Source organism: Allobosea sp. Tri-44 (genome assembly GCF_004123845.1).
Classification (GTDB): Bacteria; Pseudomonadota; Alphaproteobacteria; order Rhizobiales; family Beijerinckiaceae; genus Allobosea.
Genome location: NZ_NBDP01000040.1, coordinates 1 through 51927, shown reverse-complemented (window position 1 = coordinate 51927; position 51927 = coordinate 1). Strand labels below are relative to the sequence as shown.

Annotated in this window: 52 protein-coding genes and 3 pseudogenes; 27 read left to right on the top strand and 28 right to left on the bottom strand. The window is 65.7% G+C overall.

Features of this window, described 5'->3' with window-relative positions:
• Positions 1 to 103: pseudogene (locus tag B6S44_RS23210) on the top strand (IS110 family transposase); the annotation flags it as partial.
• Between the two features lie 212 nt (positions 104 to 315).
• Here the strand turns inward: B6S44_RS23210 and B6S44_RS23205 are convergent.
• Both B6S44_RS23205 and uvrB read right to left on the bottom strand, forming a co-directional pair.
• Positions 316 to 1626, bottom strand: coding sequence for an ATP-binding protein (locus B6S44_RS23205; RefSeq protein WP_465246138.1), 1311 nt, complete (start codon positions 1624 to 1626; stop codon positions 316 to 318).
• A gap of 136 nt (positions 1627 to 1762) precedes the next feature.
• The gene (gene uvrB / locus B6S44_RS23200; protein WP_129159256.1) at positions 1763 to 4435 is read right to left on the bottom strand and encodes an excinuclease ABC subunit UvrB; all 2673 of its coding nucleotides are present in this window, start codon (positions 4433 to 4435) and stop codon (positions 1763 to 1765) included.
• A gap of 141 nt (positions 4436 to 4576) precedes the next feature.
• Here uvrB and B6S44_RS23195 point away from each other — a divergent pair, with 141 nt between their 5' ends.
• Positions 4577 to 7393: a class I SAM-dependent DNA methyltransferase gene (locus tag B6S44_RS23195; protein ID WP_349236385.1), complete on the top strand. Its 2817-nt coding sequence runs from the start codon at positions 4577 to 4579 to the stop codon at positions 7391 to 7393.
• Entirely contained in the window at positions 7353 to 7994 is a 642-nt protein-coding gene (locus B6S44_RS30140) for a hypothetical protein (protein ID WP_349236384.1), read from the top strand. Before B6S44_RS23195 ends, B6S44_RS30140 begins: the two co-directional genes overlap by 41 nt.
• Before the next feature lie 3 nt (positions 7995 to 7997).
• Here the strand turns inward: B6S44_RS30140 and B6S44_RS23190 are convergent, their stop codons facing one another.
• Both B6S44_RS23190 and B6S44_RS23185 read right to left on the bottom strand, forming a co-directional pair.
• A complete protein-coding gene (locus B6S44_RS23190) occupies positions 7998 to 8279 on the bottom strand; it encodes a hypothetical protein (protein ID WP_349236383.1) in 282 nt (93 codons plus the stop codon).
• Positions 8280 to 8334: 55 nt separating this feature from the next.
• Positions 8335 to 8553: a hypervirulence associated TUDOR domain-containing protein gene (locus B6S44_RS23185; RefSeq protein ID WP_129159254.1), complete on the bottom strand. Its 219-nt coding sequence runs from the start codon at positions 8551 to 8553 to the stop codon at positions 8335 to 8337.
• 80 nt (positions 8554 to 8633) lie between these two features.
• Here B6S44_RS23185 and B6S44_RS23180 point away from each other — a divergent pair, with 80 nt between their 5' ends.
• The 3 genes and pseudogenes from B6S44_RS23180 to B6S44_RS23170 all read left to right on the top strand — a co-directional run bounded on the left by B6S44_RS23180 (position 8634) and on the right by B6S44_RS23170 (position 10843).
• On the top strand, positions 8634 to 9080 hold the full coding sequence (locus B6S44_RS23180) for a tetratricopeptide repeat protein (protein WP_129159253.1): 447 nt from the start codon (positions 8634 to 8636) through the stop codon (positions 9078 to 9080).
• Between the two features lie 95 nt (positions 9081 to 9175).
• Positions 9176 to 10276: an esterase-like activity of phytase family protein gene (locus B6S44_RS23175; RefSeq protein WP_129159252.1), complete on the top strand. Its 1101-nt coding sequence runs from the start codon at positions 9176 to 9178 to the stop codon at positions 10274 to 10276.
• 203 nt (positions 10277 to 10479) lie between these two features.
• Positions 10480 to 10843, top strand: a pseudogene (locus B6S44_RS23170) (SPW repeat protein).
• Between the two features lie 45 nt (positions 10844 to 10888).
• Here B6S44_RS23170 and B6S44_RS23165 read toward each other — a convergent pair.
• From B6S44_RS23165 to typA, 7 genes are all read right to left on the bottom strand, one after another.
• A complete protein-coding gene (locus B6S44_RS23165; protein WP_129159251.1) occupies positions 10889 to 11668 on the bottom strand; it encodes an ATP-binding cassette domain-containing protein in 780 nt (259 codons plus the stop codon).
• Positions 11669 to 11678: 10 nt separating this feature from the next.
• Positions 11679 to 12983: a sugar ABC transporter permease gene (locus B6S44_RS23160; RefSeq protein ID WP_248309729.1), complete on the bottom strand. Its 1305-nt coding sequence runs from the start codon at positions 12981 to 12983 to the stop codon at positions 11679 to 11681.
• Entirely contained in the window at positions 12976 to 14001 is a 1026-nt protein-coding gene (gene xylF, locus B6S44_RS23155) for a D-xylose ABC transporter substrate-binding protein (protein ID WP_129159260.1), read from the bottom strand. The genes B6S44_RS23160 and xylF overlap by 8 nt, the downstream gene beginning before the upstream one ends.
• Before the next feature lie 218 nt (positions 14002 to 14219).
• Positions 14220 to 15452, bottom strand: a complete 1233-nt coding sequence (locus tag B6S44_RS23150; protein WP_129159250.1) for a COG3904 family protein — start codon at positions 15450 to 15452, stop codon at positions 14220 to 14222.
• A 154-nt stretch (positions 15453 to 15606) separates the two neighbouring features.
• Positions 15607 to 16545, bottom strand: coding sequence for an aldo/keto reductase (locus B6S44_RS23145; RefSeq protein WP_129159249.1), 939 nt, complete (start codon positions 16543 to 16545; stop codon positions 15607 to 15609).
• 109 nt (positions 16546 to 16654) lie between these two features.
• Entirely contained in the window at positions 16655 to 17224 is a 570-nt protein-coding gene (locus B6S44_RS23140) for a DEAD/DEAH box helicase family protein (RefSeq protein WP_129159248.1), read from the bottom strand.
• A 2-nt stretch (positions 17225 to 17226) separates the two neighbouring features.
• The gene (gene typA / locus B6S44_RS23135; protein WP_129159247.1) at positions 17227 to 19050 is read right to left on the bottom strand and encodes a translational GTPase TypA; all 1824 of its coding nucleotides are present in this window, start codon (positions 19048 to 19050) and stop codon (positions 17227 to 17229) included.
• A 395-nt stretch (positions 19051 to 19445) separates the two neighbouring features.
• Between typA and B6S44_RS23130 the strand changes: the two genes are divergently transcribed.
• Entirely contained in the window at positions 19446 to 20336 is an 891-nt protein-coding gene (locus B6S44_RS23130) for an NAD(P)/FAD-dependent oxidoreductase (protein WP_129159259.1), read from the top strand.
• Between the two features lie 7 nt (positions 20337 to 20343).
• On the opposite strand, the gene B6S44_RS23125 is transcribed toward B6S44_RS23130, so the two are convergent.
• Positions 20344 to 20679: a hypothetical protein gene (locus B6S44_RS23125; RefSeq protein ID WP_129159246.1), complete on the bottom strand. Its 336-nt coding sequence runs from the start codon at positions 20677 to 20679 to the stop codon at positions 20344 to 20346.
• Between the two features lie 72 nt (positions 20680 to 20751).
• Positions 20752 to 22047 carry a TAXI family TRAP transporter solute-binding subunit gene (locus B6S44_RS23120; protein ID WP_164985932.1) on the bottom strand — a complete coding sequence of 432 codons (1296 nt, stop codon included), beginning with the start codon at positions 22045 to 22047 and terminating at the stop codon, positions 20752 to 20754.
• Positions 22048 to 22135: 88 nt separating this feature from the next.
• On the opposite strand from B6S44_RS23120, the gene B6S44_RS23115 reads away from it, so the two are divergent.
• From B6S44_RS23115 to B6S44_RS23105, 3 genes are all read left to right on the top strand, one after another.
• On the top strand, positions 22136 to 22819 hold the full coding sequence (locus tag B6S44_RS23115) for a phosphoribosylanthranilate isomerase (RefSeq protein ID WP_129159244.1): 684 nt from the start codon (positions 22136 to 22138) through the stop codon (positions 22817 to 22819).
• Complete coding sequence (gene trpB / locus B6S44_RS23110; protein ID WP_129159243.1) at positions 22816 to 24063, top strand: tryptophan synthase subunit beta; 1248 nt, start codon at positions 22816 to 22818, stop codon at positions 24061 to 24063. The genes B6S44_RS23115 and trpB overlap by 4 nt, the downstream gene beginning before the upstream one ends.
• A gap of 95 nt (positions 24064 to 24158) precedes the next feature.
• A complete protein-coding gene (locus tag B6S44_RS23105; RefSeq protein WP_164985931.1) occupies positions 24159 to 24896 on the top strand; it encodes an SIMPL domain-containing protein in 738 nt (245 codons plus the stop codon).
• A gap of 7 nt (positions 24897 to 24903) precedes the next feature.
• Here B6S44_RS23105 and B6S44_RS23100 read toward each other — a convergent pair whose 3' ends face one another.
• Positions 24904 to 25356: a PIN domain-containing protein gene (locus B6S44_RS23100; RefSeq protein ID WP_129159241.1), complete on the bottom strand. Its 453-nt coding sequence runs from the start codon at positions 25354 to 25356 to the stop codon at positions 24904 to 24906.
• 4 nt (positions 25357 to 25360) lie between these two features.
• Positions 25361 to 25606 carry a type II toxin-antitoxin system Phd/YefM family antitoxin gene (locus B6S44_RS23095; RefSeq protein ID WP_164985930.1) on the bottom strand — a complete coding sequence of 82 codons (246 nt, stop codon included), beginning with the start codon at positions 25604 to 25606 and terminating at the stop codon, positions 25361 to 25363.
• A 113-nt stretch (positions 25607 to 25719) separates the two neighbouring features.
• Here B6S44_RS23095 and B6S44_RS23090 point away from each other — a divergent pair, with 113 nt between their 5' ends.
• The 6 genes from B6S44_RS23090 (at position 25720) to B6S44_RS23065 (ending at position 31099) form a co-directional block, all read left to right on the top strand.
• Complete coding sequence (locus B6S44_RS23090; protein ID WP_206735229.1) at positions 25720 to 26403, top strand: winged helix-turn-helix transcriptional regulator; 684 nt, start codon at positions 25720 to 25722, stop codon at positions 26401 to 26403.
• Positions 26400 to 26786, top strand: coding sequence for a DUF488 domain-containing protein (locus tag B6S44_RS23085; RefSeq protein WP_129159239.1), 387 nt, complete (start codon positions 26400 to 26402; stop codon positions 26784 to 26786). The genes B6S44_RS23090 and B6S44_RS23085 overlap by 4 nt, the downstream gene beginning before the upstream one ends.
• 79 nt (positions 26787 to 26865) lie before the next feature.
• Entirely contained in the window at positions 26866 to 27807 is a 942-nt protein-coding gene (locus tag B6S44_RS23080) for a PLP-dependent cysteine synthase family protein (protein WP_129159238.1), read from the top strand.
• 48 nt (positions 27808 to 27855) lie between these two features.
• The gene (gene trpA, locus B6S44_RS23075) at positions 27856 to 28722 is read left to right on the top strand and encodes a tryptophan synthase subunit alpha (protein WP_129159237.1); all 867 of its coding nucleotides are present in this window, start codon (positions 27856 to 27858) and stop codon (positions 28720 to 28722) included.
• 126 nt (positions 28723 to 28848) lie between these two features.
• Positions 28849 to 29748, top strand: a complete 900-nt coding sequence (accD, locus tag B6S44_RS23070; protein WP_129159236.1) for an acetyl-CoA carboxylase, carboxyltransferase subunit beta — start codon at positions 28849 to 28851, stop codon at positions 29746 to 29748.
• 28 nt (positions 29749 to 29776) lie between these two features.
• Positions 29777 to 31099: a bifunctional folylpolyglutamate synthase/dihydrofolate synthase gene (locus B6S44_RS23065; protein WP_129159235.1), complete on the top strand. Its 1323-nt coding sequence runs from the start codon at positions 29777 to 29779 to the stop codon at positions 31097 to 31099.
• Here B6S44_RS23065 and B6S44_RS23060 read toward each other — a convergent pair whose 3' ends face one another.
• Together B6S44_RS23060 and B6S44_RS23055 are read right to left on the bottom strand one after the other, a co-directional pair.
• Positions 31100 to 31519 (bottom strand): type II toxin-antitoxin system VapC family toxin, encoded by a 420-nt coding sequence (locus tag B6S44_RS23060; protein ID WP_129159234.1) that lies wholly within the window; start codon positions 31517 to 31519, stop codon positions 31100 to 31102.
• Positions 31519 to 31776 carry a type II toxin-antitoxin system Phd/YefM family antitoxin gene (locus B6S44_RS23055; protein ID WP_129159233.1) on the bottom strand — a complete coding sequence of 86 codons (258 nt, stop codon included), beginning with the start codon at positions 31774 to 31776 and terminating at the stop codon, positions 31519 to 31521. Before B6S44_RS23055 ends, B6S44_RS23060 begins: the two co-directional genes overlap by 1 nt.
• A 79-nt stretch (positions 31777 to 31855) precedes the next feature.
• Between B6S44_RS23055 and B6S44_RS23050 the strand changes: the two genes are divergently transcribed.
• Positions 31856 to 32269: a hypothetical protein gene (locus B6S44_RS23050; RefSeq protein WP_129159232.1), complete on the top strand. Its 414-nt coding sequence runs from the start codon at positions 31856 to 31858 to the stop codon at positions 32267 to 32269.
• 8 nt (positions 32270 to 32277) lie between these two features.
• On the top strand, positions 32278 to 33129 hold the full coding sequence (locus tag B6S44_RS23045) for an aldo/keto reductase (RefSeq protein ID WP_129159231.1): 852 nt from the start codon (positions 32278 to 32280) through the stop codon (positions 33127 to 33129).
• 120 nt (positions 33130 to 33249) lie between these two features.
• On the opposite strand, the gene B6S44_RS23040 is transcribed toward B6S44_RS23045, so the two are convergent.
• Both B6S44_RS23040 and B6S44_RS23035 read right to left on the bottom strand, forming a co-directional pair.
• A complete protein-coding gene (locus B6S44_RS23040) occupies positions 33250 to 34185 on the bottom strand; it encodes an acetamidase/formamidase family protein (RefSeq protein ID WP_129159230.1) in 936 nt (311 codons plus the stop codon).
• 22 nt (positions 34186 to 34207) lie between these two features.
• Entirely contained in the window at positions 34208 to 35302 is a 1095-nt protein-coding gene (locus B6S44_RS23035) for a DMT family transporter (RefSeq protein WP_164985929.1), read from the bottom strand.
• Positions 35303 to 35513: 211 nt separating this feature from the next.
• Here B6S44_RS23035 and B6S44_RS23030 point away from each other — a divergent pair, with 211 nt between their 5' ends.
• Complete coding sequence (locus B6S44_RS23030) at positions 35514 to 36641, top strand: AbrB family transcriptional regulator (RefSeq protein ID WP_248309728.1); 1128 nt, start codon at positions 35514 to 35516, stop codon at positions 36639 to 36641.
• 6 nt (positions 36642 to 36647) lie between these two features.
• Here B6S44_RS23030 and B6S44_RS23025 read toward each other — a convergent pair whose 3' ends face one another.
• Positions 36648 to 37448, bottom strand: a complete 801-nt coding sequence (locus B6S44_RS23025; RefSeq protein WP_129159228.1) for a WecB/TagA/CpsF family glycosyltransferase — start codon at positions 37446 to 37448, stop codon at positions 36648 to 36650.
• Positions 37449 to 37801: 353 nt separating this feature from the next.
• Here B6S44_RS23025 and B6S44_RS23020 point away from each other — a divergent pair, with 353 nt between their 5' ends.
• The 3 genes from B6S44_RS23020 to B6S44_RS23010 all read left to right on the top strand — a co-directional run bounded on the left by B6S44_RS23020 (position 37802) and on the right by B6S44_RS23010 (position 41436).
• On the top strand, positions 37802 to 39259 hold the full coding sequence (locus tag B6S44_RS23020; RefSeq protein ID WP_129159227.1) for an undecaprenyl-phosphate glucose phosphotransferase: 1458 nt from the start codon (positions 37802 to 37804) through the stop codon (positions 39257 to 39259).
• A gap of 101 nt (positions 39260 to 39360) precedes the next feature.
• Positions 39361 to 40107, top strand: a complete 747-nt coding sequence (locus B6S44_RS23015) for an SDR family NAD(P)-dependent oxidoreductase (protein WP_129159226.1) — start codon at positions 39361 to 39363, stop codon at positions 40105 to 40107.
• A gap of 69 nt (positions 40108 to 40176) precedes the next feature.
• Positions 40177 to 41436: an allantoate amidohydrolase gene (locus tag B6S44_RS23010; RefSeq protein ID WP_129159225.1), complete on the top strand. Its 1260-nt coding sequence runs from the start codon at positions 40177 to 40179 to the stop codon at positions 41434 to 41436.
• 3 nt (positions 41437 to 41439) lie between these two features.
• Here the strand turns inward: B6S44_RS23010 and B6S44_RS23005 are convergent, their stop codons facing one another.
• Entirely contained in the window at positions 41440 to 42348 is a 909-nt protein-coding gene (locus tag B6S44_RS23005) for a protein-methionine-sulfoxide reductase heme-binding subunit MsrQ (RefSeq protein ID WP_129159224.1), read from the bottom strand.
• A gap of 128 nt (positions 42349 to 42476) precedes the next feature.
• On the opposite strand from B6S44_RS23005, the gene B6S44_RS23000 reads away from it, so the two are divergent.
• Positions 42477 to 43088: an HAD family hydrolase gene (locus tag B6S44_RS23000; RefSeq protein WP_129159223.1), complete on the top strand. Its 612-nt coding sequence runs from the start codon at positions 42477 to 42479 to the stop codon at positions 43086 to 43088.
• Positions 43089 to 43195: 107 nt separating this feature from the next.
• Here B6S44_RS23000 and lepA read toward each other — a convergent pair whose 3' ends face one another.
• Both lepA and B6S44_RS22990 read right to left on the bottom strand, forming a co-directional pair.
• Positions 43196 to 45001: a translation elongation factor 4 gene (lepA, locus tag B6S44_RS22995; RefSeq protein WP_129159222.1), complete on the bottom strand. Its 1806-nt coding sequence runs from the start codon at positions 44999 to 45001 to the stop codon at positions 43196 to 43198.
• A 61-nt stretch (positions 45002 to 45062) separates the two neighbouring features.
• Complete coding sequence (locus B6S44_RS22990; protein ID WP_129159221.1) at positions 45063 to 45830, bottom strand: YiiX/YebB-like N1pC/P60 family cysteine hydrolase; 768 nt, start codon at positions 45828 to 45830, stop codon at positions 45063 to 45065.
• 241 nt (positions 45831 to 46071) lie between these two features.
• On the opposite strand from B6S44_RS22990, the gene B6S44_RS22985 reads away from it, so the two are divergent.
• Positions 46072 to 46617, top strand: a complete 546-nt coding sequence (locus B6S44_RS22985; RefSeq protein WP_129159220.1) for a GNAT family N-acetyltransferase — start codon at positions 46072 to 46074, stop codon at positions 46615 to 46617.
• A gap of 34 nt (positions 46618 to 46651) precedes the next feature.
• On the top strand, positions 46652 to 47749 hold the full coding sequence (locus B6S44_RS22980) for a helix-turn-helix transcriptional regulator (RefSeq protein WP_129159219.1): 1098 nt from the start codon (positions 46652 to 46654) through the stop codon (positions 47747 to 47749).
• A 35-nt stretch (positions 47750 to 47784) separates the two neighbouring features.
• Here the strand turns inward: B6S44_RS22980 and B6S44_RS22975 are convergent, their stop codons facing one another.
• The gene (locus B6S44_RS22975; protein WP_129159218.1) at positions 47785 to 48228 is read right to left on the bottom strand and encodes a MarR family winged helix-turn-helix transcriptional regulator; all 444 of its coding nucleotides are present in this window, start codon (positions 48226 to 48228) and stop codon (positions 47785 to 47787) included.
• A 163-nt stretch (positions 48229 to 48391) separates the two neighbouring features.
• Here B6S44_RS22975 and B6S44_RS22970 point away from each other — a divergent pair, with 163 nt between their 5' ends.
• Positions 48392 to 48817, top strand: a complete 426-nt coding sequence (locus B6S44_RS22970; protein WP_248309727.1) for an anthrone oxygenase family protein — start codon at positions 48392 to 48394, stop codon at positions 48815 to 48817.
• Here the strand turns inward: B6S44_RS22970 and B6S44_RS22965 are convergent.
• The 3 genes from B6S44_RS22965 to fdxA all read right to left on the bottom strand — a co-directional run bounded on the left by B6S44_RS22965 (position 48796) and on the right by fdxA (position 50399).
• The gene (locus B6S44_RS22965; protein WP_129159216.1) at positions 48796 to 49038 is read right to left on the bottom strand and encodes a DUF3297 family protein; all 243 of its coding nucleotides are present in this window, start codon (positions 49036 to 49038) and stop codon (positions 48796 to 48798) included. The two genes, B6S44_RS22970 and B6S44_RS22965, sit on opposite strands and share 22 nt — an antisense overlap.
• 197 nt (positions 49039 to 49235) lie before the next feature.
• Positions 49236 to 50009 (bottom strand): ferredoxin--NADP reductase, encoded by a 774-nt coding sequence (locus B6S44_RS22960; RefSeq protein WP_129159215.1) that lies wholly within the window; start codon positions 50007 to 50009, stop codon positions 49236 to 49238.
• A gap of 60 nt (positions 50010 to 50069) precedes the next feature.
• Complete coding sequence (fdxA, locus tag B6S44_RS22955; protein WP_057189024.1) at positions 50070 to 50399, bottom strand: ferredoxin FdxA; 330 nt, start codon at positions 50397 to 50399, stop codon at positions 50070 to 50072.
• 151 nt (positions 50400 to 50550) lie between these two features.
• On the opposite strand from fdxA, the gene B6S44_RS22950 reads away from it, so the two are divergent.
• Positions 50551 to 51747, top strand: a complete 1197-nt coding sequence (locus B6S44_RS22950; protein ID WP_129159214.1) for an amidohydrolase family protein — start codon at positions 50551 to 50553, stop codon at positions 51745 to 51747.
• Positions 51748 to 51824: 77 nt separating this feature from the next.
• Here B6S44_RS22950 and B6S44_RS22945 read toward each other — a convergent pair.
• Positions 51825 to 51927, bottom strand: a pseudogene (locus B6S44_RS22945) (IS110 family transposase); the annotation flags it as partial.

Sequence of the window (51927 nt, the reverse complement as noted above, 5' to 3'; positions counted from 1 at the left end):
AAAGCCAAAGCTCGTCGCCATCATCGCGACGGCCCGAAAACTCGTCACGATCCTCAATGCCGTCATCCGGGACCAACAACCATGGCGCGAACAAGACGCTTGACCACCAAGACAGTCGCTCACCCCTGCCCCTCTCCCATCCGGGAGAGGGGTTCCTCGCGCTCTTCGCCGCGGCGGTTCGTCTGGTACGAAGGGGGTGACGAGATGAAGGCGGCGATCCAGCATAAGACCTCAATGCGCGCTGGAGTCGCTAGACGCGGATGCTCAGCACAAGACCAACCACGACGCGTGTCATCTCGGGAGCATTATAACTGGCTAGGTTGGAAAACTAGCGCCTTTTCGATAGGCGGCTTTGCTTTGTGATCTATTTGGTATTCTTTCGATTACGTCGGACTTGATCATGTCCTTAAAAATAAGCTTAACTTTATTCTCGGACCCGATAAAACAAATTTCTCTAGCTATTCTGTTATTAATTTCTTCGTTACTCCTAAGAAAATCAATAATCAATTGCTGCGGCGCTGCAAGTTTCTCGTGTCGAAGAAGAACAAGGAGTCCGTTATCCTTTTGTTCAACAATAGGATCCTTAAGTTTTAGCTTTCGCATCGCTTCGAATGCCGTATTTAATCCTTCTCCAACATCTTTATTTGGAGGATTTTTGAATTTATTTAACAACCTTACTATTTTAGGGTTTCTAGCAAAGCGTTCATCAAGAATGTTTTTTGTTGTTACGTGACCAGCAAGCGTTCCTGGGCTTTGCACTTCAATCCTATTATCAAATATTCTAACATGAATATCATCATTAATGATATAATCGCGATGTATAACAGCATTTGTTATAATTTCATGGATCGCTTCTGTGGGGTACTCAAGCTTTGAAAGAACACCCGCTTCAGCAATCGGGATGCTCTCAATTATGCTACGAATCGTGTCGACAGATTTGTATATCATGCTGTAAGCATTGCCTTCTATCGAAAGCGGATCGAAGGCCAACGTGTCTCGCGTTCCAGAAGCGTCATTCGTCTTATACCGATATACCTTGATAGCACCTTTTGGTAACTCTATTTGAGGTTCATCGCTGAATAACATAACACCAGCGACAGTTGGCTTGCCATCTACTGCAAGCTTTTGCTTTCTAAGCCAATCTTCAGCTGTAGAAAATGGCACCACATCAGACATAAAGGCACGAGTTGCTTCAAAGTTTGATATAAATTCTATATTATTATTTACTGAATGATCCTCGTATGAATGAATTCCCTTATTAAGGCTGAGTCTCAATATTTGTTCATTTGTTGTTTGTGGTAAGGATTGAGCCCCTCGACGCAGATAGGCGATTCCGTCAGATGCTTTCCTGATGTCCGGTGTTTTTTCAATTTCAATGAATAACACCAGACCGCTCAGTTTCTGGTGATGTAAGAAGCTAACGCGAGAATTGGCGCCAAGCGGAAAGGTTTGCTCTATAACCTGACTATGTGCGTTAGCCGCCTCTTCGTTGTCGAAACCATCCCAAGTCAGACGGTTTTTAGATTCAGATATACCAACAAATATATCGCCACCATCCGCATTGGCGAGCGCGGATATAGTCTTTGTCAATTTGGATGGCTGGATGTCTTTCGATTTAAATCGCAAAAATGTCCCTCGGTTCTTATCATAATCTTCTGAGCGCTCTCGGAAGAAATATCAAATTTCTCAATAGCCATCTGTCCTCTGGCGCCCCTAGCGTTACGTCTTTCAATTGGGAATGTTTCACAAAAGCGGCTCGGAATCACCTCCGCCTTCCCGGTCTCTCACCCGCCCCCTTCGGCCGCGCTTCCGGCACCGGGCCCATCTCGTCCAGCGTCGGCTTGCGCGGCCGCGCCACGCTCGCCTTCGGGCGGCCCTCGCCGCCACCCCAGTTGTGCGGGCCCATGTCGGCGTCGGTCGGCTTGCGGGCGCGGGTCGGCAGGTTCGCCGAGGCGCCGTAGCTGCGCTCGCCCCGGTACTTGCCCGCCGAGGACTCGACATCGCTCTGGCGAGCGAGCGGGTCGTCGGCGATGGCGAGCTCGGTCGCCTGCAGGCGCTTGATCTCGTCGCGCATCCGGGCGGCGGTCTCGAATTCGAGGTCGGCGGCGGCCTCGCGCATGCGCTTCTCGAGATCGGCGATCGCGGCCTTGAGGTTGTGGCCGCTGGTCGGGCCTTCGATCAGGCCCTTGTCGACAGTGACATGGTCGCGCTCATAGACCGAGCCGAGGATGTCGCCGATGGCGCGCTTGATCGTCTGCGGCGTGATGCCGTGCTGCGCGTTATAGGCCTCCTGCTTCTCGCGGCGGCGATTGGTCTCGGCCATCGCCCGCTCCATCGAGCCGGTGATGTGGTCGGCATAGAGCACGACCTTGCCGTCGACATTGCGGGCGGCGCGGCCGATGGTCTGGATCAATGAGGTCTCGGAGCGCAGAAAACCCTCCTTGTCGGCGTCGAGAATGGCGACGAAGCCGCATTCGGGAATGTCGAGGCCCTCGCGCAGCAGGTTGATGCCGACCAGCACGTCGAAGGCGCCGAGGCGCAGGTCGCGCAGAATCTCGATGCGCTCGATCGTGTCGATGTCGGAGTGCATGTAGCGCACGCGCACGCCGTTCTCGTGCAGGTACTCGGTCAGATCCTCGGCCATGCGCTTGGTCAGCACGGTGACGAGGGTGCGATAGCCCTTGGCCGCGACCTCCTTGACCTCGTCGAGCAGGTCGGCGACCTGGTGCTTGGCCGGGCGGATCTCGACCGGCGGGTCGATCAGCCCGGTCGGGCGGATGACCTGCTCGGTGAAGACGCCGCCGGTCTGGTCCATCTCCCAGCCGCCGGGCGTGGCCGAGACATGGACCGAGGACGGGCGCATCGCGTCCCATTCCTCGAAACGCAGCGGCCGGTTGTCCATGCAGGAGGGCAGGCGGAAGCCGTATTCGGCCAAAGTCGCCTTGCGGCGGAAGTCGCCTTTGTACATCGCGCCGATCTGCGGCACCGTGACATGGCTCTCATCGGTGAAGACGAGGGCGTTGTCGGGCAGGTACTCGAACAAAGTCGGCGGCGGCTCGCCCGGCTTGCGGCCGGTGAGATAGCGCGAATAGTTCTCGATGCCGTTGCAGGAGCCGGTCGCCTCGATCATCTCGATGTCGAAGGTGCAGCGCTGGTCGAGCCGCTGCGCCTCGAGATAGCGGCCCATGCGGTTGAGCTCGTCGAGGCGGCCCTTCAGCTCCTGCTTGATCGACTTGACTGCCTGGTTCAGCGTCGGGCGCGGCGTGGTGTAGTGCGAATTGCCGTAGACCTTGATGAATTCGAGCTCGCCGGTCTTCTGGCCGGTCAGTGGGTCGAACTCGGAGATCGACTCGACCTCGTCGCCGAACAGGCCGATGCGCCAGGCGCGGTCCTCGTAGTGGGCCGGGAAGAGCTCGACCGTGTCGCCGCGGACCCGGAAGGAGCCGCGGGCGAAATCATGCTGGGTGCGCTTGTACTGAAGCGCCACGAGGTCAGCGATCAGCTGGCGCTGCTCGATGCGCTCGCCGAGCTTCAGCGAGAAGGTCATCGCCGTATAGGTCTCGACCGAGCCGATACCGTAGATGCAGGAGACCGAGGCGACGATGATGACGTCGTCGCGCTCCAGCAGCGAGCGCGTCGCCGAATGGCGCATGCGGTCGATCTGCTCGTTGATCGAGGATTCCTTCTCGATATAGGTGTCCGAGCGCGGGACGTAGGCCTCCGGCTGGTAATAGTCGTAATACGAGACGAAGTACTCGACCGCGTTGTCGGGGAAGAAGCTCTTGAACTCGCCGTAGAGCTGGGCCGCCAAGGTCTTGTTCGGCGCCAGGATCAGCGCCGGGCGCTGCGTCTTCTCGATCACCTGCGCCATGGTGAAGGTCTTGCCCGAGCCGGTGACGCCGAGCAGGACCTGGTCGCGCTCCTGCCGCCTGACGCCGTCGACGAGGTCGGCGATCGCGGTCGGCTGGTCGCCGGCCGGCTCGAAATCGGACTGCATGCGGAAACGCACGCCGCCTTCCGACTTCTCGGGACGCTCAGGCCGATGCGGCGTCCAGGGCTTGCCAGGCTCGATGAACGGGCTGCCGGTCTCGAGCAGCGCCTGCAGCGACTTCGCCGTCAGCGACGCCGCGCTGTCGCTATCGGGATCGAAGGCGGCATCGGCCTTCTTCGAGAGCTTGCGCGGCTTTGTCTCGCCGGCATCGCCCGGCCGCGCCTCGTAACCGACCTGCGGCGTATCGCTGAAGCCGGAGGCGCCGCCCGGAACCGCCTTGCCGCGGTTGATCGCCGGGTTGAGCAGGTCGGCGAGATAGCCTTCCAGCGGCTTGAGATCCGGCTTGGTCGCCTTGGAGTTCGGCGTGCGGGTCGCGGCGGACTTCTTCGCGGCCTTGGACTTGGCGGAGGTCGCGTCGGGCGTGGTGTCTGAGCTCTTGGGCATGGCCGGAATATGGGCGCGATTTGCCGTCGATGCGAGGGGGCGGGGCGCCGAAAGCGCGCTGCTGATGACAGGAGTTGACAGCAACGGCACTGCCCGCATTAATTGTACTATTAACTAATAATCTACCATAAGGTGCAGACCATGCTGGGGGGCGGGGTCGAAGCAGGCGACGACGCTGTCGAAGCCTTCATTGCGCGCTGGCGCGCCTCGGAAGGAGCCGAGCGCGCGGCCTATGCCCAGTTCCTCACCGAGCTGTGCCGGCTGATCGGCGTCGAGACGCCACTGCCGCCGACCAGCGACGCCGAAGCGGTGACCTATCGCTTCGAGTATCAGGTGAAGTTCCGCGATCCGTCAGGGGCGAGCACCACCGGCCGGATCGACCTCTACAAGAAGTCCTGCTTCGTGCTCGAGGCCAAGCAGAGCCGGCTGAAGGGCCAGACCAAGGAAATCCTGCCGGCGCAGGGCAGCCTTGCCCTAGCCGAGCCCACCGGTCCGCGCGGGCGGCGCGGCGCCGATCGCGGCTGGGACGTGCTGATGCTCAACGCCCGCCGCCAGGCCGAAGACTACGCCAAGGCGCTGCCGGCGACACATGGCTGGCCGCCCTTCCTGATCATCTGCGATGTCGGGCACTGTTTCGAGCTCTATGCCGACTTCACCGGCCAGGGAAAGAATTACGTCCAGTTCCCGGACCGGCAACGCTACCGGGTCTATCTCGACGATCTGCGCGAGCCGGAGGTGCGCGCACGCATGGCCGCGATCTGGCGGGAGCCGCTCACGCTCGACCCGACCCGCCATGCGGTCCGAGTGACGCGCAAGATCGCCGAGCGGCTCGCAGCGGTCTCCAAGGCCTTGGAGCGCGAACACGATCCGGAAGAGGTCGCGCTGTTCCTGATGCGCTGCGTCTTCACGATGTTCGCCGAGGACGCCGAACTGATTCCGAAGGATTCGTTCAAGGCGCTGCTGCGCGATTGCCGCGACAACCCGACAGCCTTCCGGCCACTGGTCGAGGAGCTCTGGCGGGTCATGGACAAGGGCGGCTACTCGATCACGCTGCGCACGACGATGCGGCGCTTCAACGGCAAGCTGTTCGAGGACGCCCGCGTCTTCGCGCTTGAGAGGGCCGAGATAGGCGAATTGCTCGCCGCCGCCGAGCACGACTGGAAAGGGGTCGAGCCGTCCATCTTCGGCACTATGCTCGAACAGGCGCTCGACCCCGCCGAGCGTGCCCGGCTCGGCGCCCATTACACACCGCGCGCCTATGTCGAGCGGCTCGTGGTCGAGACGGTGATCGCGCCGCTGCGCGAGGACTGGCGCCATGTGCTCGCCGCCGTCCAGCAGGCACGCGACGCCGCCGACCACCGCAAGGCGCTGACGCTGATCGAGGACTTCCATCGCACGCTGTGCGAGACGCGCGTGCTCGACCCCGGCTGCGGCACCGGCAACTTCCTGCACGTAGCGCAGGAATTGATGAAGAAGCTTGAAGGCGAGGTGCTCGACGCCGCCGGCGAGCTCGGCAGCCGCGAGCGGCTCGGCGGCATCGCCGATCGCCATGTCGGCCCGCACCAGTTCCTCGGCATGGACACCAACCGCCGCGCCGTCGCGATCGCCGATCTCGTACTCTGGATCGGCCATCTGCAATGGCATTTCCGGACGCGCGGCTACGCACCGCGCGAGCCAATCCTGGAGCGGCTCGACCATATCTACCGGCGCGACGCCGTGCTCGAATGGGATGGCTGGCCGGTACCGCAATGGCGCGACGGCAAGGAAGTGCTGCCCAATCCGCGCCGGCCTGCCTGGCCGGAGGCCGAGTTCATCGTCGGCAACCCGCCCTTCATCGGCGGCAAGGACATCCGCGCGCGGCTCGGCGGCCTCTATGCCGAGGCGCTATGGGTGGCGCATCCGCAGATGAACGAGAGCGCCGACTATGTGATGTATTGGTGGGACCGGGCTGCGGAACTGCTGACGCGGCCGGGAACGAAGCTGCGGCGCTTTGGCCTGGTGACGACGAACTCGATCACCCAGGTGTTCCAGCGCCGCGTGGTTCAACGCCATCTCGACGGCAAGAAGCCGATCTCGCTGCTGCTGGCGATTCCCGATCATCCCTGGACGAAAGCCGGCAAGGACGCGGCTGCGGTGCGCATCGCCATGACCGTCGCCGAAGCAGGCCGGCATGAGGGGCGGCTGCGCGAGGTGATCTCCAAGGCCTTGCTCGACAGCGACCAGCCGGAGATCGCATTGAGCGAGCAAAAGGGACGCATTGGCGCGGACTTGGCAATCGGCCCGGACATTGCCGGCACGCGCGAGCTGCTGGCGAACAAGGGCTTGAGCTCTCGCGGTGTTCCGCTCCACGGCGCCGGCTTCATCGTCTCCTCCCAGGAGGCCGGCCATCTCGGGCTCGGCCGTCGGCCGGGGTTGGAAGCCGTCATTCGTCACTACCGGAACGGCCGCGATCTGACGGGGCGATCACGCGGCGCAATGGTGATCGACCTCGACGGCCAACCGGCGGAGCAAGTCCGGAACCGCTTCCCCGAGGTCTACCAGCATCTCTTGCTGAGGGTGAAACCAGAACGCGACTTGAACAACGAGTCATATCGCCGGGAGAACTGGTGGTTGTTCGGCCGACGCAACACTGACATGAGGAGCTTTACCGCCAATCTGCAGCGCTACATCGCCACGGTCGAAACCGCGAAGCACCGCGTTTTCCAGTTTCTCGACCGCAGCATCCTCCCTGACAACATGCTCGTCGCGATCGGCCTGTCAGATGCTTTTCATCTCGGCGTATTGTCTTCAAAGCTCCATATGACCTGGGCGCTTCGTACGGGCGGATGGCTCGGCGTCGGCAACGACCCTCGCTATTCCAAATCACGCTGCTTCGATCCCTTCCCCTTTCCCGAAATCACCCGAAGCGCAGAAGCAGGTGATCCGCGAGCCGGCCGAGGCACTCGATTCCCTACGTAAGCAGGTGTTGGCCGAGCATTCCGGCCTGACGCTGACCAAGCTCTACAATGTCCGTGAGACGATCCTGTCCGGCGCACCGCTCTCGCCTGCTGAAACCGACATCCGCGATCGCGGCCTGGTGTTGATCCTGAACGAGCATCACGAAGCGATCGATACCGCGGTCGCGGCGGCATACGGGCTGCCGGCTGATGCCAGCGAGGAGGCTATCCTGGAGAGTCTGGTGACACTGAATCGCGAAAGGACCCGTGAGGAGAAGCGTGGCGAGGTGCGCTGGCTCAGGCCCGACTATCAACGGCCGCGCTTCGGCCGGGACGCAGCGACGGGCGAACAGATCGCCGCAGCGGAATTGCTCGCCATGCCGGCGCCGATCGTCAAGCCGAGCTTTCCAACCCAACCGGTCGAGCGCGTTGCAACCGTCCTCGCGATTCTGGCCGCTTCGGATGTGCCGCTCGACGCTGAGGCGATCGCCCTGCGTTTTCAACAGGGGCTCCGGATCAAGCCGGCCGTACATGGAATTCTGGTCTCGCTCACCCGTGTCGGCGAGGTCTCGACGGGGGACGGCGGTGGGAGCTTCGCGCGCCGATTGCGGGCGACCGGCTGAGGATCACGCCCTTTTTCGCTCGTCCTGCCCGGCGATCGCCGCCATTTTCCGCCTGGCCCAGTCGCGGCCCTCGTCGCCGCCCCAGAGCAGCCAGGCGATGTAGCCGGCCGAAGGTTCCTTGCCGTCGCCGAAGCCCTTGGCCTGCTTGTCGATGGCGTGGCGGGCGAAATAGCTGACCATGCGCTCGACCGTCTCGGTGCTGAGCTTGCGGCGGTTGCTGAGGTCGCGGGCACGGGCGACGCCGATGACGGTGCCGCCGCGGTTGAACTCGCGGCGCAGGCGCAAGCCCTTGCCGGCATTCTCGGCGACACGAAGCGGCGGCGCCAGGCATGGGCGATGCTCATCGCCTTTCCTCGAGTTCGCTATGCGATTTCAGCGCGTAGCCGCCGCGCGGTTGCGTCACCAGATAGGCCGGGTTTTCCGGCGAGGCGTTGCGTCGGACCTCCGTGCCCTTGATCGTGCGGGTCACCGGTTCGGTGAAGACCTGCTCGACGCGGCCCTTGGCAATATGGGCGCCCCAGCGCCAGGTGACCTCGGCGCCCGTCTTGAATGTCGTCATGACGTCGCGGCTCCGTGTTCCCCTGCTGGTGGAAACGCCGCGGCCATGATTTGGTTTCGGCTGGAAGCAGGGAGCATGGGATGCGGAGCGGCTTTTTCGGCAGTGCGCTGGCGCTGTTTCTCTCGCTCGGGACCGCACAAGCGGTCGGGCCCGACTGGACCTATCTGGACGAGGATCCCGATTATCGCCAGGCGCGGCGCTGGATCGAGGAGAAGAACTATGCGCCGGCAATCGAGAAGCTGATGACTCTGCTGAAACATCAGCCGGACTCGCCGGTGCTGCTCAACTGGATCGCCTTCTCACAGCGCAAATTGAAGAACTACCCGGTCTCGAAGCAGTTCTATGACGCCGCGCTGCTGCGCGATCCGACCTATCTGCCGGCGCTGGAATATCAGGGCGAATGGTTTATCGAGACCGGCGACATGGTCTCGGCCAAGGCCAATCTCGACAAGCTCGCCAAGCTCTGCGGCCGCTGCCACGAATGGCAGGATCTCGACGAGGCGATCCGCAAGGCGGGCGGCAAGTAGCGCCGTCACGCAAGCGTCACGGCGCTGTCGCGCGATTGCAAGATGCGGACGCGAAGCGGGGTCGTCCCGCTTTTCCGCAACCGGAGCTCCACGCCATGCGTCTGCGCCTCGCCGCCGCCCTCCTGCTTTCATCGACCATGCTCGCTGGCGCACAGGATGCGCCGAAGGAATTCCCGGCCAAGCTGGTCGGCCATGCCCTGCTGCCGGCCAACACCATCATCCCGGCGCCCGCCGATGCGCCGGCCGACCTCAAGGTCTCCGGCAAGTTCACGACGCCGGGCAAGCGCATCGAGCAGGTCGGCACGGTGATGGGCACATCGGGCGGGCGCCCGACCGGCCTTTCCACTCCCTTCGCCGGCCAGCCGGTGCAGGGCTTCTCCGGCATCCGCTCGCTGGGGAATGGCGAGTTCCTGGTGCTGACCGACGTCGACGCCACCGGCAAGGTCGAGGCCGTGTTCGAGACCACGGTCGACGGCAAGCCGGCCCGCTCGCCTGACCATTACGCCGTGACCACGCCGGGCGCGCCGAATCTGCCGGTCGAGTTCAATGTCCGCCGCTCCAAGGGCTATGAGGGCATGGCGCAGTCGCCGGACGGCCGCTTCCTCTACCCGTTGCTCGAAGGCCCGCTCTGGAACGCCGAGACCAAGGGCAATGAAGAGGTCGACGGCAAGGAAGTGCTGCGCATCCTCGAATTCGATGTGCAGGCCGAGAAGTGGACCGGCCGCTCCTGGTTCTTCCCGCTCGAGCAGAAGGGCCTCGCCATCGGCGACTTCAACATGATCGACGCGACGACTGCGCTGATCATCGAGCGCGACAACGGCGAAGGCACTGCCGACAAGGCCTGCGCCGCCGGCCAGAAGGGCCCGGACTGCTTCCACGACCTCGCCAAGTTCAAGCGTATCGTCAAGATCGAGATGGCCGACGCCAATGTCGGCAAGAGCGTGCGCAAGGTCGGCTATATCGACCTGATGAAGATCGCCGATCCCGACAAGAAGGCCAAGCAGGGGGCGATCGACGGCGTGCTGCCCTTCCCGTTCTTCACCATCGAGAATGTCGACGTGGTCGATCTCGCGGGCGGCATCATCGTCGTCGGTAACGACAACAACCTGCCGTTCTCGTCGTCGCGCGACCCGAAGAAGGCGGATGACAACGAGCTGGTACTGCTGCAGGTCAAGGAACTGCTCACGGCCAAGTGAGCGGTTCGGCTCGCTGAAGTTACAGCGAAGTCGAATCTCGGCTGCGCCAAGTCGTCAGGTGTCGTCATGGCCGGCTTACGCCGGCCATGACTGTTTATATGCTAGTCCTTGAGCTGTTTCGGCGGCAGGCGTATAATGTGCTGGACCAAGCGCCTCGTGCGTGAGGCGCCGTGGTTGGATGATCTTCACCAATGGAGGTGATCATGTTGACCGCGAATATGAGTGGAAAACGGCCGCAGGACTGGCTCAACCTGATCCTCGGCGCGCTCCTGTTCATCTCGCCCTGGATGATGGGCTTTTCTGGCCGACACCACGCCGACCCGCAATGCCTGGCTTGTCGGTGCCGTTCTCGCCGTGATCGCGATCGCGGCGCTCGCCGCCTTCGCCGAATGGGAGGAATGGGTGAACCTGGCGCTCGGCCTCTGGCTGATCGCCGCGCCCTGGATGCTCGGCTTCACCGGCAACTTCGCCGCGTTCTGGACGCATCTGACGCTCGGCCTGCTGACGGCAGCCGTCTCGGCCTGGGCGGTCTGGGACTACCGGCACGAGCCGCATGCCACGGCCTGAACGATCGGCCGGGTCCGCGCAGTCCGCGGACCCGGCCACACGATCCTAGCTCCGCAGCGCCCCCGGCCCGGCAACGGCGCCGGGCGGGCATTTGCCCGAGATGATCATGCCGAGCACCTCGTCCTGCGTGACGTCGCGGACATGGGCGGTGCCGACCACCTTGCCGTTCTTCATCACGCTGAGGCGGTCGGCGAGATCGAAGACATCGTGCAGGTCGTGGCTGATCAGGAAGATGCCGATGCCCTGCTTCTTCAATTCGAGGATGAGGTCAGCGACCTGCCTGGTCTCGGCCGGGCCGAGTGCTGCTGTCGGCTCGTCCATGATCAGCACGCGCGCATTGAAGTAGATCGCGCGGGCGATCGCGACCGACTGGCGCTGGCCGCCGGAGAGCGCCTTCACCGGCTCCTTGAAGCGGCGGAAATGCGGGTTGAGCCGGCCCATCACCTTGCGGGTCTCGGATTCCATCGCACTGTCGTCGAGCGTGCCCCACGACGTCAAAAGCTCGCGGCCGAGGAAGATGTTGGCGGCGGCGTCGACATTGTCGGCGAGCGCGAGCGTCTGGTAGATCGTCTCGATGCCGTGGCGCTTGGCATCGCGTGGCGATGAGATTGCGACCGACTCGCCGGCGATCCTGATCTCGCCGGCATCGGCGCGATAAGCCCCCGAGAGGATCTTGATCAGCGTCGACTTGCCGGCACCGTTATGGCCGAGCAAGCCGACGACCTCGCCGGCATGGAGATCGACGCTGGCATGGTCGACCGCCTTGATGCCACCGAAGGCGATCGAGATCTCGCGCATCTCGACGAGGGGGGTGGTCATGTCCATGGCGCCCTCCTCAGCCGAGCCGCTTGCGGTAGAGCCCGTCGAGCCAGACGGCGAGGACGAGCACGAGGCCGACGACGATGTTCTGCAGCGGGGTGTCGACGCCGATCAGCACCATGCCGGATTGCAGCGACTGCATCACCAGCGCCCCCAGCATGGCCCCGACGATCGTGCCGACGCCGCCGGCGAGCGAGGTGCCGCCGATCACCGCCGCGGCGATGACGTAGAGCTCGTCGAGCTGGCCGGCTGAATTGGTCGCGGCGTTGAGGCGGGCGGTCGAGATGCAGGCGGCGACGCCCACAAGCGCACCCATCAGCCCATAGACCAGCATCAGCACCTTTCGCGTGTTGACGCCGGAGAGCTGCGCGGCTTCCGGATTGCCGCCGATGGCGAAGACATAACGGCCGAAGCGCAAACGCGTCGTCAGGAAGGTTATCGCGACGCCGACCGCGAGTGCGAGCAGGACCGGCACGGCGAGGCCATGGCCGATGACGAGCCCGCCATCGGGCCAGGTACCGCCTTGCGCCTCGGTCAGACGGCGGGCGATGCCGGCCGGCAAGGCATAGGCATTGGCGATCATCACGCTGCCGATCACCGTGCCGCAGGCGAGCGCGGCGAGAGCGAGCTCGGCCCAGAGCGGACGCAAGGCAAAGCCGTAACGCTTGCGCCGACGCCGTGCGAGGGCCACGCCGGCAACGATCAGGGCGCAGATGACAAGGCCTATCGCCCAGGAGGCCGAGGTGCCGATGGCGCCCTCGATGCCGCCGCCGAGCGGGCGGAAGCGCGAATCCATCGGCGCGATGGTCTGGCCTTGGGTCACCCACCAGGCGCTGCCGCGCCAGACCAGCAGGCCGCCGAGCGTGACGATGAAGGACGGGATGGCGAGATAGGCGATCAGCGCGCCCTGGAACAGGCCGATCACGCCGCCGAGAACGACCGCCGCCGCGATCGAGATCAGCCAGGTCGCCGGGTGCTCGAAACCGATCAGATCGGGCAGCAACCGCGCCTGCACCAGCCCGACCACCATGCCGACGAAGCCGAGCATGGAGCCGACCGAGAGATCGATATTGCGGGTGACGATGACCAGCACCATGCCGCAGGCCATCACCGCGACCGAAGCGGTCTGGACCGAGAGGTTCCAGAGATTGCGCGGCGTCAGGAAGGCGCCGCCCGAGAGCCAGTTGAAGCCGAGCCAGATCACCGCCAGCGCGGCGATCATGCCGACCATCCGCGCATCGAACTCGATGGCGCGCAGATGGTCGGCGAGGCTTTTCGCTTCCGGCGCCGGCTGGGCCGGCGCGGGTGCGAGTTCAGTCACAGGCCTTGACCTTGCCGGCGGCGACGCCCTGGCAGACAGCGGCCTTCGGCGCCCAGCCGGCTTCGATGACGGCGTTGAGATTGTCCTTCGTCACCGGCACCGGCTTCAGGAAGAGCGCGGTCATCTTGGCCTTGCTCGGTCCCTGGTCCCAGGCAGCTGCTCCGGAGACCTCGGTCAGCTTGGCGCCGCCGGCGAGCTTGATCGCGATCTCGGCGGCGTTACGCCCGAGCTCGCGTGCATCCTTCCAGATCGTCACCGTCTGGGTTCCGAGCGCGACACGGTTCAAGGCAGCGCGATCGGCGTCCTGGCCAGAGACCGGCACCGAGCCGGCGAGGCCCTGCGCGGCCATGGCGGCGATGGCGCCGCCGGCAGTGCCGTCATTGGCGGCGACGACGGCGTCGACCTTGTTGGCGTTGCGCGTCAGCATCTGCTCCATATTGCGCTGCGCGTTGGCCGGCAGCCAGCCATCGGTATAGGCCTCGCCGACATTCTTGATCTTGCCGGCGTCGATCGCGGATTTGAGCACCTCGATCGAGCCCTGGAACAGGAAGTTGGCATTCGGGTCCGAGCTCGAGCCCTTGATGAAGACGTAGTTGCCCTCGGGCTTGGCCTTGACGATCTCGCGCGCCATCATGCGGCCGACCTCGACATTGTCGAAAGTCAAATAGAAGGCCTGCGGGATTTCGATCAGGCGGTCATAGCCGACGACCGCGATGCCTTCGTCGACCGCCTTCTGCACGGCGGGGCGGATCGCCTGCGCATCCTGCGCCAGCACGATCAGCGCCTTGGCGCCGCGCGCGATCAGACTCTCGACATCGGTGAGCTGCTTGGCGGGCGAGGACTGCGCGTCGGCCGAGAGATAGGTGCCGCCGACCTTCTCGATCGCGGCCTTGATCGCGGCCTCGTCGGTCTTCCAGCGCTCCTCCTGGAAGTTCGACCAGCTGACCCCGATCACCGGGCCCTTGCTCTGGGCGAGAGCGGGATATGCGCTGCCGAAGGCCGCGAGCGCGAGGCTCACGGCGAGAAAATGGCGTCTCAACACGGCGTCTCTCCCTTGCTGTCCCTGCGCGCTTCTGGGGTCGGCGCATCGGGGAGCGAAGGTGAGCCCATTGGCCGGCGGACTGTCAAGCGGACATCTCGCAAAATTTGAGGGGCGCACCTCATTTTTTTGCTCGGCATCGCGCGCCGAAACCAATTGGTTCCAAACGGGAATTTCGGCATCCCCCAAGCGAGGCGTCAGCGGCAGAGCGCGGCCCGCAACGAGGGCAGGCGCAGCAGCTCGGCGGCGGTTCCGGTACGCTGCCAGCTCGAAGCGGCGCTGTCCTCCGCCGGCGGATCGACGCGCAGAAAGACCGAGCTCCGATCCGTCAGCCGGCAAATGAACTCGCGCTGGATCTCGGCTGTCATCGGCCCCTCGGGTGCGGACCCCTCATCGTTCGAGGCGACGATCAGCGGGCTTCCGGGCAGGCTGACCGTGACCGTGCGCAGCCGCGTCGGCAGGGCCGCCTGGCCGACGAAGAGATTGAACTGCAGGGCCGCTGTCTGCTGGTAGCGCCCTTCGGCGACGGCGAGCGCCAGCCGCAAGGTACCGCCGCGATGCGGACCAAGCTCGACCGAGCCGATCGGGGTCGCCGGCGCGGTGAGCGTCGCAGGAACCACCGGCGCAGCGTTCAGGCCGGCAGGCGCGTCCGGCGCCAGCCCGGACCGCAGGCTGGAAAAGGCGAGCGCGGCCGAGCCGAGCTCCGTCGCGATCGTGGTCGCGAGCATTTCTTCGGGCTTGAGGTAGCGCATCGTGTCGGCCGGCGTCGACACCGTCACCTCAATGAAGGAGCGGTCGAGACCCATGGTGTCGAGATAGCGTCTCATCTTGGCGTCAATTTCGCCGGTCGCCTGCTCCTGCTTGACCGTCCGCGTCTCCGTTCTCTCATCAACCAGCTCCCTGCGCCCGCGCACGATCTTGTAGTCGCGCACCGTCGTCGTCTCGGTCTCGACGATGGTCTGCTGGTGCACGCCGATGCGCGATTGCGACGGGATAATCCGGCGTTGCCCTCCGGCGAGGAAGAGCGTGCAGGCGGAGGCGCAGAGCGGGTTGCGCTCGTCGATCGTGCCGCGGGCCGGATCGCGCTGGCTGAAGACAGTGCGGGCGACGGCGATGTCGAGGCCGCTCTTGCGGATGAGCTCGCCCATGGCGATCGCAATCTCGACCGTGCCGCCGGTCGAGTAGACCAGCACCGGCAGCTTGCGCCCGTTGAGCTCGGCGATCGCACGGCGCAACTCAGCGAGCGTGTCCTTGGTGATCGCGCCCTGGGCTGCGAGCCATTCGCGGCAATCAGACTCGCACGGCTCGGCGCTGCGCGTCAGCACGATGCGCATCGGCTCCGGCTGCGGCGCAGCAGCGGGCTTGTCCTGCGCCACCGCCGGCAGGGCGAGCAGCGAAAATGCCAGGGCCAGAAGAGGAACGATACGCATCAAGAAACCAGCGTTATCCGCCGCAGTCGGCGCAAGGAAGCCCCAGGCGCGATGATTTGACAACAGCCTCCTTGCCCCGTCGCACGGGCAGGGAGGCTGGATTGACGATCTCGCTTGGCCGTTGGGCTTCTTTGAGGCGCTCTCGCGGCGGATTTCAGCTCGTGATCGCGTCGATCTCGGCCAGCTCTTCGGCCGTTAGCGTCCAGTCGGCGGCCTTGACGTTAGCGGCGATCTGCTCGGGCTTCGTCGCGCCCGCGATGACGCTGGAGACGACCGGCTGGGCCGCCAGCCAGGAGAAGGCGAGTTCGAGCAGCGTTTTTCCGCGCGTGTCGCAGAAAGCCGCGAGCTTCTCTGTCTTGGCCCAGTTCGCCTCGGTCAGCACCTCGCCGGCGCGCTGCGCCTCGCGGGTCATGCGGGCGCCCTCCGGCATCGGGGCGCCGCGCTGGTACTTGCCGGTGAGGAGACCGTTGGCGAGCGGGAAATAGGGGAGCAGGCCCATGCCGAAATGGCCGATGGCCGGGATCAGCTCCTTCTCGGCACCGCGGACCAGCAGGCTGTATTCGTCCTGCGCCGAGGCGAAGCCCTCGATGCCGAGCGTGTTCGCCGTCCAGTGCGCGTCGGCGACCTGCCAGGACGGCAGGTTCGAGCAGCCGATATAGCGGATCTTGCCCTGGCGGATCAGGTCCTCGAGCGCCCGCAACGTCTCGGCAATCGGGGTCAGCGGATCGGGGCGATGGATCTGGTAGAGGTCGATCCAGTCGGTCTTCATTCGCTTCAGCGAGGCCTCGACCGCCTCGATGATGTAGCGGCGCGAGCCGCCCTTCTTCACGCCCTCCTCGTCCATGTTCATGCCGAACTTGCTGGCGAGCACGATGTCCTTGCGGCGGGCGCCGAGCAGTTCGCCGAGCGCCAGCTCCGAGCCGCCGCGATTGCCGTAGATGTCGGCGGTGTCGAAGAGGGTGATGCCGTGCTCGATCGCGGCGTCGACGACGTTGCGCGCCGCATCGAGCTCGATCCGGCCGCCGAAATTGTTGCAGCCGAGGCCGACGAGCGAGACGCGCAGGCCGGAGCGGCCGAGATTGCGGAACTGCATGGTGACATCCTTCCCCTTGATAGCGGAGCGCAAGGGAGCAGAGCTGAAAGCGGGAGACAATCGCGCCTGTTGCAGGGCGGGTCCGCGATGACCGAACAGCCCGTCCTCGTTAGCCAAGGCTTTCCAGCCAGCCGACCTGGCCAAGCACGTCGAGCGCCAGCTCGGACGGAGTGCGGCCGTCGGTATCGATCATGACGAAACCGTCCGCCGACTCGCTCGCCATGCGTTTCGCCTGCCGCAACGAGCGCTCGATCTGGGCGTCGCGGCCCGCGCCTGCCTCGCGGCGGTCGAGCCGTTCGACCAGACACGTATCTCCGGCGCGCAGGCGCACGACCGTAATCTTCGCATCAGGGATCGCGGCGAGGATCCAGCTTTTGTCGAAGCGGAGATGGAGCATCACGCCCGACATGATCAGGCGGGTATGGCCAAGCGCGCGATACGTGCCCCAGAGCGCGGCGAGATTAAGCTGGCTGACGTCGCGGGCGCCGGGCGCCAGCGGGGCGAGCTCTTCCGCACCGGGTTTGGGAAAGACCCGATCGAGCTCGTCGCTCTCGATCGCAACATGGGCGATGCCGGCCTCCGCCAGCACATCGCCCATCTCCCAGCACAGGGTCGACTTGCCGATCCCGGCCGGGCCGGTGATCAGCAGGATATCGACCGGGGCGTCGGCCCCGGCCAAGCTCAGGCCACCTCGGCCTTCTGCTTCTGCGAACGCTTGCGCTCGTTCGGGTCGAGGATGCCCTTGCGCAAGCGGATCGACTTCGGGGTCACCTCGACGAGCTCGTCATCGTCGATCCAGGCGAGCGAGCGCTCCAGCGTCATCCGGATCGGCGGCGTCAGGCGCACGGCCTCGTCCTTCGACGTCGTGCGGATGTTGGTGAGCTTCTTGCCCTTGAGCACGTTCACCTCGAGATCGTTCTCGCGGGTGTGCTCGCCGACGATCATGCCCTGATAGACCTTCCAGCCCGGCTCGATCATCATCGGGCCGCGGTCTTCGAGGTTCCAGAGCGCGTAGGCGACGGCCTCGCCGGTCTCCATCGCGATCAGCACGCCGTTGCGGCGCCCGCCGATCTCGCCCTTGTAGGGGAGATAGTCATGGAACAGCCGGTTCATGATCGCGGTGCCGCGCGTGTCGGTCAGCAATTCGCCCTGATAGCCGATCAGGCCACGGGTCGGAGCGTGGAAGACAAGGCGCAGGCGATTGCCGCCTGAGGGGCGCATCTCCAGCATGTCGGCCTTGCGCTCGGACATCTTCTGCACGACGACGCCGGAATGCTCCTCGTCGACGTCGATGATGACCTCCTCGATCGGCTCGAGCAGCTGGCCGGCCTCATCGCGCTTCAACACGACGCGCGGACGCGAGACGCCGAGCTCGAAGCCCTCGCGGCGCATCTGCTCGATCAGGATGGCGAGCTGGAGTTCGCCGCGGCCGGAGACGATATAGGAGTCCTTATCCTTGGCCTCCTCGATCTTCAGCGCGACATTGCCCTCGGCCTCCTTGAACAGGCGGTCGCGGATGACGCGGGTGGTGACCTTGTCGCCCTCCGTGCCGGCGAGCGGCGAGTCGTTGACCATGAAGGTCATCGACACCGTCGGCGGATCAATCGGCTGGGCCTTGATCGGGGTCTCGACACTGGGGTCGCAGAAGGTGTCGGCGACCGAACCCTTCACCAGGCCGGCGATCGAGACGATGTCGCCCGGGATCGCTTCCTCGATCGGCGTGCGCTCGAGGCCGCGGAAGGCGAGGATCTTGGTGATGCGGCCGCTCTCTACGAGAGAGCCGTCGCCCGACAGCACCTTGATCTGCTGGTTCGGCTTGGCCGAGCCCGAGACGACGCGACCGGTGATGATGCGGCCGAGATAGGGATTGGCCTCGAGCAGCGTTCCAAGCATGCGGAACGGGCCTTCCTCGATGCGCGGCTCCGGCACATGCTTGAGGATCAGGTCGTACATCGGGGCGAGGCCCTGATCCTGCGGACCTTCCGGCGACGGCGCCATCCAGCCCTGCTTGCCCGAACCGTAGAGGATCGGGAAATCGAGCTGCTCGTCGGTGGCGTCGAGCGCGGCAAAGAGGTCGAAGACCTCGTTGATCACCTCGGTGACGCGGGCGTCGGGCTTGTCGACCTTGTTGATCGCGACGATGGGCTTCAGCCCGAGCTTCAGCGCCTTCGAGACCACGAACTTGGTCTGCGGCATCGGGCCTTCGGCGGCGTCGACCAGCACGATCGCGCTATCGACCATGTTGAGGATACGCTCGACCTCACCGCCGAAATCGGCGTGGCCGGGGGTGTCGACGATGTTGATGCGCGTGTCCTTCCAGACCACCGAAGTGGCCTTGGCCAGGATGGTGATGCCGCGCTCTTTCTCGAGCTCGTTGGAATCCATCACGCGCTCGATCACGCGCTGGTTGTCGCGATAGGTGCCGGACTGCTGCAGCAGCTTGTCGACCAGCGTGGTCTTGCCATGGTCGACGTGGGCGATGATGGCGATGTTGCGCATGGACATGCGGTCGGGGCCTTGTTTCATGACCGCGAGCCGGCAGGGAGACCCCGGCCGGCACAGCCATCTGTCTGAGTGAATCTGGAATTCGTTGCGCTGCACATAAACGCTTGATGGCGTTTGGGCAACCGCAATGGGGCGATGCCTGCTCGCCAGGAGGCGCTTGACAGGCATCATATCATGCAACATTTATAGTTACGTGAAGCGGAGCAACTGCGTTTCAGCCAGTCTGCGTGGCGGGGTCGCGCGGTCGCGCTTGGCAAGGTCCATCGCGTTGTGGGCGAGGCATTCGTCGAGGCCGGGCGCTGCTCGCCAGCCGGTTCGACCGGGTGCGGCTGTCCGATCTCGCGGCGGATTTCAGCGCCGCTTCGATGAATGGAGACAAATCCATGCCAAGCACCATGCCTTATGACGCCGTCATCGTCGGTGGCAGTTTCGCCGGCCTTTCCGCCGGGCTGCAGCTGGCGCGGGCGCGTCGCAGCATTCTGGTGATCGACGAAGGCCGGCGGCGCAACCGCTTCTCCAGCCATTCGCATGGCTTCCTCGGCCAGGACGGGCGCGAACCGGCAGCGATCGTCGCCGAGGCGAAGGCGCAGCTCCTCGCCTATCCGACCGTCGCCTGGCAGGACGCCCGAGCCAGCGATGCCAAAATCGAAGGGAATGGTTTCAGCATCACCGATTCCGGCGGCGACCAGCACCGGGCGCGGCGCCTGCTGCTGGCGACCGGCGTGCGCGACGAGTTGCCCGCAATCCCGGGTCTGCAGGAGCGTTGGGGCAAGAGCGTGCTGCACTGTCCCTATTGCGATGGCTACGAGCTCGGCGGCGGCAAGCTCGGCGTGCTGGCGAGCGGCTCGTTCTCGGCCCTGAAGGCGGCGCTCGTCGCCGATTGGGGCGAGGTCACACTGTTCCTGAACGGCGAGGCCGAGCCCGACGCCGAGGCGACCGCCCTGCTGGAGCGGCGCGGCGTCGCGATCGAGCGTGCTCCGATCGTGGCCGCCGAAGGCGAGGGGACGGCGATGGCGGGCCTGCGCCTCGCCGATGGCCGGCTGGCGCCGATCAAGGCGCTATTCGTCGCCGCCGGCATCTGCCCGGCAAGCCCGCTCGCGGAGGAGCTGGGCTGCGCCTTCGATAACGGCCCGTTCGGCCCGCTGCTGCGCGTCGACGGCATGAAGCAGACGAGTGTCACCGGCGTCTATGCGGCGGGCGATGCCGCGACCGGCCGGCACAGCGTCGCGCTCGCCGTCGCCGATGGCGTCCTCGCCGGAACCGGCCTGCACATGTCGCTGCTCTAGAGCCGGGTCACGACTTCCGGCAGGCGAAAGGCATGAAGGTCGAGGACACCCCGGCATTCATGCCCGCCATCACCATGACATTGGCGAAGTTGAGCTCCTCGGCACTGCGGGGGCAGACATCGGGCGGCGTCTGGCAGCCGGAGGCCATGAAGGCCTCGTTGCGGGCGAGAAACTCCTCGCCCAGCCCCTTCTTGCCGAAACGCTTGAGCGCCTCGTCATAGGCGGTGCGCCAGCGCTCGCATTTCACCTGCGGCCAGTTTTCGGGAGCCTGGGCCTGAAGCGGCATGATGGCGGAGATCGCGAGCAGCGTTCCGAGCGCGAGCGAAGTGAGAACGGAGGTCATGCAGGGGGTCTCGAGCTGTCGGGGCGGCCGCGTCACCCGCATGACCGGGCTTTGCGGCAGGAATAAAGCTGATCACTCCGCTTCCGCTTCGGCCAGGACGATGCGCCGTTCGGTCGCGGCGCGACCGAGCTGATCCATGGCGAGGCGATAGGCGCCGATGCCGCCAGCATCGATGTCGCCGCGCGCATAGCTTTCGAGAACTCCGGCGAGGACGGCGTCGGCCTCGCGCTCCATCGCTGCCAGTTCCGGCTCGTCCACCGCCGTCCGCATCCCGCCGAGCAGGACGATGAGGCGGCTCAGATCCGCCATTGCGCGCTTGCGGCGCGCTACGCTCTCGACACCGAACAGGCCGGCCGCGCCGGAGCCGACCAGCGAGAGCGCCATCACGCCGAGATAGAACCAGTCGCCATAGCGCTCGAAGAAGGTCTCCTGCTCGCCGTCGATGAAGGCGGCGGCGCCGGAATGCACCGCGAGCGGCGCATCCTTGTCGGTCTCGGGCGCCTCCAGCCCCTGGATCGCCGGCAGCTCGGTCGCAAGCGTGACGCGCAGCGACAGGATCGCGCCGACGAGCTCTCCGACCCGGGCGTCATCCAGCGATTGCGCTGCCATCAGGCGCGAAGTGATCGAGATGCTCGGCAGGTTCTCGGCCGGCAGCGGTGGATCACCGCCGAGCGCGCCGCGGATGATCTCGCCGCTCTCGATCGCGCGATTGCGGGCGGCGAGCGCGTCGGCCTCGCGGATCGGGATGATGGTCGGGCTCTCGCCGAAGGCCCGGTGCAGACGCGTGCCCACCTCGGTGACGACACGGGCGTTCAGCACATTGACGGCGAAGAGCACATCGATATGGCCATCGGCGATGGCGGCGGAGACGTCCTCGGGTCCGAGCGGGACGACGGTCACCGCCTCCGGCGAGACCTCGTATTGCGAAAGCACCAACTTCAAGAGGTCGAGATTGCCTGATGGCGCGCGCACCACGCCGATGCGCTTGCCGCGCAGACCCGAGATGCGGTCGGTGCCGAGATCCTTCGAGCCGATGAAGAAGGGGAAGGAGCGGCGCGTGATCAGCGCCGTATCGGCCTTGGCCGGCAGGGCGACATCGGGGCGGACGATGGCGAGGTCGACCTTGCCGGCGTCGATCTTCAGCGCGCTCTCGGCCGAGCCCTCGGTCAGGACGAGACGCAGGCGCACCGGCTTCTTCTCGCGGCTGAGGCCCTGGACGAGGGCGGCGGCGAGCCTGGCATCGTCGGAGCCGAGCGGGCCGACAGCGAGCTTCAGCGTCCGGGGCTGGCTCCACATGTAGACGCCGAGCGCAATGAGGCCGGCCGTCAGCAGAAGCGCCGCCAGACCTGCAAAGAAACGCCGCCCCATTCGTCGCCCGCTCTCGCCCCGCATTGCCGGTTTCGATCGGCATCATGTCACGAGTGCGGCAGGAAGGGCTATGTGCTAGAGCGCCCGCATGACACGCGACGACGCCTTTCCCATCAAGATCTGCGGCCTCTCGACCCCGGAGACGCTGGAGGCGGCGCTCGCCGCCGGCGCCGACATGATCGGCCTCAACTTTCATCCGAAGAGCCCGCGCTACGTCACGCCGGAGCACGCGGCCGAGCTCGCCGCCCAGGCACGCGGCAGGACCGGGATCGTCGCGCTGGTCGTCGACTTCACGCCGCAGCAGGCGGCTGAGCTAGCGCAGATCGTCCGGCCGAACTGGCTGCAATTGCATGGCAAGGAGACACCGGAGCAGGTCGCCGCGATCAAGGCTGCGACCGACCTGCCGGTGATGAAGGCGCTCGGCGTCGCCAATGCTGCCGATCTCGACCAGCTCGCGCTGTATCACGGCGTCGCCGACGCCATCCTGCTCGACGCCAAGCCGCCGAAGGACGCCGCATACCCGGGCGGGCACGGAAGGCCGTTCGATTGGGGCTTGCTCGCCGGCCTCGACCCGGCTTTCCGCTTCATGCTATCGGGCGGGCTCGATCCGGCAAATGTCGTAGACGCCATCCGCATCACCCGGCCGGCCGGCGTCGACGTCTCCTCCGGGGTCGAAAGCGCGCCGGGCATCAAGGATGTCGAGAAGATCGCGAAATTCGTCAGGGCCGCCCGCTCGGCGGCTGCACAGTTGAAGAAGGCAGGCCAGGCATGAACGCGCCGCACGCACGCAACAGCTTCCGGAACGGGCCGGACGAGAATGGCCGCTTCGGCCAGTTCGGCGGCCGCTTCGTCGCCGAGACGCTGATGCCGCTGATCCTCGAGCTGGAGGCCGCTTACACCGCCGCCAAGGCCGACCCCGCCTATCACGCCGAGATGACGAGCGGGTTGAAGCACTATGTCGGTCGGCCCTCGCCGCTCTATTTCGCCGAGCGCCTGACCGAGCACTTTCGTAGTTTGGCGACGGCCTCCGGCCTATCGGGCGGCGCCAAGATCTACCTGAAGCGCGAGGAACTGAACCACACCGGCTCGCACAAGGTGAACAATGTGCTCGGCCAGATCCTGCTCGCTCGGCGCATGGGCAAGAAGCGGATCATCGCCGAGACCGGCGCCGGCCAGCACGGCGTCGCGACCGCGACGCTCTGCGCCCGCTACGGCCTCGAATGCATCGTCTACATGGGCGCGGTCGACGTCGCCCGGCAGGCGCCGAACGTCTTCCGCATGCAGATGCTGGGGGCGACGGTGGTGCCGGTCGAATCCGGCACCAAGACGCTGAAGGACGCGATGAACGAGGCTCTGCGCGACTGGGTGACCAATGTCGCGTCGACCTTCTACTGCATCGGCACGGTCGCCGGACCGCATCCCTATCCGGCGATGGTGCGCGACTTCCAATGCGTCATCGGCAACGAGACGCGCGTGCAGATGCAGGAGCTCGAGGGCCGCCTGCCGGATTCGCTCGTCGCCTGCATCGGCGGCGGCTCCAACGCGATGGGGCTGTTCCACCCCTTCCTCGACGACAAGAGTGTCGAGATCTACGGCGTCGAGGCCGCCGGCCACGGCATCCCGTCCGGCCTGCACGCGGCCTCGCTGACCGGCGGGCGCCCCGGCGTGCTGCACGGCAACCGCACCTATCTGCTGATGGACGAGGACGGGCAGATCAACGACGCCCATTCGATCTCGGCCGGGCTCGACTATCCCGGCATCGGCCCGGAGCATTCCTGGCTGCACGAGACCGGCCGCGCCACCTATCTCTCGGCGACGGACGAGGAAGCGCTCGAAGCCTTCCAGCTGATCTCGAAACTCGAAGGCATCATCCCGGCGCTGGAATCGGCGCATGCGCTCGCCAGGGTCGCCGAACTCGCCCCGAAAAAGCCGAAAGACCACCTGATGGTCGTCAATCTCTCCGGCCGCGGCGACAAGGACATCCCGCAGGTGGCGGAGATTCTGGCGGCGCGCTGACACGCATCGTCCTGATGCTGCCCCAATAGGTTGCGCATGGTCGCGCCGCAGGAGCGATGCTTGCTTCTGCGGATATCCGTCAGCGAAGGACGATCATGACGAAGACCAAGAAGGCCCTCATCATTGCCGCGCTCGCGGCGCTCTCCGCTCCCGTGCACGCCCAGACCGTGGGCCCGCTCGCACCGGCGGAAGGCATCGTGATCCAGACCACCGGCGAAGTCAGGGTGAAGCCCGATCTCGCCACCGTCCAGGCCGGCGTGGTCAGCGAGGGCAAGACCGCCGCGGAAGCGCTGTCGAAGAACACCCCTGCGCTGGCCAGGCTGATCGAGGCGGTGAAAGCCGCCGGCGTCGCCCAGGGCGATCTTTCGACCTCGCAGATCGCGCTGACGCCGCGGATGACGCAGCCTTCGGCCTCCTCCTCGCCGCAGGCACGCGCTCCCAAGATCGACGGCTACGAGGCCCGCACCGGCATCACCGTGATCGTGCGCGACCTCGCCAAGGCCGGCCCGCTGATCGACGCCCTCGTCGCTGCCGGAGCCAACGACATGTCCGGCATCAGCTTCGGCCTCGTCGACGAGGACAAGGCCAAGGACCAGGCCCGCGACAAGGCGGCGGAAGCGGCGCGCGCCCGCGCCGAGATCTATGCCAAGCGCCTCGGCGTCAAGGTCGGCGAGCTCGTCTCGATCGTCGAGGCCGAGGCCGAGCCGCCGGTGCGGCCGATGGGCGATACGCGGGCCTATCGCATGGCGGCGGGCGCAGCGCCGATCCAGGTCGAGCCGGGCGAGGTCACTGTCAGCGCCGCGCTGCGCACGGTCTGGCGGATCGAGAAGTAAACCGGGCTCAGCCGCGATGCCGCAACGCGTCCACCAGGAGCGGATGCAGCGACTCGGCGAAGGGGTTGGCGACCGTCACGCCGCGGTGGACGAAACCGTTCTGCATGTCCTCCGACAGAAGCAGGGCGCAGCCGGCCTCCGCGGCCGTGACGAGGATGAGCGCATCCCAGAATTGCAGACCGTGATTGGCGGCGAGTTCGAGCGCGCCGTCCCAACAGGCGGCATCGACCAGCCGAAAACCGGCGGTGGCGCGCCATTCCAGGCAGATGTCCTTGGCACGAGCGCGGGGGACGCCGAGCTTGCGTGTCAGGGCATTGAAAAGTTCGCCGATCACCTGCGATGGCAGCACGATGCGATCTTCGCCCAGCGCCTTCCTGATCTGCCGGGCCTGCGTGACGCGCGGCTGATCATTGAAGCCTTCGGCATAGATCAGGATGTTGGTGTCGAAGCCGACTTGCATCGCTTCAATCGTAGAAGTCGTCGCGGGTCAGGCGCGGCAGGTTTTGGGCAGGCTGAGAGTTCAGCCGCTCCGTCAGCCGGTCGAACGCCTCGCGCCGCTGCGCCTTCTCGGAGTCGGCCTCCTCGACGCGTGTAATCTGCACTTTCGGCTGGCCGCGCGAAGTCACGACGACGCGCTCGCCGCTCTCGGCGAGCTTCATCAGCTTCGAGAATTCGCGGTTGGCCTCAGCGGCCGAAACCGTCTTCACCATGGCGGCCTCCGAAAGTAGTGATATCACTACATTTATGGCCATTGCCCATCGCAACGCAAGTGCGGTCCGGATTTCGGACCGCATCGATGCCTGGCCCATGCTAGGCTGGCGCCATGACCAGCTATGGCCAGTTCTGCGCGATGGCGCGCGCCCATGAGATGCTCGGCGGGCGCTGGACGCTGCTGATCGTCCGCGAGATCCTGTGCGGCGCGGGCCGTTTCAACGATATCCGGCGCGGCATCCCGCGGATATCCAAGACCATGCTGTCTGAGCGATTGCAGGCGCTGGTCGCCGCCGGTGCGCTTCGTCGCAGCGACGGGGCCGCCGGTCCCGACTACGCGCTGACCGAAGCCGGGCTGGAGCTCGCCGAGTTGGTCAAGGCGATGGGCGTCTGGGGCCAGCGCTGGCTGCCGCGCCATCCCGACGCCGAAGACCTGGATCTCGAGCCGGTTCTGACCGACATGCAGCGGCGCGTGCGCTTCGCAGCGCTACCGGACGAGCCGCTGGTCGTCCGCTTCGAGATCGCCGGCCATCCGCTGCGCTTTCTGCTGCTCAAGCGCGCGGAAGCCTCGTTCTGCAGCCAGAATCCGGGCTTTCCTGAAGCGCTCACCTTGCGCGGCCCGCTCCCCGCGCTGGTCGCCTGGTGGCGCGGCGATGTCAGCTTTTCCGGAAGCAACCGGCTCGGGCTTGCCCTCTCGGGGCCACGCGAGTTGACCCGGGCCTTTCCCGACTGGTTCGAGCGCTATCTCTTCGCCGGCGTCGCGCCGGCGCGCAGTGATGAAAGGGCCAGCGCATGAGCGCCCGCATCGTCCGTCTCGGCAGCGAGCGCGATCCCGGCGAGGGCACGCGTATCGGCACAGTCCGGCGCGTGCCGCGCGGCGTGCCGAAGGAGCGCTATGCCAGCGAGAACTGGTTCGACGTCTGGTTCCCGGTGCTGTCGCCGACGCCGGAACTGATGGCGCAGGCCAAGGCCGCCGAGAGCGAGAAGGACTGGGCCGGCTTCACCCGCGCCTTCAAGGCCGAGATGGCCGAACCTGCGCCGCGCCATGCGCTCGACCTGCTCGCGACCCTGTCGCATGGTGCCGATTTCTCGGTCGGTTGCTATTGCGAGGACGAGGCGCATTGCCACCGCTCGGTACTGCGGGCGCTGCTGACGGAACGCGGGGCGAAGTTCGCCTGAGGGCGGTCCGGATTTCGGACCTGACCGGATGCGGCTTTCGGGCGAGAAGGCGAAAAGCCCTCGCATTGAAGGACCGCCGATGACCCAGAAGACCATCCTCGACCGCATCGGCAACACTTCGCTCGTGCCGCTGCGCCATGTCGTGCCCGCCAATGGCGCCCGCATCCTGCTCAAGCTCGAAAGCGAGAACCCGACCGGGAGCATGAAGGACCGGATGGCGCTCGCCATGATCGATGCGGCCGAAGCGGATGGGCGGCTAAAGCCCGGCGGCGCGATGGTCGAATACACCGGCGGCAGCACCGGGGTCTCGCTGGCGCTGGTCTGCGCGGTGAAGCGCTACCCGCTCCATATCGTCACCTCCGACGCCTTCGCCCGCGAAAAACTCGACCATATGGCGATCCTCGGGGCGAAGCTGACGATCCTCCCGAGCGAGAGCGGCAAGATGACCGGGAAGCTGACCCGCGACATGATCGCGACAGCCGGCGCGATCGCCGGGGAAACCGGCGCTTTCTGGACCGACCAGATGAAGAACCGCGACCAGCTTTCCGCCTATGAGGTGATGGCAGCGGAGATCTGGGAGCAGACGAGAGGCGTCATCGACGGCTTCGTCCAGAGCGTCGGCACCGCCGCCTCGCTGCGCGGCATCGCCGCCGGCCTGCGGGCCCGAAAGGAAACCATCCGCATCACCGCGGTCGAGCCGGCGGAATCGCCGGTGCTCTCCGGCGGCGTGCCTGGCGCGCACAAGATCGACGGGATCGGCGCCGGCTTCGTCGTACCGCTCTGGCAGGATGATGTCGCCGACGCGATCGAGCGGGTCTCAACGCAGGAGGCGCAGGCGATGGCGCTCCGGCTGGCGCGCGAGGAGGGACTATTCGCGGGGCTCTCCACCGGCGCGAACGTCATTGGTGCCCTGAAGCTTGCCGAGAGGCTCGGTCCCAGCGCGACGGTGGTCAGCGTGATGTGCGACACCGGCATGAAGTATTTCGGCAGCTACCGCGCCGCGCTGGCTGTCCCGGGCTGAACCGGCGCCCTCTCGCCAGCCGAGCGCGGCCATGCTAACCGCTCCGGCATGACTGAGACCGGACAAGCCCGCATCGAAGCCCGCTTTGCCGCCTGCGCCAGGGATGGCCGGGCAGCGCTCGTGACCTATGTCACTGCCGGAGACCCCGATTTCGACACCGGTAGCGCGATCCTGAACGCCTTGCCCGCAGCCGGGGCCGACATCATCGAGCTCGGCGTGCCTTTCACCGACCCGATGGCCGACGGTGTGCCGGTCCAGCTTGCCGGCCAGCGCGCCCTCAAGGCCGGGCAGACGCTACGCAAGACGCTCGCCATGGTCGCGGCCTTCCGCAAGGCCGGGAACGACACGCCGATCGTGCTGATGGGTTACTACAACCCGATCTGGGCCTATGGCGTCGACGCCTTCCTCAAGGACGCTCGCACCGCCGGGATCGACGGGCTGATCGTCGTCGACCTGCCGCCGGAGGAAGACGAAGAACTCTGCCTGCCGGCGCTCGCCGCGGGCGTGAGCTTCATCCGCCTGGCGACGCCGACCACCGACGACAAGCGCCTGCCGCGCGTGCTGCAGAACACCTCCGGCTTCGTCTACTATGTCTCGATGACCGGCGTGACCGGTGGCGCGATCGCGAATTATGACGCGGTCGGCGCGGCGGTCGGCCGGATCAAGCAGCATACGAAGCTGCCGGTCGCGGTCGGCTTCGGCGTCAAGACGCCGGCGGATGCGATCGCGATCGCCAAGGATGCCGACGGGGTGGTCGTCGGCTCGGCCCTGGTCGAGCGTGTCCGGCTCTCGCTCGATGCCGACGGCAAGGCCACGGAAAAGACGGTTTCGGCTGTCACCTCGCTGGTCGCCGAGCTCGCGGCTGGCGTCCGCTCGGTCGTGAGAGCCGGATCGTCTCAGGCTCTTTCAGCCTGAGACGTGAATCCGTCTCTCCAACTTTAGTGAGAGCATGATGTCGTCCGAAAACCGCTTCGCACTTTTCGGCATCGTGCTCGGCCGCGGCCTGAGCCATTCGCGGCTCCGCAATTCAAGGATGATCCGATGAACTGGATTTCCGAAGTCGTCCGTCCGCGCATCAAGACGCTGTTCAAGCGCGAGACCCCTGAGAACCTCTGGATCAAGTGCCCGGATTCCGGGCAGATGGTCTTCCATAAGGATGTCGAGGCCAATGGCTTCGTCATTCCCGGCTCCGACCACCATATGCGCGTCACCGCGCAGGACCGTTTGCGGCTGACCTTCGACGAAGGCAAATGGCTCGACGTGCCGCTTCCGGAGGCGGTGACCGACCCGCTGAAGTTCCGCGACGAGAAGCGCTATGTCGATCGGCTCAAGGACGCCCGCGCCAAGACCGGCGCGACCGACGCCTTCAAGGTCGGCTATGGCCGCGTCCAGGGCCTGCCGATGACGATCGCGGTGCAGGATTTCCACTTCATGGGCGGTTCGCTCGGCATGGCTGCCGGCGAGGCCTTCATCAAGGGCGCCGAGACGGCGCTGGAGAAGAAGACCCCCTATGTCGTCTTCGCCGCCTCGGGTGGAGCGCGCATGCAGGAGGGCATCCTCTCGTTGATGCAGTTGCCGCGCACCACGGTCGCGACCCGGATGCTGCGCAAGGCTGGCCTGCCCTATTTCGTCGTACTGACCAACCCGACCACCGGCGGCGTCACCGCCTCCTATGCGATGCTGGGTGATGTCCAGATCGCTGAGCCGGGCGCGCTGATCGGCTTCGCCGGGCCCCGCGTGATCGAGCAGACGATCCGCGAGAAGCTGCCCGAGGGCTTCCAGCGCTCGGAATATCTCAAGGACCACGGCATGGTCGACATGGTCGTCCACCGCCACCAAATCCCGGCCACGCTGGCGCGGCTCGGCCGACTCCTGACCAAGCAGAAGCTGCCGGCCGCCGTCGCCCCCGAACCCGAGCCGCTGCCGGCTACCGCCGTCTGATAAACTTGCCGGCCGGAGCCGGTCCCGCATGAGCACATCCGACCTCCTGCTGGCGCGCTTCCTCGCGCTGCATCCCAAACTGATCGACCTCTCGCTCGGACGCATCTTGCGCCTGCTCGAACGGCTGGGCGATCCGCAAAAGAAGCTGCCACCGGTGATCCATGTCGCCGGCACCAACGGCAAGGGCTCGACCATCGCCTTCATGCGGGCGATCCTCGAAGCGGCCGGCCTGTCGGTCCACGTCTATACCTCGCCGCATCTGGTCCGCTTCCATGAGCGCATCCGGTTGGGACAACCCGGCGGCGGACGCTTCGTCGACGAGGCTGTGCTGGTCGAGGCGCTGGAGCGCTGCGAGCGGGTGAATGCCGGCGAGCCGATCACCTTCTTCGAGATCACCAACGCCGCCGCCTTCCTGCTCTTCTCCGAGCACAAGGCCGATGTCGTTCTGCTCGAAGTCGGGCTCGGCGGGCGCTTTGACGCGACGAACGTGATCGACCATCCCGCCTGCACCGTGGTGACGCCGGTTTCACTCGATCATTCCGAATATCTCGGCGACACCGTCACCAAGATCGCCGGGGAGAAGGCCGGCATCTTCAAGCGCGGCGCACCCGCCGTAATCGCCCCGCAGGAGCCGGAGCCGACCGCCGTACTCGAAGCGGCGGCCGAACGCGTCGGCGCCTCGAAGATCCTGATCGGGATGCAGGATTTCAACGTCCACGAGGATGGCGGGCGGCTGGTCTATGAAGACGGCGACGGCCTGCTCGACCTGCCGCTGCCGCGTCTCGCCGGGCGCCATCAGCATACCAATGCCGGTACCGCGATCGCGGCCCTGCGCGCCGCCGGCTATGGCGGCCTGCCGGCGAGCGCCTTCGAGCGCGGCATGACCGAGGCCGAATGGCCGGCCCGCCTGCAGAGGCTGGCGCGCGGCAGGCTTGCCGAGCTCGCGCCGACCGGTGCCGAGCTCTGGCTCGATGGCGGCCATAATCCCGATGGCGGCCGCGTGCTCGCCCAGGCGATGGCCGATCTCGAGGAGAAGAACCCGGCGCCGCTCGTGATGATCGCCGGCCTGCTCGCGACCAAGGATGCGCGCGCCACGCTCGGCCATTTCAAGGGGCTGGCGCAGGGCCTCTTCGCCGTCTCGATTCAGAACCAGCTTGCCGCGCGCTCGGCCGAAGAGGTCGCGGCGCTGGCGCGCGAAGCGGGCTTGAAGGCGGAGGTCGCAGGCTCGGTCGAGCAGGCCCTGCGCGAGATCGCATCACGGAGCTGGCCGGCGCCACCGCGCATCCTGATCTGCGGCTCGCTCTACCTCGCCGGCGAGGTGCTGGCGGCCAACGGCACGCCGCCGGTCTGATCAGGCAGAAGCGAGCCAGGGATTGAGGGTGGCGACACCGGACCGGGCGAAATCGGCGGTATTGCGCGTCACGACCGTCAATGCATGCACCTGGGCGGTCGCCGCGATCATCGCATCGCGTTCGGGGCGCGGATCGGGAATGTGCAATGCGGCGCAACGCAGAGCAGCCTCCGTATCGAAGGCCAGAATTCGCCCCTCGAACTGCGGCAGGATGCGCTTCCGCAGCCAGTCGCTGAAGAGTCGACCCTGCTGCGAATCGCGACGCTCCACCAGTAGGACTCCCTGCTCGATCTCAAGTACGCTTACAGCGGAGATGTAAAGGAGATCTGCTGGCGTGACCTGCGACCAGGCCCAAACGGTCGGGTTCGCTCGGTGAACCTTCCGGATTTCAGACAACACATTCGTGTCGAGCAGATACATTACTCGAAGTCGACCGGTTTGAAGCCCATCTTGTCGCCGAGCTTGGGTGGGTCGAAATCAAAATCGGCGCTCTCCGGGTCGCCGATCGCCTCAGCCAGGCTCAAACCCCTGCCGGTGAGCCGGCGGTATTCGGCAACGCTCAGCAGGACGTGTGAGGGCTGGCCGCGATCGGTGATGAAGACCGGACCGCGCTGAGCAGCCTTCTTGGCTCGCCCGACATCCTGATTGAACTCTCGACTGGACAAGGTCATCGGCATCCGCACACTCCTGCAGCCCCATAATGTAGATATGTTGCTACATTCTGCAAGTGAAGCCATGCGAGCCGAAGGAAGTCCGATGCCAATTCCCGGAATCGCCACGCTCGGCCTGATCCTGCTCTGCAGTGCGCTCGGTGGCTGCGTGACCTCGGGCGACCCCGCCGCTGACGGCATCGACCGCGCCGTCGCCGGCGAGCTCACCTTCATGCAGCAGACCTACATGACCATGGACAGGCGTTGCCGGCAGGTGAAGCGGCCGACCGCCGTGCTGACGCAGAAGCCGCAGCATGGCACGGTCCGGATGCTGACGCGCAAGGCCAAAGCGGTCTATGGCCCCGGCGCTTACGAGCATTGCGACGGCAAGGTCGGGAAAGCGCTGGCCTTCGAATACACCTCCGCTCCCGATTATCGCGGCCGCGACAGCTTCGCGGTGCGCGTGCGCTACTCGGACGGCGAAATCCGGCATGGCCGTTATGAGGTCGAGGTCCGCTGAACGACAGGATGAGCGCAATGACACAGGCTTTCGGCAAGGGTGGTCCAGCGGTCTCGCGGATCGGTCAGGGTACCTGGAACATCGAGCGCGCCCAGCGCAGCGAGGCAATCGCGGCGCTGCGGCGGGGGCTCGATCTCGGGCTCTCCCATATCGACAGCGCCGAGATGTATGGCGATGGCCGCGCCGAGGAGATCACCGGCGAAGCGATCGCCGGACGGCGCGACGAGGTCTTTCTGGTCTCGAAGGTGCTGCCGCACAACGCCTCCAAGGCCGGAACCCGCAAGGCCTGCGAGCAGTCACTGCGACGGCTCAGGACAGACCGGCTCGACTGCTACCTGCTGCACTGGCGCGGCTCATATCCGCTGGCCGAGACCTTCGCGGCGTTCGAAAACCTCAGGACCGAGGGCAAGATCCTGTCCTGGGGCGTCAGCAATTTCGACGTTGCCGATCTCGACGAGGCGCTGAAGCTCGCCGGCCCCGGCAAGGTCGCCTGCAACCAGGTCCTCTACCATCTGCGCGAGCGGGCGATCGAGCATGCGGTGATCCCATGGTGCGAGAAGAACGGCGTCGCCGTCACCGCCTACAGCCCGTTCGGGCAGGATGATTTTCCGGAGGATCGCTCGGCGCAGGGCGAGCTGCTGGCTGAGATCGCCAGCACCCATGGCGCGAGCCCGCGCCAGGTCGCGCTCGCCTTCCTGACGCGCAATCCGTCAGTCTTCGCGATCCCGAAGGCGGCCAAGGCCGGTCATGCGCAGGACAATGCCGGCGCGCTCGGGCTTCAGCTCAGCGATGACGATATCGCCCGGCTCGACGCCGCCTTCCCGCGCGGGCCAAAACCGCGCGGCCTGCCGATGCTGTAAGACCAAGCGTCATTCTCGGGCGCAGCGAAGCCGAGATCCGAGAATCTCGTGACGATAGGGCGCCGACTGACGCCTCTCTGGCCTGAGATGCTCGGGTCAAGCCCGAGCATGACGGGATGGTTACGCCACCAGGCTCTTCGGCAGCATGCAGTGGATGCCCTTGGAGCCGTTGACCGTCTGGGTCACGCGCAGATCGGCGGCGAGGCTGCAGAGCATATAGGCCTCGTCCCGCGTCAGCTTTGTCCGCGAGGTGATCAGGCCGATCATCTCGCGCAGCGCGTTCTCAGCGCAAATATCGAGATCGGGATCGATGCCCATGGTGATGTGGTGGGTCTTCGTCTCGCCGCGCGGCATGGCGAAGGACAGATCCTCGCGCAGATGGAATTCGAAGGTGCCTTCCAGCGCCGTCTCGATCGCAGTGATACAGACCTCGCCATCTCCTTGCGCGCCATGGCCGTCGCCGCAGGAGAACAGCGCCCCCTCGATAAAAACCGGCAGATAGAGCGTCGCGCCGGCGCCCAATTCCTTGTTGTCGAGATTGCCGCCGAAGGCGCGCGGGATCAGCGAGGTCACCCGGCCCCAATGTGCCGGCGGCGCCGTGCCCATCACGCCGAAGAAGGGCGCAAGCGGCAATTCCATGCCCCAGGGCAGGTTCGCGACGTTCCGCTCGAGGTCGAGATGAATGTAGCGGAAGGCGTGATAATCGAATTCGTCCGGCAGCGTACCGCCGAGCGGGCGGAACATGGTGTAGCCGAAATCGGTGCGCGGCCTGACGCTCCTGATCTGCACCTCCAGCACCTGGCCGGGCCTGGCGCCCTTCACCGCGATCGGGCCGGTGAGAATATGGCCGGGCACCATGCGCTCGGCCTTTTCATGGATCTCGTGGATCTCCGGTGGGATCGTCGCGTTGCCTTCCGGCAGATGGGCGGGGCCGCCTGTGACCGTGCGGATGGTGACGCTGTCGCCGCTCTCGATCTCCAGAACCGGCTTCAGCCCGGCATCGAAATAGCCCCAATGGCAGGTGGCGAGGGAGGCATCGAGCTGATGATGCGTCATGGGCGTCTCGTGGCTTTCAGCGTCAGGGCGGGGTGGACAGGTCGGCGCCGAGCCGGCCGCGGGCATTGCGGCGCATGGTGTAGAGCGTCGCGCCGATGACGATGGCAGCACCGATGAGCGTCGTCAGCGTCGGGATCTCGGCGAAGAAGACGAAGCCGGTGAAAACAGCCAGGATCAGGCGGCTGAAATCGAGCGGCGCCAGCGCCGACGCCTCGCCGACCTGATAGGCCTTGGTGATCAGCCATTGCCCGGCGGTGCCGAACAGGCTGAGCAGCACCAGCCAGAACCATTGCTCGGCTGTCGGCCAGACCCAGAGCGCCCAGGCCGGCCAGGCGAGGACGACCATCAGCACCAGGCCCTGATAGATCAGGATCGTCTCGGTCCGCTCGCTGGTGCCGAGGATGCGCACGCTGATGGTGATGCCGGCGCCGAACAGCGCGCCGCAAAGCGACATCAGCGCCCAGAAGTTCAACCCATCGGCCGACGGGTTGAGCATGATCAGCACGCCGGCAAAGCCGAGGACGGTCGCGACCCAGCGCGCCCTGTCGACGCGCTCCTTCAATATCAGCACGGCGGCGACGGTGACGAACAGCACCTGGCTGAAGCTGATCGAGGTCGCCTGGGCCAGCGGAATGTGGATGAGCGCGCTGAAACCGCAGAGCATCGAGGCCAGCGTGATCAGGCCACGGAAGATCTGCAGGCCCGGCCGATCCGTCTTCAGCGCCTGCTTCAGGCTGCGGCCGGCAATGGCGACGATCACGGCGCTCATGATGATCTGACGGATCATCAACGTCTCGACCAGCGGGATCGCCGTGCCCAAATGTTTGAAGGCGCCGACCATCACCGCGTAAACCAGCAGCGCGGTGATCATGTAGACGGTGCCGCGCAGGTTGGGGCTCGCCCTGCGCCACCACAGGCCGGCGCGATTGCGGCGGGTCGCGAGCCAGCCCTCGCGAGACGGAGTGGAGAGAACCGGCGGCAACGGTCGATCAGGCCGGCGCGATTCGGGAGGCTCTGCCGAACTGCCGTCCTCGTCACGCGAAACAGGCAACGCTTCGGCCACGCCTATGCCTTCGCTGCCGCGACCGGTCGCTTCCGAAAGGCGGTCTTCGCTCATGGCTGCCCCGAGCCGGGCGGAAGACGCCGACGGCCTATCAGATATCTGCAGGACTCCACTCTCGCTGGTTTTCCGCCCGTTCGTCAGTGGCTTGCGAGCATGGCGGGGTTGCCGCCACATCCGTCCGCTCCGCCAAGAGGGCAAAGGCGTCATGCCGACAACGCCCTGTCATCGCCATGCGGATGGCGTATAGCAGCGCCGTGACGGTGCCATGCGTATGCGTCTCAGGGAGATGATCGGGGCGATGCGGGATCTGCTGAGGGATGCGGTCAACGGCATCAGCGAATTGTCGCCGCGCCGCTTTCCCTGGCGCCGTTTCCTGTTCGCCCTCGCGCTCGGCACGCTCGGTGGCTGGCTCTTCGCCTATTACCGCCTGCCGCTGCCCTGGATGCTGGGCTCGATGGTGTTCTGCACTGCGGCTGCGATCGCCCGCACGCCGGTGGCAGCGCCATCAGTGATCCGCCCGCCGATGTCGGCGGTGATTGGCGTGCTGCTGGGCTCGGGCTTCAAGCCGGAGATCGTCGCGCAGATGCCGAACTGGCTGCCGACGCTCGGCGGGCTCGTGCTGTTCATGGTCGCCTGCGGCCTGTGCTGCGTCACCTATTTCCGCCGCGTCGCCGGCTACGATCCCGTCACCGCCTTCTTCTCCGGCATGCCGGGCGGCCTCGTCGAGATGGTGATCACCGGTGAGGAGAAGGGCGGCGATGCCCGCACCATCGCGCTGATCCATTCCGCCCGCATCCTGCTGGTGGTGATGACGCTGCCCTTCATCGTGCAATGGCTCGAAGGTGTCTCGCTCGGCATAAACCGCAACCAGGGCCCGTCGATGTTCCAGACCTCGGCGCTGGGCTGGTTCTGGCTGGTCGCCAGCGCGATCGCCGGTGTGATGCTCGCCCATGCGTTGCGGCTGCCGGCGAAGCAGTTGCTCGGGCCGATGCTGGTCTCGGCCGTCGTGCACCTCGTCGGACTCAGCGATTCCGTGCCGCCCTACGAGATCGTCAACGTGGCGCAGCTGATCCTCGGCGTCACCATCGGCTGCCGCTTCGTCGGCACCCCGCCGCAGGCGATCCTGCGCATCCTCCTGCTCTCGCTCGGCTCGACCGTGATCCTGGTCGTGCTGACCCTGGTCTTCGCCTTCGCGGTGGCGCATGTCTCGAGCTACAAGCCGGTGCCGCTGATCCTGGCCTACTCGCCCGGCGGCCTCGCCGAGATGAGCCTGATCGCGCTGGCGCTGCACACGGAAGTCGCCTTCGTCGCGGCCCATCACATCATCAGGGTCTTCCTGGTGATGATCGGCGCCGGCCCGCTCTTCGGCGTCATCGTCGGGAAGAAATCCTAGGCGCTCTCAGGCGCTGCGCCCTGCCAGCTTCTGGCGCAGCACGCGCATCAGGAAGGCGGGATTGCCGACGACATAGCGCCGCCAGAGCCGGCGCGGCTCGAGCCAGAGCCGATAGATCCATTCCAGCCGCAGGGCGCGCACTGTTTCCGGCGCCCGTGCCACCTCGCCGGCGAGGAAGTCGAACAGTGCGCCGATCCCGGCCGCGACCGCGCAGTGGCGGGCATCGATCCGGTCGGCGATCCACTGCTCCTGCCGCGGATTGCCGAAGGCGACCAGCAGCAGATCGGGCCGAGCGTGCGCGAGCCGCGCCAGCAGGGCGGTCTCCGTTTCCGCTTCGAAATAGCCATGGCTCAGCACTGCGAAGCGATGCTGCGGGTAGTCGGCGCGCAGCCTCGCAGCAGCGCGCTCGGCGACGCCCGGCTTGCCGCCGAGCAGCATCACCGAGAGCGGCCGCCTGTAGGCGGCGAGGATCGCCGGCGTGAAGTCGGTGCCGTTGAGATTGGCGGGGAATGTCGTGCCGTAGAGCAGGCGCGAGGCGATATCGACGCCGATCCCGTCGGGCAGGACCAGGAAGCCGGCGAGAAGCTCGCGCAAGCCGGCATCGCGCGCGGCGATATTGACGAGATTGGCGTTGCAGTAGGCCAGATGCAGATGGCCGCCGCCATCGAAAGCATGGCCGACCAGTGCGAGCGCCTCGTCGTGCGTCAGCGCTGCCACCGGAACGCCGGCGATGTCGCGGCGCGGCGGTTCGGGCGGGGCGGAATGGGCGGCCCGTCGCTGCGAAGATTGGAAGAGAACGACGTTCATCTCGATCGCTGCTGGCGCACACGTCGCCATGCTGACGGCGTAGGCTGTTGTCTTCGTTGCGTTTCTTGCCAGGGTCAAGCGAAACCCCGCCATAGGATGAACGCTGTCTTTCCCTGATCGGAGAGAGGGTCTTGTCGCTCCGCTGCCCCGCTGTCCCGCGGGTTGTTCCGTAATGGGACGCCTTCGGTCAAGCTCCATTTGAAACTGACTCGATCGGGCTGATTTCAGCGCATTTTCCGCGAAACGAGCTTCATGCCTCTACGGCATCGCCCTTGCCACCTCGACGGGTGAGGCGGCCTTTCGGCGCATCCCCTGTGCCGAATCCGGACTGCCCATGACCGAGCGAGCGCGGCATGATGAGCGTCAACGATCTGAACTATGAAGTCACTACGGCAGCCGACCAGCGCGCCAATGTGCTGCGCCACTGGATCGGCCTGATCACCGCGCTGGTCGATGCGGTGACCGTCCTGACCGTGGTCGGCGGCACCTCGATCGTCTATCACTTCGTCGCCTATCGCCATCTCGGCAACGACAAGGTCACCGTCGAGCTCGCCTCGATGATCGCTGCGATCTTCGTCTTCACCAATCTGATGCGTGGTCGCTACCGGCTGGAGAACTACCTCTCGACCAAGGGCCAGATCACCTCGGCCTTCACGGTCTGGAACCTGGCGATGATCGCCTTCGTCGCCATCGTCTTCATGGCCAAGGTCAACGACCAGTATTCGCGCGCCGTCGTCCTCGTCACCTATGTCGCCGGCGTGCCGCTGATCGCGCTCGCCCGCTCGGCGATCGTGCGCACCATCTCGATGGCCTCGAAGACCGGCAGGATCACCTCCGAGCGGGTCTTCCTGATCGGCCGCGAGAGCGAGGTGATGTCCTTCGTCTCGCGCCACCAGCCCTGGAACATCGGCTTCTCTATCGTCGATGTCGCCTTCCTGCGCAGCAATGATTCGCGCCGGATCAACGATCCCGCCGCGGCTCTCGCCGCCGACCTCGCCACGGCCTCGGCCAGGGCCCGTGATCTCAAGCCTGACGCCGTCTTCATCGCCCTGCCCTGGTCGGATCAGGAGACGATCGACGCCTGCATCGACGCCTTCATGAACTTGCCGGTGGCGATCCACCTGACGCCGGAGCGCGTCATGGACCGGTTCGACAATCCGCATATCGTGCGGATCGGCTCGCTCGCCTCGCTCAGGCTGACGCGCCCGGCCCTGTCCTTCGCCCAGATCCTGTTCAAGCGCGTCTTCGACGTCTTCGCCGCGAGCGCGATCCTCATGCTGAGCCTGCCGGTTCTGCTGCTCGTCGCGATCGCGATCAAGCTCGACTCGAAGGGCCCGGTGCTGTTCCTGCAGCGCCGCTACGGCTTCAACCAGGAGCCCTTCCGAATCTTCAAGTTCCGCACGATGACGACGACGGACGATGGCGAAGTGGTCAAGCAGGCGACGCGCAACGATCCGCGCATCACACGAATCGGCGGTTTCCTGCGGCGCTACAATCTCGACGAGCTTCCGCAGCTCCTGAACGTGATCGCCGGGCAGATGTCGCTGGTCGGTCCGCGCCCGCACGCCCTCGCCCATGACCGGGAGTTCCAGCGCAAGATCGCGCTCTATGCGCGGCGCCACAACGTCAAACCGGGCATCACCGGCTGGGCCCAGGTCAACGGCCTGCGCGGCGAGACCGACACCGACGAGAAGATGGCCCGGCGCATCGCCTATGACCACTGGTACATCGACAACTGGTCGTTCTGGCTCGACCTCGGCATCCTGCTGCGCACCGTGTTCAGCCCAAGCGCCTTCCGCAATGCGCGCTGAGCAGCCTGCCTGACGCAACCCTCCCTTGAGCCACCGCGACTTTGCGGCGGATGGCTTTGCGCTAAAGTCCGCGCATAGTTCCAGGGAGGGGCGTGATTTCAATGAATCAAATCGATTTGAACGGCAGGGTCGCCATCATCACCGGCGGCGCGCAGGGTATCGGCCGTGCCGTTGCCGAACGTCTCGCTGCCAGTGGCGCCAAGGTCGCGATCTGGGATCTCGACGGCAAGCTCGCCAATGAGGCGGCGGCGGCGATCGGGCCGGCTGCGAGCGGGCTTGCGATCGACGTGACCGATGCCAAGGCGGTGAATGCCGCCGCCGCCGAGCTGGAGCAGCGCCATGGCAACGTCGACATCCTCGTCACCAGCGCCGGCATCGCCGGGCCGAACCTGAAGACCTGGGAATACCCGCTCGACGAATGGGCCAAGATCATGCGCCTCAATGTCGACGGCACGCTGCATTGCTGCCAGGCGGTGATCCCTGGCATGATCAAGCGCAATTACGGGCGCCTCGTGCTGGTCGCTTCGATCGCCGGCAAGGAGGGCAACCCCAACGCCTCGGCCTATTCGGCCTCGAAGGCGGCGGTGATCGCGCTGACCAAGTCGCTCGGCAAGGAGCTGGCCCAGCAGGACATCGCGGTGAACTGCATCACCCCGGCGGCCGCCCGCACCCGCATCTTCGACCAGATGAGCGAGGAGCATATCGGCTACATGCTGGCGAAGATCCCGCGCGGACGCTTCCTGCAGCCCGACGAAGTCGCCTCGATGGTCGCCTTCCTCGCCTCGGCCGAGAACAGCTTCACCACCGGCGCGGTCTTCGACCTCTCGGGCGGGCGCGCGACCTACTGACAGCCAAATCGATCCTGCCGCGCTAAAGCGGGCTGGCCATGCCCATGGCCGGCCCTTTAGGTTGATCCGATGACCACGACCCTGCCTTCTCCCGCCGTCCTCGGCGCCCGTGCCTTCGCCGCTCTCGCCGGCCTCAACCGGTTCAGCGATGAGCCGGGCAAGCTGACGCGGCTCTATCTCTCGCCGTCGCACCGGCAGGGCGCGGAATACGTCAAGGGTGCGATGGAGGTCTCGGGCCTGACCGCCTTCATCGATGCCGCCGGCTCGGTGCAGGGTCGGCGCGAAGGCGCCACACCCGGGCTACCGGCGGTGCTGATCGGTTCGCACATCGACACGGTCCGCGATGGTGGCCGCTTCGATGGCAATCTCGGCGTCGTCGCCGGCATCCTGGCGGCGCAGGCGATCCGCGACGCCGGCATCACGCTGCCCTTCGCACTCGAAGTCGTGGCCTTCGGCGACGAGGAGACGGTGCGCTTTCCGACCTCGTTATCGACGTCCTCGGCGCTGATCGGCCATTACGATCCGGCCTGGCTCGATTCGCGCGATGCCCACGGCGTGAGCTTACGCGACGCGCTCGTCGCCTTCGGCGGCGATCCTAGTGGGATCGCGGCACTCGCCCGCAAGCCCGGCTCGATCAAGGCCTATCTCGAAGTCCATATCGAGCAGGGCCCGGTGCTCGAAGCCGAGAACGAGGCGGTTGGCATCGTCACCACGATCAACGCCCAGAGCCGGGCCACCGTCCGCGTCACCGGCGAAGCCGGCCATGCCGGGACGGTACCGATGCGGCTGCGCAAGGATGCGCTGACCGCCGCCGCCGAGATGGCATTGGCGCTGGAGGAGATCGCCAGCGCGCATGACCAGGCGGTCGGCACGGTCGGCGTGCTCCGGCCCGATCCTGGCGCCACCAATGTCGTGCCGGGCGCTGCCGACTTCACCATCGACTATCGCGCTCCATTGGGCGAGACCGTCGCCAGCATGGAGCAGGCGATCCAGAAGCGCTTTAGCGAGATCGCCACCCGGCGCGGCGTCGGGCTCAGCATCACGCCCTATTCGCGCGAGGATGCGACGCCGATGGCGCCCGAGCTGCAGGAAGCGCTGGCCACCGGCATCGCCCGCACCGGCTCCAACCTCTCGGCGCGGCGGCTGCCCTCCGGCGCCGGTCACGACGCCATGACGATGGCGCGGCTCTGCCCCTCCGCCATGCTGTTCGTGCGCTGCGAGAAGGGCATCAGCCATTCGCCACTGGAGAACATGACCGAGCTCGACGCCGGCATCGCCATCCGCGTGCTGATCGAGACCATCCTGGAACTGGCGCGGCGCGAAGGCTGAGGCTCAGCCGCCCGCGGCCTCGGAGGCCATCGCCGGGCGGCGCTGGCGCCGCTCCGGCTTCGGTGCCGGCTTGCGGAAGAGGTGCACGACCGCGAGCCCGAGTCCGACGAGCGCGACCCAATGGCCCGGCCTCAGCGCCGTCCAATCCTGATAAACGACGATGTCGGCATTGGCCTGGAAGATCAGCCAGGCCGAAGCGCCAGTGGCGAAGGCATACCAGGCGGTTTCGGCTAAAGCGGTGGCAAGGCCGACGCCAAGCCCCGTCAGCGCCAGCGACGTGAAGCTCAGCGGAACTTTGAACCGATTGAGGCCGCGGTAAGCGATCAGCAGCGCGAACAGCCCGCTCAGCAGCACGGGCTGGGTGACGTCGATCTTCGACTGCAGCGCAAAATGAAACAGGCCGAGGCAGGCGATCAAATAGACGAGATTGTGCAGGCGCTGCCAGCGGCCCGAGCCGAGCCGGCGGATCATGCCGTCGGTCGAGGTGATGCCGAGCACGACGAGGCCGATGAGCGCGGTGATGCCGACGACGAGATAGAAGCGCTTGACGATCTCGGAGAGGATCAGGCCCCAGTCGAAGGCGAGGTCGATGCAGTACAAGGTGAGATGGCCGAGCGCATAGGCCAATACGGAGAGGCCGAGCATGCGGCGGATGCCGATCAGCTTGTTCCAGTCGAGGATACGGCGCAAAGGCGTCACCGCGAGCGTGATCACAAGGATGCGCAGCGCCCAGGTTCCGGTATCGTGCACGGCCTGCGTCCAGGGCTTGGAGCCGAGCTGATGGCTCCAGGCCTGCCAGGCTAGGATCAAGGCAGGGACGAGCACGAGCGCGAAGCAGCCGGCCCGCAGCGCCGAGAAACGCCCCTGCCGGTCGTTCCAGGGCCAGTAGCTACCTATTGCTGCCGAAGTCATCCGTTAGCGCCTTTGCTGATCCTTTACGCGAATACGCCAAAAGCCTTGTGAAGGTTACGCGCGTCCGTGCACAAGGACGTGAGTTGCATCAGCCGCGTCGATGCACGCCTGACTGGAGAAGCCTACCGATGCCTACCAATCGCAAGGTCGTGTTCGATGTCGGCAACGTCCTGTTGCGCTGGGATCCGTTCCATCTCTATCGCGACCTGATCCCCAATGACGAAAAGCGCAGCTGGTTCCTGCAGAACGTCTGCACATCGGCCTGGAACCTGGAACAGGACCGCGGCCGACCCTGGACCGAGGCCGTGGCGTCATTGATCGCCGCCCACCCGGAATGGGAAGCCGAGATCAAGGCTTTCGACGAGCGCTGGCACGAGACCGTTCCGGGCACGATCGAGGACAGCGTCGCGGTGCTGGCCGATCTCAAGGCCAAGGGCGAGCAGGTCTACGCCATCACCAATTTCTCGCGCGAGAAATGGGCGGAATGCCTGATCCGCTTCCCCTTCCTGCAGAGCTTCGACGGCGTGATCGTCTCGGCGCATGAGCGGCTGCTCAAGCCCGATCCGGCGATCTACAACGTATTGCTGGAGCGCTACGGACTGAGCGCCGGCGAGTGCATCTTCGTCGACGACAGCGGCAAGAACGTCGAGGCCGCCCGCTCGGTCGGCATGCAGGCGGTACACTTCGTCGAGCCGATTGACCTGCGAGCCGAACTGCGCGGATTGGGGGCGGCCATCTGAACGTCATGCTCGGGCTTGACCCGAGCATCTCAGGCAGGAGGAGACCCCCGCAGGGCGCCTTCTTCGGGATGAGATTCTCGGGTCAAGCCCGAGATTGACGCCATCGCTCAGTCGTCCATCTTCAGCGCGGCGATGAAGGCTTCCTGCGGGATCTCGACGCGGCCGAACTGCCGCATCTTCTTCTTGCCTTCCTTCTGCTTGTCCAGGAGCTTGCGCTTGCGCGAGGCGTCGCCGCCATAGCACTTCGCGGTGACGTCCTTGCGCAGCGCCCGGATCGTCTCGCGGGCGATGATCTTGCCGCCAATGGCAGCCTGGACCGGAATCTGGAACATATGCGGCGGGATCAGCTCCTTGAGCTTCTCGCACATCGCCCGGCCGCGGGCGTCGGCGCGCGAGCGATGAACCAGCATCGAGAGCGCATCGACCGGCTCGGCATTGACCAGGATCGACATGCGCACGAGGTCGCCCTCGCGATAGTCGGTGATGGCGTAGTCGAAGGAGGCATAGCCCTTCGAGATCGACTTCAGCCGGTCGTAGAAGTCGAACACCACCTCGTTCAGCGGCAGGTCGTAGACGACCTTGGCGCGCGAGCCGACATAGTTGAGGTCGATCTGCAGGCCGCGCCGGTCCTGGCAGAGCTTCAGCACCGAGCCGAGATACTCGTCCGGGGTGAAGATCGTCGCCCGGATCCAGGGTTCCTCGATGAGCTCGATCTTCATCACGTCCGGCATGTCGGCCGGGTTGTGCAGTTCGAGCGTCGAGCCGTCGCGCAGCTTGAGATGGTAGACGACCGAGGGCGCGGTCGAGATCAGGTTGAGGTTGAACTCGCGCTCGAGCCGCTCCTGAATGATCTCCAGATGCAGCAGGCCGAGGAATCCGCAGCGGAAGCCGAAGCCGAGCGCGGCGCTCGTCTCCATCTCATAGGAGAAGCTGGCGTCGTTCAGGCGCAGCCGCGACATGGCGCTGCGCAGCACCTCGAAATCGGCGGCGTCGACCGGGAAGATGCCGCAGAACACCACCGGCTGCACCGGCTTGAAGCCCGGCAGCGGCTCGGCGATCGGCTTCTTGTCGTCGGTGATGGTGTCGCCGACGGCGGTATCGGCGACCTCCTTGATCGAGGCGGTGAAGAAGCCGACCTCGCCAGGGCCCAGTTCCTTCACTTCGAGCATCTTGGGCTTGAACACACCGACGCGGTCGACGCCATAGACGGCGTTGGCCCGCATCATCCGGATCGTCATGTTCTTCTTGAGCACGCCGTCGATGATGCGCACCAGCACGACGACGCCGAGATAGGCGTCGTACCAAGAGTCGACCAGCAGCGCCTTGAGCGGGGCTTCGAGGTCGCCCTTCGGCGCCGGCAGCTTCTTGACGATCGCTTCGAGCACGCCCTCGATGTTGAGGCCGGTCTTGGCCGAGATCGGCACCGCCTCGGACGCGTCGAGGCCGATCACGTCCTCGATCTGCTGCTTGATCCGCTCCGGCTCGGCCGCGGGCAGGTCGATCTTGTTGAGGACCGTGACGATCTCGTGGTTGGCGTCGAGCGCCTGGTAGACATTGGCGAGCGTCTGCGCCTCGACGCCCTGCGAGGCGTCGACCACCAGCAGCGAGCCCTCGCAGGCCGCCAGCGAGCGCGAGACCTCATAGGCGAAGTCGACGTGCCCGGGGGTGTCCATCAGGTTGAGAATATAGGTCTTCCCATCCTCGGCCAGATAATCCAGCCGGACGGTCTGCGCCTTGATGGTGATACCGCGCTCCTTCTCGATATCCATCGAGTCGAGGATCTGCTCGCTCATGTCGCGCGCCGCGACCGTGCCGGTCTGCTGGATCAGCCGGTCGGCGAGGGTCGACTTGCCGTGGTCGATATGCGCCACGATCGAGAAATTGCGGATGTTGTCGAAACTGCGGGTGCTCATGCGCGCGCCATAGCAGTGCGCGCCCCTTGCGCCAAGGGTGCGAGGCAGATCGACTGCCGTTTCACTCTGCCGCGAGCAGGCGCTCCTGCGCCCAATTCAGCCGCTTATAGTCGAAACCGGCCTCCAGGGTCGGCTTCACCACGGAGAAATAGGGCGAGATGTCGAAATCGCGCGGCATATAGAGCGAATGATGCCGGATGTGCAGGATCTCCTCGAAATCCTGCTCATCCATCGCACTGGCATATTCGACGGTCGGCAACACCGGATAGCGCGCCGCCTCGAAGGCCTGGGCGATCAGGGTCGAGCAGATCGCCCGTGTCGGATCGCCGGAGCCCAGCGCGATCATGCGGCGACGGAAACCGGCTGGTGCCCAGGGAATAGGAATCAGCCAGCGCGCCAGGTCGAGGATGTTCTTGAGGTCATACTGCGTGCCGAGCCGCTCGAGCACATAGTCGACGGCGATCTGGCGGCCTTCCCGATCGAGGGCCTGGGGCCGGCAGATGCGGGTGCCGAAGGCACCATATTTCGACAAGGGCGACAGCACGCAGCCGACATCCATCTCGACTTCGGCGAGGACGAGCGGTTCGCCCTCGGGGCTGAACCGGCCGGTGTCGCCGACATAGAGCGCCGCATGCGACCAGGTCGACTGGGTCAGATACTTGATCGCCGCCGAGACCTTCATGTGGCCTTCGACCAGCAGCACGTCGCCGGGTCTCAGCGCAGCCTTCAGGCGGGCCAGTGCCTTGCCGTCGACCGGGCCGCTCTGCGGCTTGCCGCGCGTGATGAAGCGGACCACCGACCGGCCGACGTATTCCAAGCCCCTGTTCATCGACGCCTCCCCTTGCGCCCGCGCCGTTTCCGGCGTCTTCCGGCCCTGAGCAAAACATGAGCCCGTGACTTTTTCGGAAATCACCTGCCGGATTTGGGCCTGAGAGACCGGAATTCGCCAAACGTCGTAAAATCCGGGTTGACGGCGGAGCGGAGTGGCCGGGCTTACCGCAATCTACTATAATGGAATCAATCTTGCATAGTAGGTATTGCCGCCAGCCGGCGGCGCGCGGAGGCGAAGCATGACGGAGTTGGACAGCGTGACGATCGAACAGCTCGACGGGGACGCAGCGCTGGCCGCCATCCCCGATCTAACCGAGATCCTGCATGACGCCGTCGCCAACGGCGCCTCGGTCGGCTTCATGGAGTGGAACACGCAGGACGATTTCGAAGGCTTCTGGCGCGGCGTCGCGGCCGAGGTCACAGCCGAACGCATCCTGCTCTTCGTCGCACGCGACGAGAGCGGCATCGTCGGAACAGCTCAGCTCCATCCAACGGCCAAGCCGAACCAACCGCACCGGGCCGAGATCGCCAAGGTATTGGTGGAGTCCCGGGCACGGCGCCGCGGCATCGGCGAGGCGCTGATGCGGGCGGCGGAGGCTGCCGCGCTGGCGCTGGGGCGCGACCTCCTCGTGCTCGACACCGACGAGGCGGGCGCGGCGCGGCGCCTCTACAACCGTCTCGGCTGGACCGAGGTCGGCACCATCCCGCGCTATGCGCTGATGCCGGACGGACGCGATTGCGGCTCGACCTTCTTCTACAAGACGCTTTCGCGAGAAGCATGCTAGCTATGGTTGCACGTTCTGCGAGAGGGAGACCCGATTGCCATTCGGCGATGGATACGAGGCGCTGATCGACGGTCTCTATGAGGCCGCCGTGATTCCCGAGCGATGGCAGGGTTGGCTCGAGGGGCTGGCACGCGATTGTGACGCGACGGCAGCGCTGTTCTCCCGGATCGGCGAGGCGCGCCTGTCGGTCGTCAGCACGAGCGACACGTTCAAGGAGATGTGGGACGAGATCTGGCTCGCCCAGGGCGGCGCGCAGAACGAGCGCACCAAGCGGGCCATCGCCTTTCAGCACGCCGGCTTCATCACCGACGGTGACGTCTTTGCCCCCGGCGAGGCCGAACAATTGCCCCTCTATAGCGACTTCCTGATTCCGCGCGGCTACGGCTCCGGCGTCGCGACCGCGATCAGCATCCCGTCGGGCGATTTCGCGATGGTCAATCTCGAAAAACCCTTCGCGGACGGACCGTTTCCCCGGACGGTCGTCGCGGCGCTCGACCGGGTCCGGCCCCATCTGGCGCGGGCGGCCTTGATCGCCAATCATCTGGAGGTCGAGCGCGCGCGCAGCGCAGCCGCAGCGCTGGAGCTGATGCGCCTGGCCGCAGCGGTACTCGGCAAGGGCGGCCGGATTCTCGCCGCCAACAGCCTTCTCACGCGACTGATGCCATCTGCCATCGAGGACCTTCCCTCGCGCCTGAAGCTGACCGATGCCGGCGCCGATGCGCTTTTCGCGACCGCTCTGGAGGCGCTGAGCCGAGGCGGGCAGATGGCTGCGGTCCGTTCGATCCCGATGCGGGCGCGCAATGACTTGCCGCCGATCATCTTTCACCTCGTCCCGATCAAGGGCGCAGCCCACGACCTGTTCAGCCAGGCGACCGCGATCCTCGTCGCAACTCCGCTGGTCCAGGCCAAGGCACCGTCGGCCGACCTCGTCGCCGGCCTCTTCGACCTCAGTCCGTCGGAAGCGCGGCTCGCTGCGCTGATCGCAGGTGGCCACGCCCCGCGCGAGGCGGCGGCCGCGCTCGGCTGGACCGAAGGGACGGCCCGCACCACGCTGAGGCAGGTCTTCGCCAAGACAGGCGTGACCCGCCAGGCCGAGCTCGAGGGATTGCTTCGCGGCGCCGTGCCGAGCTGACGTCGACCAATGCCGCCTCTCGTTGCGTCGCTGACTTAACCGAGCTCTGCACTGCGCGTGAGCGCACCGACGATGCGGCGCAAGCCGGAGAGGACAGCCTCACGCTCGTCGTCGGAGAAGCCGGCCAACGCCCGCGCATTGACGCCCTTCGCGGCGGCGAGCGCCGGTTCCTGCAGCGCCCGCGCCCGTGACGTGAGCTGAATGCGACGGGCACGGGCATCGGCCTGGTCGGGCCGGCGCTCGATCAGGCCGTCGCGCTCCATGCGGGCCAGTGTCGCCGCCATGGTCGCCTGCTCGACATCGAGCCGGCCGACCAGGTCTTTCTGCGTCAGCCCCTCCTCGCGCCAGAGCTCGAGCAGCACCATGAACTGCGCCGGGGCGAGGCCGAGCGGGCGCACCGCCTCGGCCAGTTCGCGTGCGAACAGGCGGGCGACATGGTTGGCGAGGTAGCCGGCGGAGCTGGTCTTGAAGCTGGTCATGAGGTCTGATTCGGCGAGATTGCAATCGGACAGCATGCTATGCAATAATGAATAGCATGCTGTTTATTTTGAGGAGGCGACCATATCCGAATCCAGTCTCGATGCGACCACGCAACGCCGCGGCATTTCCGCCATCGGCCTCGCCGCGCTGATCCTGGCGACATTGTTCGCCGGTGCGGCGTTCTACATTCTCGTCGCCGAGCAGCCGGCGCGCCTCGCGCTCGCAGACGCCCCGCTGCTGCGGCACTGGCAGGAGAGCTATCCGCGCGCGGCGCGGATGCAGGCCGGGCTCGCGGTGTTGGCGAGCCTTGTTGGGGTGCTAGCGTTCTGGCGGATGCGACATCCGCTCTGGCTCGCCGGCGCAGCACTGATGCTCGCCAATCTGCCCTTCACCCTGATCGTGATCGCGCCGGTGAACGATGCGCTGCTGGCGCTCGGCCCAGAGCAGGCGGGGGCGGCAAGCCGGGCCCTGATCGAGCGCTGGGCAGCGCTTCACGCTGTGCGGGCGGGTCTTTCGGTGCTGGCGATCGCCGCCTTCGCGCTGGCGATCGCCCGCGGCGGCGAGTCTCACTCGGCCTTGCGGAAATAGGGCTCGACCGTGCCCTTGAGCTTGATCGTCATCGGATTGCCATGGCGGTCCTTGGCATTGCCGGCGGTCAGGCGGACCCAGCCCTCGCTGACGCAGTATTCCTCGACATTGGTCTTTTCGGCGCCTTTGAAGCGGACGCCGATATCTCTCGCGAGCAGCTCCTCGTTGTAGAACGGGCTGTTGGGATTGGAGGACAGCCGGTCGGGCAAGGTCTCGGTCATGGCGCTACTCGTCGGTCGAGGTGATTTGCCGGACAGGTAGCAGGCCGTGACGCGTTCGGCAAAAAGCCGCTGCACGCGTCATGCTCGCCCTCGTGGCGAGCATCCACGTCTTGAACACCGCACGCGATCAGGGACGTGGAGACATGGATGGTCGGGACAAGCCCGACCATCACGGAAAATGCGGTTGGAGACGTGCCTCAGCGCTCGGCGAAAGCCTTCTCGATGACGTAGTCGCCGGCCTCGCCGTGATTGCCTTCCTCGAGGCCCCGCTCGTCGAAGATCTGCCTGAGGTCGACCAGCATCTGCGGGCTGCCGCAGAGCATGAAGCGGTCGCCGGCGGGGTCGAACGGCCCCATGCCGGTATCGCTGAAGAGCTGGCCGGAGGTGATGAGATCGGTGATGCGGCCGCGATTGCGGAAGGGCTCGCGGGTCACTGTCGGATAATAGATGAGCTGCTCGCGGATCATCTCGCCGAGGAACTCGTCGTTCGGAAGATCCTGCTGGATACGCTCGCCATAGGCGAGCTCCGAGACCTGGCGGCAGCCATGGACGAGAACGACCTTCTCGTAGCGCTCATAGGTCTCGGGATCGCGGATCAGCGACAGGAACGGGGCGAGGCCCGTGCCGGTACCGAGCAGGAACAGGCGCTTGCCGTCCTTGAGGTTGTCGAGCACCAGCGTGCCCGTCGCCTTCTTGCCGATGATGATCGGGTCGCCGACCTGGAGGTTCTGCAGGCGCGAGGTCAGCGGACCATCCGGCACCTTGATCGAGAAGAACTCGAGGTTCTCGTCGTAATTGGTGCTGGCGACGCTGTAGGCGCGCAGCAGCGGCTTCTCGCCGACCTTGATCCCGATCATCGTGAACTGGCCGTTCTTGAAGCGGAAGGTCGTGTCGCGGGTCGTCGTAAAGCTGAAGAGCGTATCGGTCCAGTGATGGACTGAGAGCACGCGCTCCTCGTAAAAATTGCTCATCTCATCGATCCTCAGATAGTCTAGCGATTTAGCAGATTATCGGATGCAGGCCACCCAATATCACATTGCCGGACGTTCGGAAAGTAGGTCGATCTTGTCCGGTATTCCCTTCCAGTCGTCGGCATCGGCCGGCGGCTCACTCTTCTGCGTAATATTCGGCCAGAGCGGCGCTAGGCGCGCATTCAAGGTCAGCCACTGCTCAGCTCCATCGGCGCCGTCGGCGACGATCGCCTCGGCGGGGCATTCCGGCTCGCAGACGCCGCAGTCGATGCATTCGTCCGGATGGATGACGAGCATGTTCTCGCCCTCATAGAAGCAGTCGACCGGGCAGACCTCGACGCAATCCATGTATTTGCAACGGATGCAGGCGCTGGTGACGGCGTAAGGCATGCACGATCCTTGCTGCTTGACAGCCGGGTCCGAACGGGGCAGAAATTCATTCGTATACAAACAATATGTCGCGTCCCGCCACGCTTGTCAATCGGGCTTCCGGCGCTGAGGATGGCGGCAGATTTCGGCAACGGACGACAGGGCGGATACGATGGCTGAACAGCAGGCGACGACGGTCAGCAGCACCCATAAGCTGGTGGTGAAGAATATCGGCCTGATGCTCTCCGGCGACATCGAGCGTCCGATCCTCGAAGCCGACACGCTCATCGCCATCGGCGGCCGGATCGCCGCGGTCGGTCGCTTCAAGGATCTCGACACCGACCAGGCCGACACTGTGATCGACGCCAACGGCACGGTGCTCTCACCCGGCCTGATCGACAGCCATGTCCACCCGGTCGCCGGCGACTGGACGCCGCGCCAGAACCAGTTCGGCTGGATCGATTCGACCATGCATGGCGGCGTCACCACCATGATCTCGGCCGGCGAGGTCCACACACCGGGCCGGCCGAAGGACATCGTCGGCCTGAAGGCGATGGCGATCTATGCGCAGCGTGCCTTCACCGCCTTTCGCCCCGGCGGCGTCAAGGTCCATGCCGGCGCACCGGTGATCGAGCCCGGCATGGTCGAGCAGGACTTCAAGGACCTGGCCGATGCCGGCGTGAGATTGCTCGGCGAGGTCGGGCTCGGTGGCGTCAAGGACGGCGCACGCGCCAGGGAGATGGTCGCCTGGGCCCGCAAATACGGGATCCAATCGACCATCCACACCGGCGGCCCTTCGATCCCCGGCTCCGGCCTGATCGGCGCCGACGTCGTGCTCGAGGCCGATACCGACGTTGTCGGCCATATCAATGGCGGCCATACCGCTTTGCCGGACAAGGAGATCCGCTGTATCTGCGAGGGCTGCAAGCGCGGCCTCGAACTGGTCCATAACGGCAATGAGCGCGCCGCGCTCTACACCCTGCGCGTCGCCCGCGAGATGGACGAATTGCAGCGCGTCATCCTCGGCACCGACGGACCGGCGGGCTCGGGCGTGCAGCCGCTCGGCATCGTCCGCATGGTCTCGATGCTGTCTTCGCTCGGCGACGTTCCGGCCGAGGTGGCGTTCTGCTTCGCCACCGGCAACACCGCCCGGATGCGCAGCCTCGATTGCGGCCTGATCGAGGTCGGCCGCAGCGCCGATTTCGTCTTCATGGACAAGGCCCAGCACTCGGCCGGCACGAGCTTCCTCAACTCGATCCAGCTCGGCGATCTGCCCGGCATCGGCATGATCGTGATCGACGGCATCGTCCGCAGCGGCATCAGCCGCAACACCCCGCCGGCGGAGAAAATCCCGTCGGTGGCGCATTGAGCGCTCGACAGACGAGACGCCGGCGGAATCCCCTCTCCTGAAAGGAGAGGGGTAGGGGTGAGCGACTGTCTTGGTGGTCAAGCGTCTTGTTCGCGCCATGGTTGTTGGTCCCGGATGACGGCATTGAGGATCGTGACGAGTTTTCGGGCCGTCGCGATGATGGCGACGAGCTTTGGCTTT

Excerpts from the sequence above, each read along its gene's own strand:
- uvrB (WP_129159256.1), bottom strand. The coding sequence starts at position 4,435 with ATGCCCAAGAGCTCAGACACCACGCCCGACGCGACCTCCGCCAAGTCC.
- B6S44_RS23195 (WP_349236385.1), top strand. The coding sequence starts at position 4,577 with ATGCTGGGGGGCGGGGTCGAAGCAGGCGACGACGCTGTCGAAGCCTTC.
- B6S44_RS23185 (WP_129159254.1), bottom strand. The coding sequence starts at position 8,553 with ATGACGACATTCAAGACGGGCGCCGAGGTCACCTGGCGCTGGGGCGCC.
- B6S44_RS23180 (WP_129159253.1), top strand. The coding sequence starts at position 8,634 with ATGCGGAGCGGCTTTTTCGGCAGTGCGCTGGCGCTGTTTCTCTCGCTC.
- B6S44_RS23175 (WP_129159252.1), top strand. The coding sequence starts at position 9,176 with ATGCGTCTGCGCCTCGCCGCCGCCCTCCTGCTTTCATCGACCATGCTC.
- B6S44_RS23165 (WP_129159251.1), bottom strand. The coding sequence starts at position 11,668 with ATGGACATGACCACCCCCCTCGTCGAGATGCGCGAGATCTCGATCGCC.
- B6S44_RS23150 (WP_129159250.1), bottom strand. The coding sequence starts at position 15,452 with ATGCGTATCGTTCCTCTTCTGGCCCTGGCATTTTCGCTGCTCGCCCTG.
- B6S44_RS23145 (WP_129159249.1), bottom strand. The coding sequence starts at position 16,545 with ATGCAGTTCCGCAATCTCGGCCGCTCCGGCCTGCGCGTCTCGCTCGTC.
- typA (WP_129159247.1), bottom strand. The coding sequence starts at position 19,050 with ATGTCCATGCGCAACATCGCCATCATCGCCCACGTCGACCATGGCAAG.
- B6S44_RS23130 (WP_129159259.1), top strand. The coding sequence starts at position 19,446 with ATGCCTTATGACGCCGTCATCGTCGGTGGCAGTTTCGCCGGCCTTTCC.
- B6S44_RS23125 (WP_129159246.1), bottom strand. The coding sequence starts at position 20,679 with ATGACCTCCGTTCTCACTTCGCTCGCGCTCGGAACGCTGCTCGCGATC.
- B6S44_RS23120 (WP_164985932.1), bottom strand. The coding sequence starts at position 22,047 with ATGGGGCGGCGTTTCTTTGCAGGTCTGGCGGCGCTTCTGCTGACGGCC.
- B6S44_RS23115 (WP_129159244.1), top strand. The coding sequence starts at position 22,136 with ATGACACGCGACGACGCCTTTCCCATCAAGATCTGCGGCCTCTCGACC.
- trpB (WP_129159243.1), top strand. The coding sequence starts at position 22,816 with ATGAACGCGCCGCACGCACGCAACAGCTTCCGGAACGGGCCGGACGAG.
- B6S44_RS23105 (WP_164985931.1), top strand. The coding sequence starts at position 24,159 with ATGACGAAGACCAAGAAGGCCCTCATCATTGCCGCGCTCGCGGCGCTC.
- B6S44_RS23100 (WP_129159241.1), bottom strand. The coding sequence starts at position 25,356 with ATGCAAGTCGGCTTCGACACCAACATCCTGATCTATGCCGAAGGCTTC.
- B6S44_RS23095 (WP_164985930.1), bottom strand. The coding sequence starts at position 25,606 with ATGGTGAAGACGGTTTCGGCCGCTGAGGCCAACCGCGAATTCTCGAAG.
- B6S44_RS23090 (WP_206735229.1), top strand. The coding sequence starts at position 25,720 with ATGACCAGCTATGGCCAGTTCTGCGCGATGGCGCGCGCCCATGAGATG.
- B6S44_RS23085 (WP_129159239.1), top strand. The coding sequence starts at position 26,400 with ATGAGCGCCCGCATCGTCCGTCTCGGCAGCGAGCGCGATCCCGGCGAG.
- B6S44_RS23080 (WP_129159238.1), top strand. The coding sequence starts at position 26,866 with ATGACCCAGAAGACCATCCTCGACCGCATCGGCAACACTTCGCTCGTG.
- trpA (WP_129159237.1), top strand. The coding sequence starts at position 27,856 with ATGACTGAGACCGGACAAGCCCGCATCGAAGCCCGCTTTGCCGCCTGC.
- accD (WP_129159236.1), top strand. The coding sequence starts at position 28,849 with ATGAACTGGATTTCCGAAGTCGTCCGTCCGCGCATCAAGACGCTGTTC.
- B6S44_RS23065 (WP_129159235.1), top strand. The coding sequence starts at position 29,777 with ATGAGCACATCCGACCTCCTGCTGGCGCGCTTCCTCGCGCTGCATCCC.
- B6S44_RS23060 (WP_129159234.1), bottom strand. The coding sequence starts at position 31,519 with ATGTATCTGCTCGACACGAATGTGTTGTCTGAAATCCGGAAGGTTCAC.
- B6S44_RS23055 (WP_129159233.1), bottom strand. The coding sequence starts at position 31,776 with ATGCCGATGACCTTGTCCAGTCGAGAGTTCAATCAGGATGTCGGGCGA.
- B6S44_RS23050 (WP_129159232.1), top strand. The coding sequence starts at position 31,856 with ATGCCAATTCCCGGAATCGCCACGCTCGGCCTGATCCTGCTCTGCAGT.
- B6S44_RS23045 (WP_129159231.1), top strand. The coding sequence starts at position 32,278 with ATGAGCGCAATGACACAGGCTTTCGGCAAGGGTGGTCCAGCGGTCTCG.
- B6S44_RS23040 (WP_129159230.1), bottom strand. The coding sequence starts at position 34,185 with ATGACGCATCATCAGCTCGATGCCTCCCTCGCCACCTGCCATTGGGGC.
- B6S44_RS23035 (WP_164985929.1), bottom strand. The coding sequence starts at position 35,302 with ATGAGCGAAGACCGCCTTTCGGAAGCGACCGGTCGCGGCAGCGAAGGC.
- B6S44_RS23030 (WP_248309728.1), top strand. The coding sequence starts at position 35,514 with ATGCGTATGCGTCTCAGGGAGATGATCGGGGCGATGCGGGATCTGCTG.
- B6S44_RS23025 (WP_129159228.1), bottom strand. The coding sequence starts at position 37,448 with ATGAACGTCGTTCTCTTCCAATCTTCGCAGCGACGGGCCGCCCATTCC.
- B6S44_RS23020 (WP_129159227.1), top strand. The coding sequence starts at position 37,802 with ATGATGAGCGTCAACGATCTGAACTATGAAGTCACTACGGCAGCCGAC.
- B6S44_RS23015 (WP_129159226.1), top strand. The coding sequence starts at position 39,361 with ATGAATCAAATCGATTTGAACGGCAGGGTCGCCATCATCACCGGCGGC.
- B6S44_RS23010 (WP_129159225.1), top strand. The coding sequence starts at position 40,177 with ATGACCACGACCCTGCCTTCTCCCGCCGTCCTCGGCGCCCGTGCCTTC.
- B6S44_RS23005 (WP_129159224.1), bottom strand. The coding sequence starts at position 42,348 with ATGACTTCGGCAGCAATAGGTAGCTACTGGCCCTGGAACGACCGGCAG.
- B6S44_RS23000 (WP_129159223.1), top strand. The coding sequence starts at position 42,477 with ATGCCTACCAATCGCAAGGTCGTGTTCGATGTCGGCAACGTCCTGTTG.
- lepA (WP_129159222.1), bottom strand. The coding sequence starts at position 45,001 with ATGAGCACCCGCAGTTTCGACAACATCCGCAATTTCTCGATCGTGGCG.
- B6S44_RS22990 (WP_129159221.1), bottom strand. The coding sequence starts at position 45,830 with ATGAACAGGGGCTTGGAATACGTCGGCCGGTCGGTGGTCCGCTTCATC.
- B6S44_RS22985 (WP_129159220.1), top strand. The coding sequence starts at position 46,072 with ATGACGGAGTTGGACAGCGTGACGATCGAACAGCTCGACGGGGACGCA.
- B6S44_RS22975 (WP_129159218.1), bottom strand. The coding sequence starts at position 48,228 with ATGACCAGCTTCAAGACCAGCTCCGCCGGCTACCTCGCCAACCATGTC.
- B6S44_RS22965 (WP_129159216.1), bottom strand. The coding sequence starts at position 49,038 with ATGACCGAGACCTTGCCCGACCGGCTGTCCTCCAATCCCAACAGCCCG.
- B6S44_RS22960 (WP_129159215.1), bottom strand. The coding sequence starts at position 50,009 with ATGAGCAATTTTTACGAGGAGCGCGTGCTCTCAGTCCATCACTGGACC.
- fdxA (WP_057189024.1), bottom strand. The coding sequence starts at position 50,399 with ATGCCTTACGCCGTCACCAGCGCCTGCATCCGTTGCAAATACATGGAT.
- B6S44_RS22950 (WP_129159214.1), top strand. The coding sequence starts at position 50,551 with ATGGCTGAACAGCAGGCGACGACGGTCAGCAGCACCCATAAGCTGGTG.